This is a genomic window from Gordonia desulfuricans NBRC 100010, assembly GCF_001485495.1.
Taxonomy (GTDB): Bacteria; Actinomycetota; Actinomycetes; order Mycobacteriales; family Mycobacteriaceae; genus Gordonia; species Gordonia desulfuricans.
The window spans coordinates 1-57,671 of the sequence record NZ_BCNF01000058.1; the positions used below are offsets into that span (position 1 = coordinate 1).

Annotated in this window: 52 protein-coding genes and 1 pseudogene; 32 read left to right on the forward strand and 21 right to left on the reverse strand. The window is 69.1% G+C overall.

The genetic code is table 11. The annotated features are described in order from the left end of the window. Positions 1-148: 148 nt before the first annotated feature. Together GD1_RS10225 and GD1_RS10230 are read right to left on the reverse strand one after the other, a co-directional pair. Entirely contained in the window at positions 149-568 is a 420-nt protein-coding gene (locus tag GD1_RS10225) for a rhodanese-like domain-containing protein (RefSeq protein ID WP_174519039.1), read from the reverse strand. Next, positions 565-1,149 carry a cupin domain-containing protein gene (locus GD1_RS10230; RefSeq protein WP_059036928.1) on the reverse strand — a complete coding sequence of 195 codons (585 nt, stop codon included), beginning with the start codon at positions 1,147-1,149 and terminating at the stop codon, positions 565-567. The genes GD1_RS10225 and GD1_RS10230 overlap by 4 nt, the downstream gene beginning before the upstream one ends. A gap of 373 nt (positions 1,150-1,522) precedes the next feature. Between GD1_RS10230 and fdxA the strand changes: the two genes are divergently transcribed. Together fdxA and dapC are read left to right on the forward strand one after the other, a co-directional pair. Further along, positions 1,523-1,855 (forward strand): ferredoxin, encoded by a 333-nt coding sequence (fdxA, locus tag GD1_RS10235; RefSeq protein ID WP_020790603.1) that lies wholly within the window; start codon positions 1,523-1,525, stop codon positions 1,853-1,855. Positions 1,856-1,862: 7 nt separating this feature from the next. Further along, the gene (dapC, locus tag GD1_RS10240) at positions 1,863-2,984 is read left to right on the forward strand and encodes a succinyldiaminopimelate transaminase (RefSeq protein WP_059036929.1); all 1,122 of its coding nucleotides are present in this window, start codon (positions 1,863-1,865) and stop codon (positions 2,982-2,984) included. A gap of 157 nt (positions 2,985-3,141) precedes the next feature. On the opposite strand, the gene dapD is transcribed toward dapC, so the two are convergent. Together dapD and GD1_RS10250 are read right to left on the reverse strand one after the other, a co-directional pair. Next, on the reverse strand, positions 3,142-4,104 hold the full coding sequence (gene dapD / locus GD1_RS10245; protein ID WP_083534048.1) for a 2,3,4,5-tetrahydropyridine-2,6-dicarboxylate N-succinyltransferase: 963 nt from the start codon (positions 4,102-4,104) through the stop codon (positions 3,142-3,144). A gap of 103 nt (positions 4,105-4,207) precedes the next feature. Then, positions 4,208-4,495, reverse strand: a complete 288-nt coding sequence (locus GD1_RS10250; RefSeq protein ID WP_059036962.1) for a hypothetical protein — start codon at positions 4,493-4,495, stop codon at positions 4,208-4,210. Positions 4,496-4,755: 260 nt separating this feature from the next. On the opposite strand from GD1_RS10250, the gene GD1_RS10255 reads away from it, so the two are divergent. Further along, the gene (locus GD1_RS10255) at positions 4,756-5,265 is read left to right on the forward strand and encodes a DM13 domain-containing protein (RefSeq protein ID WP_059036963.1); all 510 of its coding nucleotides are present in this window, start codon (positions 4,756-4,758) and stop codon (positions 5,263-5,265) included. A gap of 21 nt (positions 5,266-5,286) precedes the next feature. Here the strand turns inward: GD1_RS10255 and GD1_RS10260 are convergent, their stop codons facing one another. Next, positions 5,287-6,303: a zinc-dependent alcohol dehydrogenase family protein gene (locus tag GD1_RS10260; protein ID WP_059036931.1), complete on the reverse strand. Its 1,017-nt coding sequence runs from the start codon at positions 6,301-6,303 to the stop codon at positions 5,287-5,289. Between the two features lie 124 nt (positions 6,304-6,427). On the opposite strand from GD1_RS10260, the gene dapE reads away from it, so the two are divergent. The 9 genes from dapE (at position 6,428) to GD1_RS10300 (ending at position 14,863) form a co-directional block, all read left to right on the forward strand. After that, a complete protein-coding gene (gene dapE, locus GD1_RS10265; protein ID WP_244882643.1) occupies positions 6,428-7,531 on the forward strand; it encodes a succinyl-diaminopimelate desuccinylase in 1,104 nt (367 codons plus the stop codon). 104 nt (positions 7,532-7,635) lie between these two features. Next, positions 7,636-8,472, forward strand: coding sequence for an LOG family protein (locus GD1_RS10270; protein WP_059036932.1), 837 nt, complete (start codon positions 7,636-7,638; stop codon positions 8,470-8,472). Then, a complete protein-coding gene (locus GD1_RS10275; protein WP_053778669.1) occupies positions 8,469-9,008 on the forward strand; it encodes an LOG family protein in 540 nt (179 codons plus the stop codon). Before GD1_RS10270 ends, GD1_RS10275 begins: the two co-directional genes overlap by 4 nt. Positions 9,009-9,096: 88 nt before the next feature. Further along, complete coding sequence (locus GD1_RS10280) at positions 9,097-10,875, forward strand: long-chain-acyl-CoA synthetase (protein ID WP_059036933.1); 1,779 nt, start codon at positions 9,097-9,099, stop codon at positions 10,873-10,875. Between the two features lie 87 nt (positions 10,876-10,962). Beyond that, positions 10,963-11,853, forward strand: a complete 891-nt coding sequence (gene folP, locus GD1_RS10285; protein WP_059036965.1) for a dihydropteroate synthase — start codon at positions 10,963-10,965, stop codon at positions 11,851-11,853. Next, positions 11,850-12,923, forward strand: a complete 1,074-nt coding sequence (locus tag GD1_RS10290; RefSeq protein WP_059036934.1) for a glucosyl-3-phosphoglycerate synthase — start codon at positions 11,850-11,852, stop codon at positions 12,921-12,923. The genes folP and GD1_RS10290 overlap by 4 nt, the downstream gene beginning before the upstream one ends. Before the next feature lie 57 nt (positions 12,924-12,980). Further along, entirely contained in the window at positions 12,981-13,607 is a 627-nt protein-coding gene (locus GD1_RS25755; protein WP_373855302.1) for a DivIVA domain-containing protein, read from the forward strand. Positions 13,608-13,793: 186 nt separating this feature from the next. Then, positions 13,794-13,961, forward strand: coding sequence for a DUF3117 domain-containing protein (locus GD1_RS24250; protein ID WP_006367626.1), 168 nt, complete (start codon positions 13,794-13,796; stop codon positions 13,959-13,961). Between the two features lie 83 nt (positions 13,962-14,044). Beyond that, positions 14,045-14,863 (forward strand): class I SAM-dependent methyltransferase, encoded by an 819-nt coding sequence (locus GD1_RS10300; protein ID WP_338018341.1) that lies wholly within the window; start codon positions 14,045-14,047, stop codon positions 14,861-14,863. Between the two features lie 13 nt (positions 14,864-14,876). On the opposite strand, the gene glgA is transcribed toward GD1_RS10300, so the two are convergent. Further along, positions 14,877-16,043, reverse strand: coding sequence for a glycogen synthase (glgA, locus tag GD1_RS10305; protein WP_202926625.1), 1,167 nt, complete (start codon positions 16,041-16,043; stop codon positions 14,877-14,879). A 130-nt stretch (positions 16,044-16,173) separates the two neighbouring features. Between glgA and glgC the strand changes: the two genes are divergently transcribed. Beyond that, complete coding sequence (gene glgC / locus GD1_RS10310) at positions 16,174-17,388, forward strand: glucose-1-phosphate adenylyltransferase (protein ID WP_083534053.1); 1,215 nt, start codon at positions 16,174-16,176, stop codon at positions 17,386-17,388. A 213-nt stretch (positions 17,389-17,601) separates the two neighbouring features. On the opposite strand, the gene GD1_RS10320 is transcribed toward glgC, so the two are convergent. From GD1_RS10320 to cofD, 3 genes are read right to left on the reverse strand one after another with little or no spacing between them, the layout of a single operon-like run. After that, positions 17,602-18,165: an NUDIX hydrolase gene (locus GD1_RS10320; RefSeq protein WP_059036937.1), complete on the reverse strand. Its 564-nt coding sequence runs from the start codon at positions 18,163-18,165 to the stop codon at positions 17,602-17,604. After that, positions 18,162-19,514: a coenzyme F420-0:L-glutamate ligase gene (locus GD1_RS10325; RefSeq protein WP_059036938.1), complete on the reverse strand. Its 1,353-nt coding sequence runs from the start codon at positions 19,512-19,514 to the stop codon at positions 18,162-18,164. Before GD1_RS10325 ends, GD1_RS10320 begins: the two co-directional genes overlap by 4 nt. Then, positions 19,511-20,539, reverse strand: coding sequence for a 2-phospho-L-lactate transferase (gene cofD, locus GD1_RS10330; RefSeq protein ID WP_053778677.1), 1,029 nt, complete (start codon positions 20,537-20,539; stop codon positions 19,511-19,513). Before cofD ends, GD1_RS10325 begins: the two co-directional genes overlap by 4 nt. A 634-nt stretch (positions 20,540-21,173) precedes the next feature. Here cofD and GD1_RS25010 point away from each other — a divergent pair. Next, positions 21,174-21,437, forward strand: coding sequence for a WhiB family transcriptional regulator (locus tag GD1_RS25010; RefSeq protein ID WP_169798189.1), 264 nt, complete (start codon positions 21,174-21,176; stop codon positions 21,435-21,437). Positions 21,438-21,664: 227 nt separating this feature from the next. On the opposite strand, the gene GD1_RS10340 is transcribed toward GD1_RS25010, so the two are convergent. After that, a complete protein-coding gene (locus GD1_RS10340; protein ID WP_082366115.1) occupies positions 21,665-22,195 on the reverse strand; it encodes a metallopeptidase family protein in 531 nt (176 codons plus the stop codon). Between the two features lie 101 nt (positions 22,196-22,296). Here GD1_RS10340 and GD1_RS10345 point away from each other — a divergent pair, with 101 nt between their 5' ends. The 3 genes from GD1_RS10345 (at position 22,297) to manA (ending at position 25,321) form a co-directional block, all read left to right on the forward strand. Beyond that, positions 22,297-22,818 (forward strand): DUF3499 domain-containing protein, encoded by a 522-nt coding sequence (locus GD1_RS10345; RefSeq protein ID WP_083534055.1) that lies wholly within the window; start codon positions 22,297-22,299, stop codon positions 22,816-22,818. Positions 22,819-22,943: 125 nt separating this feature from the next. Beyond that, positions 22,944-24,074 (forward strand): hypothetical protein, encoded by a 1,131-nt coding sequence (locus tag GD1_RS10350; RefSeq protein WP_059036940.1) that lies wholly within the window; start codon positions 22,944-22,946, stop codon positions 24,072-24,074. Further along, complete coding sequence (gene manA / locus GD1_RS10355) at positions 24,074-25,321, forward strand: mannose-6-phosphate isomerase, class I (RefSeq protein WP_059036941.1); 1,248 nt, start codon at positions 24,074-24,076, stop codon at positions 25,319-25,321. Before GD1_RS10350 ends, manA begins: the two co-directional genes overlap by 1 nt. A gap of 57 nt (positions 25,322-25,378) precedes the next feature. Here the strand turns inward: manA and eccE are convergent, their stop codons facing one another. Then, positions 25,379-27,235: a type VII secretion protein EccE gene (gene eccE, locus GD1_RS10360; RefSeq protein WP_059036942.1), complete on the reverse strand. Its 1,857-nt coding sequence runs from the start codon at positions 27,233-27,235 to the stop codon at positions 25,379-25,381. A gap of 228 nt (positions 27,236-27,463) precedes the next feature. Here eccE and eccB point away from each other — a divergent pair, with 228 nt between their 5' ends. Beyond that, positions 27,464-28,969 carry a type VII secretion protein EccB gene (gene eccB / locus GD1_RS10365; RefSeq protein WP_053778675.1) on the forward strand — a complete coding sequence of 502 codons (1,506 nt, stop codon included), beginning with the start codon at positions 27,464-27,466 and terminating at the stop codon, positions 28,967-28,969. A gap of 64 nt (positions 28,970-29,033) precedes the next feature. Here eccB and hpxO read toward each other — a convergent pair whose 3' ends face one another. Continuing rightward, positions 29,034-30,194: an FAD-dependent urate hydroxylase HpxO gene (gene hpxO, locus GD1_RS10370; protein WP_053778658.1), complete on the reverse strand. Its 1,161-nt coding sequence runs from the start codon at positions 30,192-30,194 to the stop codon at positions 29,034-29,036. 130 nt (positions 30,195-30,324) lie between these two features. Then, positions 30,325-30,951, reverse strand: coding sequence for a TetR/AcrR family transcriptional regulator (locus GD1_RS10375; protein ID WP_053778657.1), 627 nt, complete (start codon positions 30,949-30,951; stop codon positions 30,325-30,327). A gap of 92 nt (positions 30,952-31,043) precedes the next feature. On the opposite strand from GD1_RS10375, the gene GD1_RS10380 reads away from it, so the two are divergent. From GD1_RS10380 to nrdF, 5 genes are all read left to right on the forward strand, one after another. Further along, entirely contained in the window at positions 31,044-31,604 is a 561-nt protein-coding gene (locus tag GD1_RS10380; RefSeq protein ID WP_059036943.1) for an NADPH-dependent FMN reductase, read from the forward strand. Between the two features lie 441 nt (positions 31,605-32,045). After that, on the forward strand, positions 32,046-32,279 hold the full coding sequence (gene nrdH / locus GD1_RS10385) for a glutaredoxin-like protein NrdH (RefSeq protein WP_020791814.1): 234 nt from the start codon (positions 32,046-32,048) through the stop codon (positions 32,277-32,279). A gap of 132 nt (positions 32,280-32,411) precedes the next feature. Continuing rightward, on the forward strand, positions 32,412-32,921 hold the full coding sequence (nrdI, locus tag GD1_RS10390) for a class Ib ribonucleoside-diphosphate reductase assembly flavoprotein NrdI (RefSeq protein ID WP_059036944.1): 510 nt from the start codon (positions 32,412-32,414) through the stop codon (positions 32,919-32,921). Between the two features lie 94 nt (positions 32,922-33,015). Beyond that, positions 33,016-35,223: a class 1b ribonucleoside-diphosphate reductase subunit alpha gene (gene nrdE / locus GD1_RS10395; RefSeq protein WP_059036945.1), complete on the forward strand. Its 2,208-nt coding sequence runs from the start codon at positions 33,016-33,018 to the stop codon at positions 35,221-35,223. Positions 35,224-35,832: 609 nt separating this feature from the next. After that, positions 35,833-36,840: a class 1b ribonucleoside-diphosphate reductase subunit beta gene (nrdF, locus tag GD1_RS10400; RefSeq protein WP_059036946.1), complete on the forward strand. Its 1,008-nt coding sequence runs from the start codon at positions 35,833-35,835 to the stop codon at positions 36,838-36,840. Positions 36,841-37,016: 176 nt separating this feature from the next. Here nrdF and GD1_RS10405 read toward each other — a convergent pair whose 3' ends face one another. The 4 genes from GD1_RS10405 to GD1_RS10420 all read right to left on the reverse strand — a co-directional run bounded on the left by GD1_RS10405 (position 37,017) and on the right by GD1_RS10420 (position 43,746). Next, on the reverse strand, positions 37,017-37,931 hold the full coding sequence (locus GD1_RS10405; protein ID WP_083534061.1) for a serine hydrolase: 915 nt from the start codon (positions 37,929-37,931) through the stop codon (positions 37,017-37,019). 87 nt (positions 37,932-38,018) lie between these two features. Further along, on the reverse strand, positions 38,019-39,686 hold the full coding sequence (locus GD1_RS10410) for a serine/threonine-protein kinase (RefSeq protein WP_059036947.1): 1,668 nt from the start codon (positions 39,684-39,686) through the stop codon (positions 38,019-38,021). Positions 39,687-39,823: 137 nt separating this feature from the next. Continuing rightward, positions 39,824-40,642 carry a hypothetical protein gene (locus GD1_RS10415; RefSeq protein WP_059036948.1) on the reverse strand — a complete coding sequence of 273 codons (819 nt, stop codon included), beginning with the start codon at positions 40,640-40,642 and terminating at the stop codon, positions 39,824-39,826. Beyond that, entirely contained in the window at positions 40,639-43,746 is a 3,108-nt protein-coding gene (locus GD1_RS10420) for a DEAD/DEAH box helicase (protein WP_083534063.1), read from the reverse strand. The genes GD1_RS10415 and GD1_RS10420 overlap by 4 nt, the downstream gene beginning before the upstream one ends. 92 nt (positions 43,747-43,838) lie before the next feature. On the opposite strand from GD1_RS10420, the gene GD1_RS10425 reads away from it, so the two are divergent. Beyond that, positions 43,839-45,245 (forward strand): DUF2252 domain-containing protein, encoded by a 1,407-nt coding sequence (locus GD1_RS10425; protein WP_059036950.1) that lies wholly within the window; start codon positions 43,839-43,841, stop codon positions 45,243-45,245. 31 nt (positions 45,246-45,276) lie between these two features. Here GD1_RS10425 and GD1_RS10430 read toward each other — a convergent pair. Both GD1_RS10430 and GD1_RS10435 read right to left on the reverse strand, forming a co-directional pair. Next, a pseudogene (locus tag GD1_RS10430) lies at positions 45,277-45,769 on the reverse strand (beta-class carbonic anhydrase). Between the two features lie 133 nt (positions 45,770-45,902). Next, the gene (locus tag GD1_RS10435; protein ID WP_157079435.1) at positions 45,903-46,904 is read right to left on the reverse strand and encodes an ABC transporter substrate-binding protein; all 1,002 of its coding nucleotides are present in this window, start codon (positions 46,902-46,904) and stop codon (positions 45,903-45,905) included. A 321-nt stretch (positions 46,905-47,225) separates the two neighbouring features. On the opposite strand from GD1_RS10435, the gene ctaD reads away from it, so the two are divergent. The 4 genes from ctaD (at position 47,226) to GD1_RS10455 (ending at position 51,557) form a co-directional block, all read left to right on the forward strand. After that, positions 47,226-48,977 (forward strand): aa3-type cytochrome oxidase subunit I, encoded by a 1,752-nt coding sequence (gene ctaD / locus GD1_RS10440; protein WP_053778648.1) that lies wholly within the window; start codon positions 47,226-47,228, stop codon positions 48,975-48,977. An 86-nt stretch (positions 48,978-49,063) separates the two neighbouring features. Beyond that, the gene (gene serB, locus GD1_RS10445; RefSeq protein ID WP_059036952.1) at positions 49,064-50,281 is read left to right on the forward strand and encodes a phosphoserine phosphatase SerB; all 1,218 of its coding nucleotides are present in this window, start codon (positions 49,064-49,066) and stop codon (positions 50,279-50,281) included. Positions 50,282-50,283: 2 nt separating this feature from the next. Continuing rightward, on the forward strand, positions 50,284-51,108 hold the full coding sequence (locus GD1_RS10450) for an aminoacyl-tRNA hydrolase (protein ID WP_083534067.1): 825 nt from the start codon (positions 50,284-50,286) through the stop codon (positions 51,106-51,108). Continuing rightward, positions 51,105-51,557, forward strand: coding sequence for a cupin domain-containing protein (locus GD1_RS10455; protein WP_059036953.1), 453 nt, complete (start codon positions 51,105-51,107; stop codon positions 51,555-51,557). Before GD1_RS10450 ends, GD1_RS10455 begins: the two co-directional genes overlap by 4 nt. Before the next feature lie 25 nt (positions 51,558-51,582). Here GD1_RS10455 and GD1_RS10460 read toward each other — a convergent pair whose 3' ends face one another. After that, on the reverse strand, positions 51,583-52,608 hold the full coding sequence (locus tag GD1_RS10460; protein WP_059036954.1) for an LLM class flavin-dependent oxidoreductase: 1,026 nt from the start codon (positions 52,606-52,608) through the stop codon (positions 51,583-51,585). A gap of 196 nt (positions 52,609-52,804) precedes the next feature. Between GD1_RS10460 and GD1_RS10465 the strand changes: the two genes are divergently transcribed. Together GD1_RS10465 and GD1_RS10470 are read left to right on the forward strand one after the other, a co-directional pair. Beyond that, positions 52,805-53,680 (forward strand): ABC transporter ATP-binding protein, encoded by an 876-nt coding sequence (locus tag GD1_RS10465; protein ID WP_053778645.1) that lies wholly within the window; start codon positions 52,805-52,807, stop codon positions 53,678-53,680. A gap of 115 nt (positions 53,681-53,795) precedes the next feature. Then, positions 53,796-54,596, forward strand: coding sequence for an NUDIX hydrolase (locus tag GD1_RS10470; RefSeq protein WP_059036955.1), 801 nt, complete (start codon positions 53,796-53,798; stop codon positions 54,594-54,596). A gap of 27 nt (positions 54,597-54,623) precedes the next feature. Here GD1_RS10470 and ligD read toward each other — a convergent pair whose 3' ends face one another. Beyond that, positions 54,624-55,622 carry a non-homologous end-joining DNA ligase gene (gene ligD, locus GD1_RS10475; RefSeq protein WP_059036956.1) on the reverse strand — a complete coding sequence of 333 codons (999 nt, stop codon included), beginning with the start codon at positions 55,620-55,622 and terminating at the stop codon, positions 54,624-54,626. 96 nt (positions 55,623-55,718) lie between these two features. Here ligD and GD1_RS10480 point away from each other — a divergent pair, with 96 nt between their 5' ends. Together GD1_RS10480 and GD1_RS10485 are read left to right on the forward strand one after the other, a co-directional pair. Beyond that, on the forward strand, positions 55,719-56,507 hold the full coding sequence (locus GD1_RS10480) for an enoyl-CoA hydratase/isomerase family protein (RefSeq protein WP_059036957.1): 789 nt from the start codon (positions 55,719-55,721) through the stop codon (positions 56,505-56,507). A 148-nt stretch (positions 56,508-56,655) separates the two neighbouring features. Beyond that, entirely contained in the window at positions 56,656-57,645 is a 990-nt protein-coding gene (locus GD1_RS10485) for a class I SAM-dependent methyltransferase (RefSeq protein WP_059036958.1), read from the forward strand. Positions 57,646-57,671 lie beyond the last annotated feature (26 nt).

Sequence of the window (57,671 nt, forward strand, 5' to 3'; positions counted from 1 at the left end):
CGCAGCTGACGTCGGGTGGTGACCATCTCGGAGGTGGTTGCGTTCCGACATCGGCCGTCTGAGGGTTCGATTGGTCGCTGTGCTCCTCGTCGGCTCAACCATCCACTGGTGCTTGGTGATCGAGTCGAAGGCTACGCTTCGAGGTGGATCAACCGTCGACGCTGAACTGCGGAACGAGGTCTGAGTGGAGTCGGACCCGGGTCAAGGCCTGATATCCCCCGACAACGTCTGTGGCGCGGTGCAGGCCCAACTGTTGCAGCGATGCGGCGGCGAGGCTCGAGGTGTATCCCTGGGAGCACAGGATGATCCAGCGGACGTCGTGGTCGACGGCTGCAGACACCCGGGCATCGCTCGCCGGATCACATCGCCACTCGAGCACATTGCGTTCCAGGACGAGCGCCTCGGGTACCTCGCCCTCGGCGGCACGCTGGGCGGCCGGACGGATGTCGACGAGGATCGCCCCGTCGGCGAGCTCGCCGGCCACCTGCTCGGGTTGTAGCCGTTGCAGTCCGTCCCGGGCCCGCAGCAGCATGTCGTCGATCGTCATGGGCACCTGCCTGTCGCTCATTCGGGTTCGTCGGTGAGTTCGGTGCGGGTGCGCCGCAGCGAACGCTGGTCGGTCACCTCGTAGAACGACATGGCGGTCAGCGGAGGGGAGTAGGCGTGCACCGACAGCGTGGGTCCGGGCGCGGGATGCGCGGTGGCGAGGTCCGGTGCGCCCAGCCCGGCCGGGGGCGGCGTGCTCCGGTGATGCTGCACATCGTGCACCCAGCCGAGCGGGAAGGCCGCCTGATCGCCGGCCGCCAGGATGCGCACGGCCAGATCGTGGCCGGTCCAGCGGTACTCCCGCAATGCCCCCGACAACACGGTCAACGCGCCGAGCGACCCAGCGTGATCGTGGAGATCGGTGGACCGGTCCGGGGTCCAGCTGATCAGCCACAGATCGAGATCGTCGTCGGACTCCAGACGGGCCGACCACCGTTCCACCGGATCCCAGGTGGGCGGGAGCAGATGGTCGTAGTGGCCGTCGAGGACGTCGGCGACACCCTGGTCGGTGATCCGCAGCAGATCGGCGGGCCGCAGTCGGGTGGGCAGGTTGGCGGCGGTGTGTCGCAGGGCGGGGTCGGGACGCGAGATGGTCGAGGTCATGGCAGGTGTCTCCTCACAAGTCGATGGGTCGGCTGGTCGATCGCGGGGATGCAGGTGCATCGACAGTGCGGGATCGACCGGCGTCGCAGTGAGGTCACGAAGCCAGGGTGGCGGGCGGGCCGTCGCCCCGCCAGGGTTGTTCTCACCGTGAACGCAAGGCCGCCCAGGTGTGATCTGCGTCTCCGGCGCGATGGTCGGCGAGGGGCGGGTGTCGATTCCCCGGTGGCGGGGCGGATACTCTAGGGGGTGCGTGTGCGCGGCGTGAACTGCGGGGATGAGCCGACATGCGCGTGACCGGCGCGACCAGCCCTCGTGCCGTTTCGTGCGTATCCGCTGCGATGCGCCGACCAGAGTGCTTGCAACGAAGGAGATAGTGGTGACGTACATCATCGCGGAGCCCTGCGTGGACGTGATGGACAAGGCATGTGTCGAGGAGTGCCCTGTCGATTGCATCTACGAGGGGGGTCGCAGTCTCTACATCCAGCCGGATGAGTGCGTGGACTGCGGGGCCTGCGAACCGGTGTGCCCGGTGGAGGCGATCTTCTACGAGGACGACGTCCCCGACGAGTGGGAGCCCTACGTGAGCGCCAACGCCGACTTCTTCGACGATCTCGGATCGCCGGGCGGCGCCAGCAAGGTCGGCAAGACCGATTTCGATCCTGCGTTCATCAAGGGCCTGCCCCCGATGGGCGAGGGCGAGGACTGACCGTCCGGTGACAGTTGAGCGCACCGCGGGCCGTCGTCGCCTGAGTTCGGTCCTGCCGGACTTCCCCTGGGACACCATCGCCGACATCAAGGCGCTGGCCGCCTCGCATGCCGACGGCATCGTCGATCTGTCGGTGGGGACCCCGGTCGATCCGGTGGACCCGCTGATCCGTGAGGCCCTCGCGGGCGCCTCGGAGTTCCCGGGTTATCCGACGACGATCGGTACCCCGGAGCTGCGAACGGCCGCAGCAGGGGCGTTGAGCCGCCGCTATGGGGTGACCGGGCTCGGACCGTCGGGCATCCTGCCGGTGATCGGCACCAAGGAGGCGATCGCCTCGGTGTGTTCGACGCTCGGCATCGGTGCCGGCGACACGGTGGTGATCCCCGAGGTCGCCTACCCGACCTACGAGGTGGGGGCGCTGCTGGCGGGCGCCACCCCGGTGCGTGCCGATTCCGTGCTGCAACTCGGACCGTCGCGTCCGGCGTTGATGTTCGTGAACTCGCCGTCCAACCCGACCGGCAAGGTGCTCGGTGTCGAGCATCTGCGCAAGGTGGTCGAGTGGGCCCGCGAACGCGGCACCATCATTGTCTCCGACGAGTGTTATCTCGGGCTCGCCTGGGATGCCGAGGCCATCTCGATTCTCGATCCGCGGGTCTCCGACGGCGACCACACCGGTCTGCTGGCGGTGCACTCGCTGTCGAAGATCTCCAACCTCGCGTCCTACCGCGCCGGGTTCTTCGCCGGTGACGAGGCACTGATCGCCGAACTGCTCGCCGTGCGCAAGCACGCGGGGATGATCGTGCCGTTCCCGATCCAGGGTGCGATGACCGCCGCCCTCGACGACGACGCACACGTCGACGCACAGCGCGAGCGCTACCGTGCGCGACGTGAGCGGCTGCTGGCGGCGGTGACCGGCGCCGGGTTCACCGTCGACAACTCCGAGGCGGGCCTGTACCTGTGGGCCACGCGCGGAGAGGCCTGCCGCGACACCGTCGAGTGGCTGGCCCACCGCGGCATCCTCGCCGCACCCGGGGATTTCTACGGTCCGGCCGGGGTCCGCCACGTCCGGATGGCGCTGACCGCCACCGACGAACGCATCGACGCCGCCGTCGCACGCCTCGGTGCCTGACCGGTCCTGACCTGCGCCGCGTCTCGGTTCCGGGACCAGACACTTTCGGCGCCAGACCGTCTCGACGCCAGACCATTTCGATCCCAGACGACCACTTCGGCCCCGGTGGCCGGCTCGCCGAGCCGGCCACCGGGGCCGAAGTGGTCGTCGGAGGACGTCAGTTCTTGTGCAGCGCGGCGTTCAGGGCGATCCCGTCACCCTTCCACGGCACCACCTCGACGGCGCCGGTCATGCTGTTGCGACGGAACAGCAGATTCGACTGCCCCGACAGCTCACGCGCCTTGATGCTGGTTCCGTCGGGGCCGGTGACCTTGGTACCGGCGGTCACATAGAGGCCGGCCTCGATCACGCAGTCGTCGCCGAGTGCGATACCGCAGCCGGAGTTGGCGCCCAGCAGGCAGCGCTTGCCCAGCGAGATGCGCTCCTTGCCGCCGCCGGACAGGGTGCCCATAGTGGATGCGCCGCCGCCGATGTCGGAGCCGTCACCGACCGCCACACCGGCCGAGATCCGACCCTCCACCATCGAGTCGCCGAGGGTGCCGGCGTTGAAGTTGACGAATCCCTCGTGCATCACGGTGGTGCCGGAGGCGAGGTGGGCGCCCAGGCGCACGCGGTCGGCGTCGCCGATGCGCACACCGGTCGGCGCGACGTAGTCGACCATCCGCGGGAACTTGTCGATGCTGTAGACGGTCACCGCGCCGCGGGCCTTCAGCCCGGCACGCGTGGTCTCGAAGCCGTCGACGGCGCACGGTCCGTGGTTGGTCCACACGACGTTGGCGAGCAGTCCGAAGATGCCGTCGAGGTTGATCGTGTTGGGCTGTACCAGCCGGTGCGACAGCAGGTGCAGACGCAGGTAGACGTCGTGGGCGTCGACCGGCGCCTCGGACAGGTCGGCGATGGAGGTCTCGACGGCGACCGTCTTGACCCGCCGGACATCGTCGGCACCGACGAGCTCGCGCAGGTGCGCGGGCGTCGCGTCGGCGGCGAGTTCGGTGGTGCCGGCCGGGGCGTCGGAGCCCAGCGCCGGTTCGGGGTACCAGACGTCGAGGACCACACCGGTGTCACCGGCCCCGTCGGTCACGGTGGCAATACCAACTGCATGCGCGCCATTGTTCGTCACGGGCGTCGAGTCTACAGCGGCCGCACGCGATCTCCGCGTGTCCTGCCGGTGGACTCCGACGCCCGTGCCGCGACGGTCCGCTGGTGCGGTGCCGGGGCGTGGGTCAGTGCCGGTACATCTCCTTGTAGTGCTGCTCGTTGAGCGGAGTGTTGTCCGGCAGCACCGGGCTGTGGTGCAGCTTGCGGCCCATGATGGTCATGGTGACCGCCGACGTCGTGAACGCGGCGACGGTGATGATGCCGAAGGTGATGGCCGCAGCGGTGTGCCCACCGGCGATGGACACCACCCACAGGGCCAGGGACCCGAATCCGACCATGACGAGGAAGAATGCGCCGAGGCCGATCGGATGCTCGCCGTGCGACACGTGATGGGGCATGAAGTGAGCGGTCATGACGATCATCTCCTAGGTGTGAGATCCGCTACACCTGCGACCATATCCCTGTTCCGGTGTGGGCGAAAGGGGTACAAGGGCCCTGTTGCGGGCGGTGGCCGGCGTGGTCTCGGCATCATCCGAACAGGGGAGAGCTCTGGTCGGCGCCGATGCCGGTTTCGTAGGGTCGGGGCATGTATCAGCCCGGTCCACCCCCGTCTGCGCCCGGTGGTCAGCCCACGCCCACTCCCGGGCCCCGGCCGCGGCGGCGCTGGCCGTGGATCGCCGGTGGGGTGGGTGTGGCGCTGGTGATCGCGATCGTCGTCGGCGGCCTGGTGTTCCAGCCGTGGCTGCTGTTCGTCGACACCGAGATCGACGACGAGATACCCACCGCGGTCACCTCGGTGCCGGCCGGCACCGAACCCGTTGCGGCACCGGTACTCCTGTCGCAGGGTGATCTCATCAGCCACGAGCACGACACCAGCGGGTCGGTGTCGGTGATCGAGAACCCGGACGGCTCGAGAGTTCTCGCCATCGAGAACCTCGACACCACCACCGGGCCCGACGTCCACGTGTGGTTGTCGGCCGGTGAGGTGGTCCCGGGCCGGTCCGGGTGGCACACCGCAGGCGACGCCGCACGGGTCGATCTCGGGAAGATCAAGGGCAACCGCGGGGATCAGGTCTATTCGATCCCCGCCGGCACCGATCTCGCCGAGTACCCGGCGGTGGTGCTGTGGTGTGTGCGGTTCAGCGTGTCCTTCGGTGCGGCAGAACTACATCCCGCGGCCTGAGCCGATCCCGGCCCGGCGGCCTCAGGGTTCGAGCAGGGTTTTGACGGCCTGTCGTGAATCCATCGCGGCGTACCCCTGCGCCACCTCCGACAACGGGAGGGTGAGGTCGAAGACCTTGCCGGGGTTGATCTTCCGGTCGAGGATCAACTCGATCAGGTGGGGTAGGAAACGTCGTACCGGGGCCGGTCCGCCGTGCAGGTGCACCAGTCGGCGGAACAGCTTGTCGCCGGAGATCTCCACGCCGTGTGCCACACCGAGGAAGCCGACGTGCCCGCCGGCCCGGGTCGAGTCGATCGCCTGGGTCATCGACTCGTCGGTACCGACCGCCTCGATGACCGAGTGCGCACCGAGCCCACCGGTGAGCTCCTTGATCGCGGCCACCCCGTCGGGTCCGCGCTCGGCGACGACATCGGTGGCACCGAACGCACGCGCCAGTGCGGTCCGCGATTCGTGGCGGCTCATCGCGATGATCCGTTCGGCGCCGAGCTCTTTGGCCGCGAGGATCGCGAGCAGGCCCACCGCGCCGTCGCCGACCACCGCGACGGTCTTACCGGGGCCCACCTCGGCGGCCGTCGCACCGAACCAGCCGGTACCCAGGACATCCGACGCCGCGAGCAGGTCGGGGACGAGGTCGGGATCGGGCGGCTCCGGGGTGGCCACCAGCGTGCCGTCGGCCAGCGGGACGCGCAGGTACTCCGCCTGCGCGCCACGGACCGGGCGCATGTGTTCGCATCCGGACTGGTAGCCGGCGCGGCAGATGTCGCAGGTGTTGTCCGAGGCGATGAACGAACCCACGACGAACTGTCCGGGCCGCAGCGAGGTGACCTCCGAACCCACCTCCTCGATCACCCCGGCGTACTCGTGACCGATGGCGAACGGCTTCGTGATCTCGTTGACACCGCGGTAGTTCCACAGATCCGACCCGCAGACGCAGGTCGCCGACAGTCGGATGATCGCATCGGTCGGATGGGCGATGACGGGATCCGGGACGTCCTCGAGACGGATGTCGCCCGGGGCGTGGATGATGGTTGCGCGCATGCGGTTCGGCCCTTTCGACGGCGGTGAGCCCCCGCCGTCGACCATACGTCCCGGCGGCACCCGCCCCGCAGCCACCGGACCGGCACGCTGCCGGGCCCGGGCGCCGGGGCGATACGGTGGGACGGTGACCGATGCACCCCTGCTCGACCTGCACGCCGACCCCGTCGAGTTGACCGCAGCGCTGGTCGACATCCGCAGCGAGTCCCGTGACGAGACCGCGATCGCCGACGCGGTGGAGGCCGCGCTGCGTGCGCAGACCTCCGGTTTCGAGATCGTCCGCCACGGCAACCAGGTGCTCGCCCGCACCGACCGCGGCCTGCCGAGTCGGGTGATCCTGGCCGGGCACCTCGACACCGTGCCGATCGCCGACAACGTGCCGCATCGCCGTACGGTCGACGACGCGGAGGGTGAGGTGCTGCACGGCTGCGGCACCGTCGACATGAAGTCCGGTGACGCGGTGTTCCTGCATCTGGCGGCCACCCTCGACGCACCCGCACACGATCTGACCCTGATCTTCTACGACTGCGAGGAGATCGCCGCGGAGTTCAACGGGCTGGGCACGATCGAACGCGATCTGCCCGACTGGCTGCACGGCGACGTCGCGATCCTCGGCGAGCCCACCGCCGGGCAGATCGAGGCCGGCTGCCAGGGCACCTTGCGGGTGCGGCTGTCGGCGACCGGAGGCCGGGCACACTCGGCGCGATCGTGGATGGGCGACAACGCGATCCACAAGCTGGCACCGGTGCTTGCCGTCCTCGCCGACTACACCCCGCGCAACGTCGACATCGACGGATGCGAATACCGGGAAGGGCTGTCGGCGGTGGGTGTCGACGGCGGTGTGGCCGGCAACGTGGTGCCCGACGCCGCCTCGGTCACCGTCAACTTCCGGTTCGCCCCCGACCGCAGCATCACCTCGTCCCTGGACCATCTGCGCGAGGTGTTCGCCGGACCGCTGGAGTCCGGGGAGATCACGATGGAGCTCACCGATTCCGCCGCCGGGGCACTTCCGGGGCTCTCGCATCCGGCGGCCGCGGCGCTGGTCGCCGCGGCGTCGGGCCGGTTCCGTGCGAAGTACGGCTGGACCGATGTGTCGCGGTTCTCCGCCCTCGGCGTGCCCGCGGTCAACCTCGGTCCGGGTGACCCGAGCCTGGCGCACCGCCGCGACGAGCGGGTGCCGGTGTCGCAGATCCGGGAGGTCACCGAACTGCTCCGCGCCTACCTGTCCTGACCATCGGGTCGTCCGGGGTGCGCCGGGGACATGACACGGGCCGGACACGCGCGGGTGACCCGGTGAGGTGATCGGCGTCGGTCACGGGCACTAGCGTTGCGGACATGGACACCCCGCACACCGAGGAACACGAGCCGATCCCCGACGACGAGAGCGGCACCACCTACATCGGTCCGATGCGGGTGCGGCGCAGTGAGACCGACACCGCCCGCACCACCGACCGGCGCCTGCTGGAGTGGGTCGATCCGCGCGACGACCAGCGGCGGGCCGAGCGGACGATGCGCGACTCCTGGCGGGTACTGCGCATCCAGTCGGAGTTCGTCGCCGGATTCGACGCGATGAGCAACGTGGCCGAGGCGGTCACCGTGTTCGGTTCGGCCCGCATCCGCCCCGATTCGCGGGAGTACGACCTCGCCGTGCGGCTCGGCCGCGTGCTGGGTTCGGCAGGGTACGCGGTGATCACCGGCGGCGGACCGGGCGCCATGGAGGCCGCCAACCGCGGGGCCTACGAGACCCGGTCACGCTCGATCGGGCTGAACATCGAGCTGCCCTTCGAACAGCATCTGAACCCGTGGGTCGACGTCGGGATGAACTTCCGCTACTTCTTCGTCCGCAAGACGATGTTCGTGAAGTATGCGCAGGCCTTCGTGTGTCTGCCGGGTGGCTTCGGCACCCTCGACGAACTGTTCGAGGCGCTGACCCTGGTGCAGACCAAGAAGGTGGTGCGGTTCCCGATCGTGTTGCTCGGCCGTGCGCACTGGGCCGGGCTGCTGGACTGGATGCGCGAGACCCTGCTGTCGGCGGGGGTGATCTCCGAGGCCGACCTGGACCTGTTGCACGTCGTCGACGAGCCGGAGGAGGCCGTGGAGATCATCGCGGCCGCGGCCGCGACCCGGGGTCGTGCCGACGCCGGGGCCGACATCGGACAGGAGCAGCCGTGACCGCGATCTGTGTGTACTGCGCGTCGGGGCGTCACGTGCCCGAGGAGTATCTCGACCTCGCCACCCGGCTGGGCACCGCGATCGGGAAGGGCGGGCACAGTCTGGTGTCCGGTGGCGGCAATGTGTCGATGATGGGGGCGGTGGCGTCGGCGACGCGCGCTGCCGGCGGGCACACCCTCGGCATCATCCCGCGCGCGCTGATGGAGCGTGAGGTCGCCGATCTCGACGCCGACGAGCTCGTCGTCACCGAGACCATGCGGGAACGCAAGGGGCTCATGGATTCCCGCGCCGACGCGTTCATCACCCTGCCGGGCGGGATCGGCACCCTCGAGGAACTCTTCGAGACGTGGACCGGCGGCTACCTCGGAATGCACGCCAAGCCGGTGGTGCTGCTCGATCCCGACGGCTTCTACGAGCCGTTGCTCAGCTGGCTGCGCGGTCTTGTCGAGCGAGGGTTCGTCACCGCGGAGTCGCTCGATCGGCTGCGGGTGGTGGCCACGGTGGAGGAGGCGATCGAGGTCACTACCGGCGGGTAAGGAGATCTGGCTACCGGTGGGTAAGGTGGCGGTGACCATCATCACCCGACACACGTTGTCGTCGTCGCGACGGAGAGCGAGAAACGCGATGTCCACCCACGACACCCCATCGGTCGTCGGATTCACCGACCTGATCAAGGGCGTTCTGAAGATGGCGCCGCAGGCGCCGCTGATGCTGCGGCATGCGCCCGGCCTGATCCGGCGACCGGCCGACGCGCAACGGACCATCGGATCGATCTTCCAGAAACACGCGGCGGCACATCCGGATCGCCCGTTCGTCCGGTTCGAGGGCAAGTCGACCACATACGGTGAGGCCAACCGGATCGTCAACCGGTATGCCGCGGTCCTCGCCGCCGACGGGGTCCGCACCGGCGACGTCGTGGCGATCCTGTCCAAGAACTGCCCGACCGACCTGTTCCTGATGCTGGCCACGGTCAAACTCGGTGCGATCGCCGGCATGCTCAACTACAACCAGCGCGGCGACGTCATCGAACACAGCATGAAGCTGCTCGGTGCGCGCGTGCTGGTGCACGACCCCGAATGCCGCGAGGCCTTCGAGTCGATCCCCGCCGCCGCGCTCCCCGAGACCGTGTACGACTTCGGCGGGATCGACGACTCCGCCGCCGGCCGCCCCGAGACCGATCCCGAGGTCACCGCGACGCTGCCCGCCTCCACCGAGGCGTTCTACATCTTCACCTCCGGTACCACCGGCATGCCCAAGGCGAGCGTGATGAGCCACAACCGCTGGCTGGCGAGCCTGTCGGGGATCGGCGGCCTGGCCGTGCGGTTGCGTGCCAGCGACACCATGTACGTCCCGTTGCCGCTCTACCACAACAACGCACTGTCGGTGTCGCTGTCGTCGGTGCTGGCATCCGGGGCGTGTATCGCGATCGGCAGGCAGTTCTCCGCATCACGATTCTGGGACGAGGTCATCCTCAACCGGGCCACCGCGTTCTGCTACATCGGCGAACTGTGCCGCTATCTGCTGGCCCAGCCGGCCAAGCCGACCGACCGGGCCCACAGCGTGCGCCTGGTCGTCGGCAACGGCATGCGCCCGGACATCTGGGACGAGTTCAAGGACCGCTTCGGGATCGACCGGATCGTCGAGTTCTACGGCGCCAGCGAACTCAACCTGGTCTTCATCAACGTCTTCAGCGCCGACCACACCGCCGGGTTCTGCCCGCTGCCGTATGCCATCGTCGAGTACGACGAGGAGGGCAAACCGGCCCGCGACGCCGCCGGCCGGCTCACCCGGGTCAAGCGCGGTGGCACCGGGCTGCTGCTCACCGGGGTCAACGACAGGGTGCCGATCGACGGTTACACCGACCCCGCCGAGACCGAGAAGAAGCTGCTGCGCGACGCCTTCAAGGACGGCGACGCCTGGTTCAACTCCGGTGACCTCGTGCGCGATCAGGGGTTCAGCCACATCGCCTTCGTCGACCGCCTCGGCGACACCTTCCGGTGGAAGGGCGAGAACGTGGCCACCACCGAGGTCGAGGCCGGGCTCGACGGCTACGGCGAGATCTCGCAGTCGGTGGCCTTCGGTGTCGCGGTCCCCGGTACCGACGGCAAGGCCGGGATGGCGGCGGTCACCGTCCGGGGCGGCGAACCCCTCGACGGCGCCGCACTCGCCGCACACCTGTACGAGGTGCTGCCCTCGTATGCGATCCCGCTGTTCATCCGGGTGGTCGACCACCTCGAGGCCACCTCGACGTTCAAGAACCGGAAGGTGGAACTGCGCGAGGAGGCCTACTCCTCGACCGGCGGCGACCCGCTGTACGTGCTCGCCGGCCGGGCCGACGGCTACGTCAAGGCCTACGACGGCTACGTCGACGACGTCGCGGCGGGACGTGCACCCAGGGGCTGACCCGCCGCTCCGTAGTCTGGTCGCATGGACGTCGCGGCAGGTGGGGAGTCGGCCCCGAACGGGTCGGCCCGGAACGGGTTCGGGAGCATGTCATCGATCACACGGCCGTCGACGCTGTGTGGCCGCCCGGTGGCCGGTGACCGGGCCCTGGTGATGGCGATCGTCAACCGCACCCCCGACTCGTTCTACGACCGCGGTGCCAGCTTCGCCGACGACGCCGCCCAAGCCCGGATCGCGCAGGTGGTGGCCGAGGGCGCCGACATCGTCGACATCGGCGGGGTGAAGGCCGGCCCCGGTGACGAGGTCGACGCGGCCACCGAGGTGGCCCGTGTGGTCCCGATGATCCGGTGGATCCGCGACACCTACCCGGATCTGCTGATCAGCGTGGACACCTGGCGTGCGGACGTGGCCGACCGCGCGTGTGCGGCCGGTGCCGACCTGATCAACGACACCTGGGCCGGTGCCGACCCCGACCTGGTCGGGGTCGCCGCCGCGCGCGGCGCCGGGATCGTCTGCTCGCACACCGGTGGGGCGCGGGTGCGCACCCGCCCGCATCGGGTGGCCTACGGCGACTCGGTGGACGCGGTGGTCGACGACGTGCTCGCCGCGGTGACCGCGGCGGCCGCCAAGGCCGAGGCCGCGGGCGTGGCCCGTGACTCGATCGTGATCGATCCGACGCACGATTTCGGCAAGAACACTCACCACGGGCTGGCCTTGTTACGTCACGTGAAAGATCTTGTTAAGACCGGCTGGCCAGTGCTGATGGCGCTGAGCAACAAGGATTTCGTGGGGGAGACTCTGGGGGTGGATCTCGAACACCGGGTGGAGGGCACCCTCGCGGCGACAGCTCTGGCCGCAGAGCACGGGGCGCGGATCTTCCGCGTCCACGAGGTTGCCGCCACCCGGCGTGTGGTCGACATGGTCGCCGCGATAGCGGGCACACGGCCTCCAGCCAGAACAGTCAGGGGACTCGCATGACCAAGAAGGTACGTGGAACCCAAACCCGTCGACAGGCGGCAGTCGTCGCCGGACGCAAGGCGTCCGCAGCCAACAACCGGGACAAGGCCGCCATGTGGCCCACCGCCGCCGACACCTCCGGAACCCGCGGCACGTGGTCGACGACGCATACCTGGGAGCAGCCGGACTGGACCGTCGACGAGCTCGTCGCGGCCAAGGACGGACGCACCGTCTCGGTGGTCCTGCCCGCGCTCAACGAGGAAGAGACCGTCGCCGACGTGATCGCCACGATCCGTCCACTGCTCGGCACCCTCGTCGACGAACTGATCGTCCTGGACTCCGGCTCCACCGACGCCACCGCCGAGCGTGCCCGCGCCGCCGGTGCCGAGGTGATCAGCCGTGAGGAGGCCGTCCCCGAGCTCGAGCCGATCAAGGGCAAGGGTGAGGTGCTGTGGCGGTCGATCGCCGTCACCACCGGTGACATCATCGCCTTCGTCGACTCCGACCTGATCGACCCGGACCCGATGTTCGTGCCCAAGATGCTCGGCCCGCTGCTGATCAATCCGGAGATCCACCTGGTCAAGGGCTACTATCGGCGTCCGCTGCTGACCGGCGGCACCCAGGAGGCCAATGGCGGCGGTCGCGTCACCGAACTCGTCGCCCGTCCGCTGCTCGCCTCCCAGAAGCCCGACCTGACGGCCGTGCTGCAGCCGCTCGGCGGCGAGTACGCCGGCACCCGCGAGATGCTGTCGTCGGTGCCCTTCGCACCCGGGTACGGCGTGGAGATCGGTCTGTTGATCGACACCTACGACATGTACGGGCTCAACGGGATCGGCCAGGTCAATCTCGGTGTCCGCACCCACCGCAACCGTCCGCTCGTCGAACTCGGCGTGATGAGCCGCCAGATCGTCGGCACCCTGATGCGTCGCTGCGGCATCGTCGACAGCGGTGTGGGCCTCACCCAGTTCACCGCGGAATCCGACGGCACCTTCACCCCGTACACCACCGAGGTGTATCTCGAGGACCGTCCGCCGATGAAGACCGTCAGCAGCTACCGCATCGACGTCGACGACGAGGAGATGGCCAGCTGAGACGCTGAGACATCGCGGCCCGCGCCCACGGCGCGGGCCGCACTAGACTCGGTCCCCATGCAGACCATCTTGCTGTACCTGCTGATCATGGCGGTCGTCGTGGCGGTGGTGTTCGCGCTGGTGTGGTTCGTCTTCGGGCGCGGGGAGGAGCTGCCGCCGCTCGACGATGCGACCACCCTCACCCGCCTGCCGCGCAGCAGTATCTACGGATACGACGTCCGGGCGCTGCGGTTTGCATCCACCCTGCGCGGTTACAAGCAGAGCGAGGTCGACTGGGCGCTGTCCCGGCTCGCCGACGAGATCGACGATCTGCGGGCCCTCGTACAGCAACTCCAGGAGCGGGACGCGCTCATCGCGGTGTCGGCGCCGGTCGCCGGTGCCGAGGTCGCGGCCCACTCCGGGCGGCACGAGGCACCGGAGACGTCGCCGGTGTCCCCGGCCGGGATTCCCGCCGGCGGGGAACGCACCGACGGGGAACGTACCGATGGGGAACGTGCCGATCAAGGACCTGCCGGTGAGGAGCCTGCCGACCAGGGACCGGCCGGCGAAGGACCGGCCGGCGAGGGTTCCGACCGGGCCGGTGACCCCGACATCCCGGTGGCCGGTACCGGTCTCCCGGCCGACGACGCCGAGGATGCGGCCGGTGACACCGGGCCCGAGGAGCCCCCGACGGGGCGAGGGTGATGCGGTAGACGACCGGATCCGCGTGTCGGCGGCGACTCTGCGGCCGCAACGCCACGTATCATTACTGTGGCGGCAACCACCGTGACCGGCCGGGAGGCCGGGGACAAGGTGGCGTCACAGGGCACCACCGACCGGTGGGGCCGCGCTGAGCACTCGGCGACTGAGAACTCTGAAGGGAGTTTGAGAATGGCGGCGATGAAGCCACGGACTGGCGATGGGCCCCTCGAAGCGGCCAAGGAGGGACGTGGGATCGTCGTGCGCATTCCGATCGAGGGTGGCGGACGCCTGGTGGTCGAGCTGACCCCCGACGAGGCCGCCGCACTCGGCGAAGAGCTGCGCGGGGTCACCGGCTGACGGCGACTCCACGGGCGTCGGAGCTGGCCGGCGTCATCGACGACCTGCGGTGCCCGGTCTGTACCGAGCCGCTGGTCGGAGACATCGAACACGGTGCCCTGCGGTGCCCGCGGGGTCACACCTTCGACCTCGCCCGGCAGGGCCATGTCACGCTGCTCGACGGCCGCTCCGGCGGCCTTCGCGCCGACACCGCGGACATGGTCGCCGCCCGGCTGCGGGTGCACGAGGCCGGAGTCCTCGACGCGGCCGTGGACGCGCTGGCCGATGCACTCGATCGGGTTCTTCCCGACGCTTCCGGAGACCACCCCCTGATCCTGGATCTGGGCGGTGGTCCCGGCGTCTATCTGCGTGCCTGCCTGCGGCGCCGGCCCTCGGCGCGGGGCCTGGTGATCGACCTGTCCAAGTTCTGTGCCCGAGCGGTGACCCGTGGCGAGCCGGCCGCGGCGGCCGTCGTCGCCGACGCCTGGCGCGCGGTGCCGGTCCGATCCGGGGCCGCGGCGGTCGTGCTGTCGGTGTTCGCACCACGCAACGTCGACGAGATCGTCCGCATGCTGGCCCCCGGTGGGCACCTGCTGGTGGTCACACCGTTGCCGTCGCACCTCACCGAACTCATCGAACCGCTCGGCATGCTGTCGGTGACCCCGGACAAGACCGATCGGCTCGATGCGGCCATGGCCCCGGCCTTCGAGCTGATCGATCGCCGCGAGATCGTCGCGTCCGTCGACGTCGACGCGGCCACCATCGCCGACCTCGTCGGCATGGGGCCGTCGGCGTTCCACCACGACCGCGCCGAGATCGATGCGGCCGCGCGGCGACTGGCCGATGCCCACGGCGGCCGGGTGCAGGTCACCGTCGCCGTCACGCTCACCGTGTCGCGCGTCGGTTCTGCGAGCACGCACTAGACCGGACCGCCGGTCAACCCAGCGCTGTCCGGTACACCGCGACGGTCTGTTCGGCGATCGTCGCCCAGGAGAACTCCGCTGCCGCACGCGCCCGACCCGCGGTACCCATCGCCGATGCAGCGGCCGGGTCACCGGCGACGGCGTCGACGGCCGCGGCCAGCGTGCGCTCGAAGGTCGCCGCGTCGTCGGGGGTGTAGGGGACCAGGGTGCCGGTGACGCCGTCCTGGACGACCTCCGGAATCCCGCCGACTGCCGACGCCACCACGGCCGTCCCGCACGCCATCGCCTCGAGGTTGACGATCCCCAACGGCTCGTACACCGACGGGCAGACGAAAACTGTTGCTGCGGTGAGAATCTCGCGGATTCGGGGGAGTGGGAGCATCTCGCGCACCCAGAAGACGCCCGGGCGTGCCGCCGACAGTTCGGCGACCGCCGCCTCGACTTCGGCGCCGATCTCGGGGGTGTCGGGGGCGCCGGCACACAGGATCAGCTGTACGTCGGGGGAGAAGTGGTGGGCGGCGGCGACCAGGTGGGCGACACCCTTCTGGCGGGTGATGCGGCCGACGAAGGCCGCGATCGGCCGGTCGGGGTCGACCCCCAGCGCGACGAGCGCGGAGTCGGGGCCGTACGGGTCGTCCACCGGATACCACTGTGAGGTGTCGATTCCGTTGCGCACCACATGAACCCGGTCCGGGTCGAGGCGGGGGTAGACGTCGCACACGTCGTCGCGCATCCCGGAACTGACCGCGATCACCGCGTCGGCGTACTCCACCGCATTGCGTTCGACCCAGCTCGACACCCGATATCCGCCGCCGAGTTGTTCGGCCTTCCACGGCCGACGGGGTTCCAGGGAGTGTGCGGTGAGGACATGGGGAACGCCGTGCAGTTCCTTGGCCAGGTGCCCGGCGAGTCCGGTGTACCAAGTGTGTGAGTGCACCAGGTCGGCGCCGGCCGCACCGACGGCCATCCGCAGATCCGTGGACAGCATCGTGATGGCCGGATTGGCGCCGGCGAGACCGGGGTCGGGACCGTAGACCTGTGCGTCCGGACGTTCGACTCCCATGCACTTGACGTCGACGTCGATCAGGTCGGCGAGATGCCGAACCAGCTCGGTGACGTGGACGCCGGCACCGCCATAGACCTCGGGTGGGTACTCCCGAGTCATCATCGCCACCCGCATGGCTACAGACGCTAGTGTGCGCGCGGCGAGTTCGCCAGACGGAGTCGGTGTGCGGCGGGTCTCGCGACTCATCCGGCGCGCCTTGCCGGTTCGTCTGGCCCGGTCGCTGTTTCACGGTTACCGTGAAGGCGTGAGATCTCAGCCGCACGTTCTCGGAATCGTTCTCGCCGGCGGGGAGGGTAAGAGGCTCTACCCGCTGACGATGGATCGTGCGAAACCCGCAGTTCCCTTCGGTGGTGCCTACCGGCTGATCGACTTCGTGCTGTCCAACCTGGTGAATGCCGGCTACGAGCGCATTTGTGTTCTGACACAGTACAAGTCGCATTCACTTGACCGACACATCTCGCAAACCTGGTGGACGTCGGGATTTCACGGCGAATACATCACCCCGGTGCCGGCGCAGCAGCGTCTGGGCCCGCGGTGGTACACCGGCAGCGCCGACGCGATCTTCCAGTCGCTGAACCTGATCTACGACGAAGAGCCCGAGTACATCGTGGTGTTCGGTGCCGATCACGTCTACCGCATGGATCCGTCGCAGATGCTCGAGGCGCACATCGCCTCGGGTGCCGACGTGACCGTCGCCGGTATCCGCGTGCCGCGTGCGGAGGCGAGCGCCTTCGGCTGCATCGACGCCGGCGAGGACGACCGCATCACCCGGTTCCTGGAGAAGCCCTCCGACCCGCCCGGCACCCCCGACGACCCGGACGTCACGTTCGCGTCGATGGGCAACTACGTGTTCACCACCGAGGCACTCGTGGAGGCGATCCGCGCCGACGCCGCCGACGCCGATTCCGACCACGACATGGGCGGCGACATCATCCCGGCGTTCGTGGCGCAGGGCAGTGCCTACGTCTACGACTTCCAGGACAACGAGGTGCCCGGGGCCACCGAGCGCGACAAGGGCTACTGGCGTGACGTCGGAACCCTCGACGCGTTCTACGACGCCCACATGGATCTGGTGTCGGTGCACCCGGTGTTCAATCTCTACAACCGTCGCTGGCCGATCCGCAGCGAGACGCTGCATCTGCCGCCCGCCAAGTTCGTGCAGGGCGGCCACGCCCAGGACTCGGTGGTCGGCGCCGGCTGCATCGTGTCCGCGGCCTCGGTGAGCACCTCGGTGCTGTCGGCGAACGTCTACGTCGAGGACGGTGCCGTCGTGGAGGGCAGCGTACTGATGCCCGGCGTCCGGATCGGCAAGGGCGCGGTGGTCCGGCACGCGATCCTCGACAAGAACGTCGTCGTCGGCGACGGCGAACAGCTCGGTGTGGATCTCGAGTCCGACCGCCAGCGCTTCGCGGTCAGCGCCGGCGGGGTCGTCACCGTCGGCAAGGGAGTGCAGATCTGACCGGCGAGTGAACGCGTGCGTGCGCCCGGCCGGCGGAGGTGTCGACGGCCGGGCACCGTCGTTCGTCCTCGATCGGGCCGACGCCGTCCGGTGTCGACCGGTGCCCGCACCACGCCGGCCGGGCATCGGCAGGGGCGCCGTCGAGATCCGGTCCGACGAGGCTGCCGATATCGGTGACCGACCCGAACCCGATCGGGGGCGTGTCCGGAGGCCCTAGGTCGCCAACCCGAGTTCGATCAGTGCCGGGAGCGTGTCGAGGTCGGCGTCGTCGGGGAGCCCGTCGATCGGCCACCACCGCAGGTCCACCGATTCCGAACTGCGCTCGATGGCCGGCAGGGACCCGTCGGCGGTCGGCGGTGCGACGACGGCGAACTGCACGTCGAGGTGTCGGGTCGGCAGGCCCAGCGAGCAGGTGATCGGGTGCGTGTGCAACCGGGCGATGGCACCGGTCAGCTCGAGATCGGCGATCCCCGATTCCTCCCGTGCCTCACGGCGTGCGGCGACGGCGATGTCGGTGTCGTCGGGTTCGCAGTGTCCGCCGAGCTGGACCCATCGGCCCACCCGCGGGTGCAGGGTGAGCAACACGTGGGTGCGGTCGGCGTCGAACACGATGGCCGAGGCGGTCAGATGCCCGGGTTCGGAGGCCCGCAGGCATGCATCGGGGGCGGCGGCCAGGAAGGCGAGATAGGCGTGCCGCAACGAATCCTGCTCGGCGTTGGGGGCCGCCCACCCGGTGAGCAACTCGACCGCCGAGGCGTGCAACGACACGGTGCTCATCGCTGCACCAGCCACTCGTCGACCGGCGCCGGTGCGCGCAGTGGCGGTATCTCGGCGGGATGCCCGATCGCGATGGCGCCCAACGGCTCCCAGTTGTCCTCCAGATCGAGGACATCGCCGACGATGTCGGCGGCGAAGATCGTCGAACCGATCCAGCAGCTACCGAGGCCCCGCACCGACAGCGCCACCAGCAGCGCGTTGACCGCCCCACCGGCGGCGACGGTGAACATGGTGTGCTCGCACGCGTTGCGCCGCGCGTCGGGATAGGTGTGGGCGCCCTCGGTGACCAGGAACGGGATCACCAGTTCCGGGGCGTCGTAGAGGATCTGTCCGCGTGCCACCCGCTTGTCCACCGACTCGGCGGACTTGCCGTCGGCGATCAGGTCGGCGCGCCACCGCGCGGCCATCGCATCGAGCAGGGCGCGCCGGCGCCGGCCGTCCCGGACCCACACGAAGCGCACCGGGTGGGTGTGGTGTGGTGCCGGGGCGGTCAGCGCATCCGCACAGGCGGCCGCGATGTCGTCGGCGTCGACCGGGGTGTCGGCGAAGGACCGGACGGACCGACGGGTCAGCAGGGCCTCGAGACGGCCCTGCGCGATGGCCTCCTCGGTACCGAGCCGGAACAGGTCGTCGGCGATCGGCCGGATGAGGTCGGTGGCCGACGAGTCGTCGTCGGTCACGGTCAGGCCGCGCACCACCGCCACCGGCACACCGGCGAGCTTGCCCTTGACCAGATCGGCGGCGGCGGCGATCTCGTCGGCGACGGCGATGTCGGTGACGATCAACGGGTTCCCGTGCGCGTCCACACCGCCCTCGTACGGGTGGCTGACGGCGATACCGGCGGCGCCGATCGCCACATCGGTCTGTCCGGTGCGCCAGGCCCGGCCCATCGTGTCGGTGACGATCACGGCCACCTCGCGCCCCGCCGCGGCGAGTGCGGCGCGCAGGCCCCGCGCGCTGGCGTCCGGGTCCTCCGGCAGCAGGGCCAGGCTGTCGCCGGGCACGTTGGAGCCGTCGATCCCGGAGGCCGCCTGCACGATGCCCAGCCGGTTCTCGGTGATCAGGGTGCGGTTCCTGCGGGCCACCACCCGGACCGATTCCTGCTCGACCAGCTTGCGCCGCAACGCATCCCGCTCATCTGGATCGGTGGGGGAGACCACCATCCGGCCCTCGGTCTTGGAGAACACCTTGCTGGTCACCACCACGACGTCACCGGAGGTCAACCACGGTGCGGCGCGCAGGATCTCGGCGGCGAGATCGCTGGACGTGTCGAACTCGGGAAGCCCGGTGACCGGGCGGATCTCGATGTTGCCGGGCGCGCGGTGATCGCCGATCCCCGCGGTGCTCATGCGCTCGCCGCGGGGGTGTCGACGCCGACGAGGGCGCAGGCGTCACGCACCATCTGTGCCGTGGTGACCGGATCGGACATCAGCAGGGGTGCGGCGCCGATCGCGATACCGTCCACGGCGGCGTGATCACCCTCGGCGATCAGCCACCCGTCGAGGATTCCGTTGGCACTGCGCGCCCCGTAGTGGGCGGCGATCGCCTCGGCGGTGGTCTCGACCCCGATCACCGACAGGCACTCGTCGGCCATGCCGCGCAGCGGCCGGTTGTCGATCACCGGCGAGACGCCGACGACGCGTGCGGTGGTGGTCCGTAGCGCACTGCGCACCCCGGGGACGTTGATGATCGCCCCGATGCTGACCACCGGATTGCTCGGCGCCAGCAGTACGACGTCGGCCTCGGCGATGGCCTCGAGGACTCCGGGGGCGGCGGCGGTCTCGTCCGAACCGACCTGCGCGAAACCGAAAGTGGGTATCTTCGCTCGGTGGCGGACCCACCACTCCTGGAAGTGGATGGCGACGCGGTCGCCCTCGTCGCCGTCGGGTTTGGCGACCACCACGTGGGTCTCGTGCCGATCGTCGGTGGCGGGGATCAGTCGCACGCCCGGTTGCCACCGCCGGCACAGGGCGGCGGTGACATCGGAGAGCCGGTACCCGGCGTCGAGCATCTGGGTGCGGATCAGATGGGTGGCGAGGTCGCGGTCGCCGAGGCCGAACCAGTCCGGGTCGGCGCCGTAGTTCGCCAGTTCTTCCTTGGCGTTCCACGTCTCGTTGCGTCGTCCCCACCCGCGCTCGGGATCGATCCCGCCACCCAGGGTGTACATACAGGTGTCGAGATCCGGGCAGATCCGCACGCCGTGCATCCAGGCGTCGTCGCCGACATTGACGATCGCCGTGATCTCGTGGTCGGCGGCGACATCGGCCGGGCCGGGGTCGGCCGGCGGCGGAAACGGTGTCGGGCCCAGCAATTCGCGCACACCCAACAGGAAACGGGCGCCACCGACGCCGCCGACGAGAACGGTCACCTTCACGTCCGCCAACTGTAGTGGCCCGGAGGTGGCGGGGTGGCCTGTGGTCGGGTATACCGGTCCACGTGCATCGCCGATGCGATGCATACCCTTCCCCGACCATCCGCCACCGAGTGTGGCGGACGATGTCGCAGTGTGAGATTGCCGACGAAATGCCGACGTGACGTGTCGCAGCGCACGTTTGTGTCGGTCGATGGTATTAGGGGAATTCGTCTCTCGGCTTGACCCCGGCGGGCGTGACCGTGTGTAATCACATCAGTGTCATTTCCGTTCGAGATCGAGAATCGTTGCACCCGAAGGTGCTTCGACAGCATGTTCGAACGGCGTCGCTCCGGATTTCGGGGGTATGGAGTCCGTCCTGCGGGGACACTGGGGTGAAGATCGAACGAGTGCGGATGAGTGGGGTGACGCGGCGGTGGTGCCGTGGCGCGAGACGGTAGACCAAGAACGACTTCCCAGGCAGGAGGCGCCGACGATGGCATTCAGCGACCCGATCGGCAATCCCCTTGAATCACAAGGTCATTCCGACTTCACGTCCGACGATTTCTATCGGACCATGGGTCCGGTGGACGAGTCGGCCCTGATCCCGGCGCCGGAGGCGACGCAGGCGGATGCGGACGAGGACCGACGGCGGCATCTGTCGTTGGTCTCCAACGAGTTCGAGGAGCTCTTCGACACCGTCGAGGAGCAGTGGCAGGACCGTGCGCTCTGTGCGCAGACCGATCCCGAGGCATTCTTCCCGGAGAAGGGTGGCTCGACCCGCGAGGCCAAGCGCATCTGTTCCGGGTGCGAGGTCAAGGCCGAGTGCCTCGAGTACGCGCTGGCCAATGACGAGCGGTTCGGTATCTGGGGCGGGCTCTCCGAGCGGGAACGCCGTCGCCTCAAGCGCGGGATCATTTGATCCACAACGGTTTTTCGAGCCAATCGGCTTTGTCGAACGTCGGCTAGCGCCGCGCCTGAACGTTTCGATCAGAGGAATTCTTCTCGCCGACGCCGCGGGGATCGGTACACACCGACCCGCGGCTTCTTGCGTTCCCGCGGCTTCGTGCATTCGCTGTCACCGGTCGCGTGCGATGTCACCGGGTGCTGCGCTGTCGCCGTCGGCGGTCCGGGATGGGCGGGGACAGGTCAGTCGAGTCCGCGGTCGATGGTGTCCTCGTCCACGCCGAGATAGGTGGCGACCTGTTGCACCAGCACCTCGTGGATGAGTTCCACCAGCTCGATGTCGCGGCGGGCCCGGCTCTCCAGCGGCCGCCGGAACAGCACCACCCGTGCGCGGGTCGGCTGTCCGTGGACGTCCACGCCCGCCGGGATCAGCCGGGCCAGCGGAACGGCACCGTCGGCGGTCACCTCGTCGGGCCACTGGATCGTGTCGGGATCACGCGGCAGCATCCGTGGGATCTCGTCCACCGCGATGTCGAGCCCGGCGAGCTCGTCATGCCACCGGACGTCGATCTCGCCGAATGCATCGAGGACCACCGCGTCGAACTCGTCGGAGCGGCTGCGCCAGGCCGGCACCTGCGGCGGCAGCAGCGGGGCGCGCAGACCGCGTCCCCGGCGGTCACGCCGGCGCCCACCCTGACGGCCGGGTGTGCCGGTGCCGCCCGTCGGACGTCCGGAACCGCCGCTCCGGGATCGTCGGAGCCCATCGATGCGCATGGCGTGAGTGTAGGAGCCGGACGGCCCGATGTCTCGCTCCGGGGAGCCCGGCGCGCGTGTCGACTCGGGGGATCGGCACCCGGGGGGATAACCTCGATGGCGTGAAGCTTCCCCGTCAGTGCTGTAGGCCAGGCTGTGCGCGTTCCGCGGTGGCCACGCTGACCTTCGTGTATGCGGAGTCGACCGCCGTGATCGGGCCGCTCGCGAGTTCGGCCGAACCGCATTCCTGGGACCTGTGCGACGACCATGCCCGTCGCATCACGGTGCCGCGCGGCTGGGAGATGCTGCGGAGTGAGCGGGGATTCTCCGCACCTCCGGCCGAGGACTACGAACTGACCGCACTGGCCGAGGCCGTGCGCGAGGTCGGTGCCGGTGGGCGCAGCCGACTGGGTGCCGACCGCATGGGAGCCGACTGGATCGGCGCGGATCGCCAGGGTGCCGAACGGTCCCGCGCGGAAGCCTTCGACGGTTTCGACGACATGACCCCCGGACGCCATCGCGCGCCGGTACGGCCCGAGGTGACCCCGACGCCGGGTGAGGGCCTGACCGGTCGCCGCGGCGCCACCAAACCACGACCAGGGCGCCGCGGACATCTGCGCGTGCTGCCCGACCCGGTGGACTGACCGCTCTGGCCGAGCAACTCGGTGAGGCGGGCTCCACGAGTTCGGCCGCCACCGGATCCGACGCCACGGGAATTGCCTCCGTGGTCTCCGGGCGGACGTCGGGGCCGCTGACTACTGTAGGTGTCATGCGAACCGGAGCACCCGATCTCGACGACGTCGAGGAGCTGATCGCCGCCGATTCCGACGGACTGCTCCACGCCGTGGCGATGGCCGGGGCGCAGGTGCGCGCGGTGGCCGAGGCGGTCCGTGAGGGCGTCACCGAACCCCTGGCCGACCTCCGGCCCCGCAGCGTGGTCATCGTGTGCCCTTCGGCGGGCCCGGCCGCGGCCGCGGTGGCGGTGGTCTCTGCTTCGGTCGCCACCGGGATCGACGTCCCGATCGTCTGTACCCCCGGACTTCCCGGCTGGATCGGTCCGCTCGACGTGGTGGTCGTCGCCGGTGTCGACGGCGGCGACATGGTCCTGGCCGATGCCGCGGCCCGCGCCCTGCGTCGGCGTGCCGAGGTCGTGGTGGCCGCACCGATCGAGGGACCGCTGCGGGATGCGCTCGGTGGCAACGGGATCGATCTGTCGCCGCGGATCGACGTCGACCCGCGGTTCCGGTTCGCGGGGTTCGTCGCGGCCCTGCTGGCGACGCTCACCGCACTGCGCGCGGTCCGGTTCACCGGCAACCCGCCCGACCTGGGTGATCTCGCCGACGCCCTCGACACCGAGGCCATGGCCGGGCATCCCTCCCACGACAGCTTCCACAACCAGGCCAAGTCGCTGGCCGCACGGCTCGACGAGAACGCGGTCCTCTGGTCGGGCGACACCCCGGCCGCGTCGGCGCTCGCGGCCCGGGCCGCGGCCGTCGTCTTCTCGCTCACCGGCACGGCCGGCGCCGCCCTCGACCTGCCCGACCTGCTCCGCGGATGGCATCGGCGATGGTCGGGTGCCACGACGGCGGTGGACTCGATCTTCCACGATCCCGAGCTCGACGGTCCGCTCGGCGAGGTGCCGCCGCGGGTGCTGATGGTGAGCACTCCGGCCCGGGAATGGCAGACCCGCAGGCGGATCGCGGCGATCTCGACGGCCGAGACGGTCGTCGCCGACGCCGACCTGTCGTCCACATCCCCTGTGCCCGATGGTGGCGGGCCGGGTTGGGGTGGGATCGAGGATCTCACCGATGTTCCCGCCGACCTCACCTCGATGCTCGTGCTGATGGTGCGTATCGAGATGGCGGCGGTCTACCTGCGTCTGATCGGAGCCGGACAGTAATGAGAGTGCTCGACGGAGTCGTGCGTCCCTATGCTTGGGGGTCGCGCACGGCGATCGCCTCGTTGCGGGGGAAACCCGTCCCGTCACCACATCCGGAGGCCGAACTGTGGTTCGGTGCCCATGCCGCGGGTCCTGCCCGGATCGCCGACGGCGGGTCCGGGTCTCCGGCGACCGATCTGCTGGCGGCGATCGACGCCGACCCGGCACGGGCGTTGGGGACGGCCACCGCGTCCCGGTTCGACGGTCGGCTGCCGTTCCTGCTCAAGGTGCTCGCCGCCGAGGAGCCGTTGTCGTTGCAGGCCCATCCGTCGTCGGAACAGGCCCGTGAGGGATTCGAGCGGGAGAACGCCGCCGGCCTGACCCTCGATGCGCTGCACCGCAACTACCGCGATCCGTGGCACAAACCCGAGTTGATCGTCGCGTTGTCGGAGTTCGACGCCCTCGCCGGGTTCCGTGAGCCCGCCGACACCATCGCGTTGCTGCGGGAACTGCAAGTGGCAGAACTCGATCCCTATCTGGGGATGCTGGCCGGTCAACCCGATGCGAATGGCCTGCGGGCGTTGTTCACCACCTGGCTGACCCTGCCCGAGGGCACGATCGCGCGGTTGATGCCGCCGGTCCTCGCTGCGGCGGTGTCGTCGTTGGAGAAGGGGGCCGGTGGCTTCGACGCGGAGATGCGGACCCTGCTCGAACTCGGTGAGATGTATCCGAACGACCCGGGGGTGCTGGCGTCCCTGCTGCTCAACCGGGTCCGGCTGAGCCCGGGTGAGGGGCTGTACCTGTCGGCAGGCAATCTGCACGCCTACCTGAACGGGACCGGCGTGGAGGTCATGGCCAACTCCGACAACGTCCTGCGCGGTGGCCTGACCCCGAAACACATCGACGTCCCGGAACTGTTGCGGGTCCTGGACTTCACCCCGGTCGCGGTCGCCGATCTGGTCCCGCGGATCCGTACGGTCGGTGCCGAACGCGTCTACCTGACACCGGCCCCCGAGTTCCGGCTCTCCCGTGTCGAACTCGACGGCACCGGGATGACCGGCCCGTCGTCGATCTCCTTCGACATGCCCGGGCCGCAGATCCTGGCGGTGCTGTCCGGCACCATCGAGATCCGCCCCGTCGGCGGTGCACCGATCCGGGTGCCCTGCGGTCAGGCGGCGTGGCTGACCGACGCCGACCCGGACGTCGTGGTGCGGGCGGACTCCGCACGTGCGGTCTTCTTCCGCGCGCTGGTACCGATCACCGACTGACGCCGTGGACCGCGGGCTCGGACCGCGGCGGTGGACCGGTGGCCGACCGACATACGATCAGCGGCGCTGGGCGGGTTCGGCCGCCGGGGCGCCCACCAACGCCCATTCCTGCGGGGTCGTGACCATCGTGACATCCACCCGGCCGCTCGGGCTCGTGATCGAGATCCGTTGGGGTGACACCGAATCCTGCTCGAGGATCACCGTGGCCGCGGGATGGCGGGTGGCCGCGGCCGGGTCCGGGGCGACGATCATCGTGCCTGCGGACGGGCCGGGGGCGGGCGGACCGACCGGGGCATGATCGTCGTACACCTCGACCCGCTGCGCGGGGGTGACCGGCGACTGTTCGGCAAAGGCGAGTCGGTGTGGGTCGCCGACGGATGCGACCAGGGTGCGCCACCGGCGGTGGTCGGCGGTACGGATCGCCACCGGGACCCCGATGGCCACCGCGCGGGCGACGGTCTGCATCGCGAACGCCACCGTCCCGATCACCACCACCGTCCCGACGTCGGGTCCGTTGAGTCGTACCGACACCGCACGGCCGGCCGCATCGGCGCCGACGAGTTGCCCGCAGCCCGCCGCGGGCATGCGGACCCGATGGAGGAGCCGGTGGGCGGCGGGGCCGTCGACGCCCGGCAGATGCCGGTCGAGACGGGCCGGTGACGCGACCGGCAATCCGGCGGTGAGCGCGTCGAGTTGCCGACCCGGCAACGGGCGCAGCCGGTTCCCCGGGATGATCGACGGGACGGTGACGCCCGTGGCCGGGCCGTCGAGGTGATCGAGCCGTACCAGTGCGGCCACCCGGAGCCGGCCCTCGGCGGACCGGGTCAGACGGGTGACGACGGTGGCCGACGGTACCGTCGAGGTCCAGGCCCCGGCGAGTACCGCCTCCAGCGCAGCCGGATCGACGGCGAACATCCGCGATTGCCGCGACCCCACCGCCAGACGGTCCCAGTTCTCGACGACATCTCCGGGCTCGGTGCCGTCGAGGAGTCGTCGTGTGGCGGTGGTGATCTCACCTGCGGTCAGCGGCGTCGCCGACAGCCCGTGCGCCGACAGGCGGCGGGCCACCCGGGTGGTGGTGATGGTGGCCGCGCGCAGCGCACCGACCGCGCCGCCACCGCGTCGTGCGACGGCATCCGGGCAGTCCCGCGGATCGAGCCGCAGGATCACCAGCACGCTGCGATGGGCGGTTGCGGGCAGTGGCCCGAGCAACTGCCGGTAGGTCTGGGCGAGTCCGCCGTTCCCGCCGACGGCGTGGGCGGCCGAGACGACGTCGACGCTCCGTAGGGGGATGTCGAACGGGTCGAGGCACCCGGCGAGCACGTCGAGTGGAATCGACTGTCCCCGTGCCGATTCGGTGACCGCAGCGTGCGGTGTCAGGAACACCGGCGCGGTGCCCCGGGGACTCACCCGCAGAACCGTGATCAGGGTGTCGCCCGCCCACCGGGCACCGATGACCGGACCGATGCCCGAACCGGTGCGTGGTGAACGGCCCGGTACCGGACGCGTGTCGGTGGGGATGTCGAATGGAGCGGGCACAGTCGCCGGCGGTCGGTGCAGACGCGAGGCGGTGAAGGCGACGCGCCGGCCCAGCCGGCCGAGCAGCGAACCGCGGTCGGACCACCGGATCAGGGTCAGTGCCGCGATCGCGGCGATCAGCGGTGCGGCCACCCCGATCGGTGACCTCAGCATCACCCCGACGGTCAATCCGGCGCCGAGCAGCACCTCGATCACGACGAGGGTGGCGAGCCCGGGGGTGGCCGCACGGCGCCGTGCGGTCGGCCGGAGACGGCCGGTGGGGCTGGGACCGCCCGCACGGCGGTCGCCGGGACCGGTGCCGCGGGTGCGGCCGTCGTCGGTGTCGTCTGTGACAGGCGCGTCGGTCGAGCGCTCGTCTGTGATGCCGATCGTCACGGTCCCCCCGTATCGTCGTCGCCGGCAGCGCATCCGGGGACGTCAACGGCCCCCGGCGGATGCGATGTATCGGTTAGGCTACCCCTGCACTGCCGCTGATCACCGTCGATCGCGGGGTGTGGGGAATTCTCGTCTGTGGGGGAACCGCCGGGGGCTGCGCTGCGTCTGATGTGGTGACCGGCGTGGGTTCGGTGCCGGCCGATCGCGCCGGATGGGGAGGGGGTGGCGGTGGCACGTCAGCTGACGACGCGTGCACAGGTCAACGGGTATCGATTCCTGTTGCGGCGTCTCGAGCATGCACTCGTCCGTCGGGACGTCCGGATGCTGCACGATCCGATGCGCGGACAGGCGCGCGGGCTGATGATCGGTGCGGTGCTGGCCGTGCTGGTCCTCGCCGGTTGCGGGATCTGGGGGCTCGTGCGCCCGCAGGGATCGGTCGGCGACTCGACGATCCTGGTGGGCAAGGGCAGCGGCGGGCTCTATGTCCTGCTCGACGGCACCCTGCATCCGGCGATGAATCTCGCGTCGGCGCGGCTGGTGACGGGCACTGCCGCCCAACCGAATTCGGTGAGCGATGCCAAGCTCGCGAAGTATCCGCGTGGACCGTTGCTCGGGATCCCGGGCGCACCGGGCGCGCTGCCCGGTTCGGCACATCCCGGCCAGTCGGTGTGGACGGTCTGCGACCGGTCGGCCGGTGACGCCGCGGCCGCCCCGGTGGAGTTGACCGTGATCGGCGAGCGACCGGAGACCGGCGATCCGATCGCGGAGGCCGGTCCCGACGACGCCGTCCTCGTGACCGACGGCGCGGCAACGTTTCTGGTGTACACCGTGCCGCGCGGACAACACCGGACGCCGGTGCGCGCCGAGGTCGACACCGACGACGTCGCGGTGATGCGCGCACTGGGGCTGGAAGATCACCGCGCCCGGGCGATCAGTCGCGGACTGCTCAACACCTTTCCGGAGGTCGATCCGCTCGCGGTACCGGTGATCGACCGGGTCGGGACCCCGTCGGCGCTCCCGGTGCCCGGCGTGCGGGTGGGGTCGGTGATCCGCACCGTCGGGATCGACGACGCCACAACGTTCTTCGTGGTCCTGCCGGACGGCGTGCAAGAAGTCGGGGAGGTGGCCGCCGAGATGCTGCGGCTGGCCGGACGCGACGACGCCGAACGCGTGGTGACCGTGGCGCCGGCGGACCTCACGTCGGTGCCGCGCACCCAGGCGCTGCCGGTCGGTGAGTTCCCGGCGCACCCACCGCATCTGGTGGGGTCGGGTGAGTCGTCGACGGTCTGCTCGGTGTGGTCGCGGACCGGAGGCGGAGATCTTTCCGGGGCCCGGCCTCCGGCCGAGACCGCGCTGCTCGTCGGGACGGGGTTGCCGCTGGCGCCGGGTGCCCGGCCGGTGCGGGTCAGTGCGGCCGACGGCGCCGGACCGGGTGTCGACCAGGTGTATCTCCGGCCGGGATCGGGGGAGTATCTGCAGGTGACCGGCGACGAGGCCGAGAGTGCGCGTGCGGAATCGCTGTTCTACCTGAGTGATTCGGGAGTGCGTTTCGGAATCCCGGACACCGGGACGGCGCAGGTACTCGGCCTCGGCGACTCACCGCATGCCGCGCCGTGGTCGGTGGTGTCGCTGCTCGTGGCCGGGCCCACCCTGAGCCGGCACGCGGCGCTGGTGTCGCATGACGGCATCGGTGCCGACCCCGACGGACAGATGATCGCGCCACCCGACGAGTGAGGAGTGCCGGGTGGCGCGGTCGGTGGGTGCGTTCTGGCCGGGTGTGCTCGTGAACCGTCCGGGGTCAGGAGGTGAGCGGGCCGCCCAGGATGTTGCCGACGATCCCGCGGAGGATGTTGGTTCCGTCCTCGCCCTGGAGTTCGGCGTACCAGGCGGCGGTCTTCTCCGGGTCCTTGCCGTGGGTGACGTCGCAGCGCTTGCGGGCACGGAGCACGAGCTCGCCGGCACGCTCGGTGCGGGCGGCCGCGTAGGCCGCGAGCGCGGCGTGGACGTCGTCGGGATGGTCCTGGACGGCGAACTGCAGCGCGACCGCGTCCTCCATCGCCGAGCATCCGCCCTGGCCGATGTCGGGGGTGGTGTTGTGGGCGGCGTCGCCGAGGACCGCGACCCGACCCTTGACCCAGGTGTGGAACGGGTCGAGGTCGAGGATCTCGACGCGGTTGGTGGTGGACGGGTCGAGTGCGGCGATCAGTTTCTGCACACCGGGTGCCCAGTCGGCGAACTCCTCGGCGAGGACCGCACCGGCGGTTCCCCGCTCGAACGGCTCGCCCTCGGGCATCGGGACGTCGAAGAAGAAGTAGAAGCGGTCTCCGGCGACCGGCATCACCGACACCCGGCGGTGGTCGCCGACGTAGGTGGTCCATTCGGTGGCCGGACCGATCGCCGGATCGATCGGGACGAGGCCGTTGAAGTTGACGTAGCCGGCGTAGCGCCGGGTGACCGGTCCGCCCAGGACGTACTCGCGGGTGAGTGACTTCGCGCCGTCGGCGCCGATCACCAGGTCGGCGGTGGCGGTGGTGCCGTCGGCGAATTCGACTGTGGCGTGGTCGGGTCCGTCGGTCACCGACACCATCTTCTTGCCGAAGTGGATGTCGTCGATGCCGTATGCGTTCATCAGCATGAGCTGCAGTTCGGCGCGGGCCACCGGGTATGGGCGTTGGCCCACCTCGTCGATCAGCGGCTGCATCGAGAAGCGACACAAGGTGTCTCCGGTGTGCGCGTCGACGTAACTCATGGTGTCGACGATGCCGCCCAGTGCGGCGACCTCCTTCTCGAGACCGAGATGGTTGAGGCACTTGACGCCATTCGACCAGACCGAGATCGCGGCACCGACCGGCTTGTTCTCGGTCACCTGCTCGTAGACCTCGACGTCGACGCCGATCTGCTTGAGTGCGATTGCCGCGGAGAGCCCGCCCATCCCGGCGCCCACGATGACAGCCTTCACGTAAACATTCCTTCCCGCTGAGTTCAACTCAGGCTAGGACGGATCCGGACATCGTGCGCGGCGAGGGTGGGCCCGGGGACGGTGGTGGCGCACACAGTGGTGCGCCGAGGGGCCCACGCCGGTGTGGCATTCAGCGGTCGGCGGCACCCGCGGCGAGGGTACGGACCATCCGCTCCCACTGATCACCGATGACGGCGATGTCGAGACCGACGACGTTGACCAGGTGGGAGACCGCCGACGCGCCGATCGGGGCCTGGACGGCGATCGCCGCGGCTTCGATCTGATCGGCAAAACCCATCTGCCGCAACAGGATCTGCACATGCACGGTGGAGGCGCGCCAGACCGGGTGGGTCATGAACTCGCCGCTGTCGGCACCTGCCTCGAGCAGGATGTCGAGGTGGTCGGCGGTGAGTTTGAGGCGTTCGCGACCGTAGGCGACGAGGCGTTCGAGCGGTGGTGCGCCGGGGCCGAGGGGCTCGGGGCCGGAGAGAAAGGCCTGCTGCAACTCCGACTCGGAGTGGTCGAGCAGGGCGTGCATCAGGCCGCTGCGGCTACCGAACCGGCGGAACACCGTGCCCTTGCCCACTCCGGCGGCGGCGGCCACGGCGTCCATCGTGACCGCGGCGGCGCCGTGGGTGTCGATGAGCTGCTTGGCGGCGGCGAGCAGGAGCCGACGGTTGCGCGCGGCGTCGGCGCGTTCGCCCTCACCGTTGCCACTGATCCGCAGGGGGATGGCATTGCGCTGTTCGTCGGACACGTGACTTACCTAACTCTGAGCCGGGGTGGAAATATTCGGACCGTGGTCCGGTTTATTTTATCAGTTCGTTCATCGACAACAGGAGGAACATCGTGACCGATTCGACCGTGGACGTCGTGGCTCTCGTGGGCAGTCTTCGTCAGGCTTCGATCAACCGCCGCCTCGCGCAGGCCGCCGCAGACAATGCTCCCGAGGGTGTGACGGTGACCCTGGTCGAGGGTCTGGAGAAGCTCCCCTTCTACAGCGAGGACATCGACGGTGGGGGCGCCGACGGGGCTCCGGAGGCCGTCGCCGCACTGCGTGAGCGCGTCGGTGCCGCCGACGCCGTGCTGATCTTCACCCCCGAGTACAACGGATCCACCCCGGCCGTCCTGAAGAACGCCATCGACTGGCTTTCGCGGCCGTACGGAACCGGCGCCATCAAGGACAAGCCGGTCGGCGTGGTGAGTGCGGCCCTGGGGCAGTACGCGGGCACCTGGTCGCGCGAGGACACCCGCAAGTCGGTGGGTATCGCCGGCGGCCGCGTGGTGGAGGACATCGATTTCGGTCTGCGGACCGCCGAGATCGCCGACGGTGCGCTGCCCGCCGAGGTCGTCGACGGCGTCCGTTCTGCGGTGTCGGTGCTGGCCTCACAGGTGGCCGTCGGAGTGTGACGACAACCCGGTCGCCATCGGTGTGACCGAACCCTCACGAACTGACATCCCGGCGTTTCCCGGTGTGGTCGGAGACGACACGCCGAGACACGCCGGGATTTGTGATTCTGCACCCCCGCGACCTGCGAGTTTCATGAATGTGATTCACAAGTTCTAGTGGTTTGGGCAAACGTCGGCCACTAGGTGTAGTGTTCTGAGCACCGGCAGGACCGAGGGGGAGCGAGACTCCGCCGGGTCGGTGGAGGAGGGTCTGGGGGTGACCTGGATCACGTTCTTCACGCTGGGAAATCGGTCGCCGAGCACGTCCGACGACCCGAGAACAGACGGCGACGTCCTCTCGAACACGACGTTCGCCCGGCCCGATATCCGACACCCAGACAAGCCAGTACAGACCGCCAGTGCGGCACCGTTGATCATCCCGCGACCACAGGAGCGTTACCGATGGCCATCACCGTCTACACCAAGCCCGCATGCGTCCAGTGCAATGCCACCTACAAGGCCCTCGACAAGGCCGGTCTGTCCTACGAGGTCGTCGACATCAGCATGGACGACGACGCCCGCGACTACGTGATGGCGCTCGGCTACCTGCAGGCCCCGGTCGTGGTCTCCGGTGACGACCACTGGTCCGGTTTCCGCCCGGATCGCATCAAGGCACTCGCCACCGCCGCTGCCTGAACATCTCGACCGTCGCACTCCGTCGAGGCGAGGGATCGGTCCGGAGGGGAAGTCGGGACCGATCCGGCAGACGTCGAGGACGACGACCCGCATACGCGTAGCGAGAACAGCTGATTTCGGCAGGTGATTGAGATGGTGACGGCACCACTGGTCGTCTACTTCTCCTCGGTGTCGGAGAACACGCACCGATTCGTCCAGAAGCTCGGTCTCCGATCGAGCCGCATCCCGCTGGTGGACCGCGAGGGGTCCTTCGAGGTCGATGAACCCTATGTCCTGATCTGCCCGACCTACGGCGGCGGCAAGTCGTCAGCGGCGGTCGGTGGAGGCTTTGTGCCGAAGCAGGTCATCAAGTTCCTGAACAATCGGCACAACCGCGGGCTGATCCGTGCCGTGATCGCGGCGGGGAACACCAACTTCGGCGAGGAATACTGTCTCGCCGGTGACATCGTGTCCCGCAAGTGCGCCGTGCCCTACCTCTACCGATTCGAGTTGATGGGTACCGAACACGACGTCACCCGGGTCCGGGACGGTCTCGCCGAGTTCGCCGACAGTCCCGCATTCGACGATCCCGACTCGGTCCGGTTCGGTGATCGCGATGCCGCGGCACCGAGCACCGGCCGATCTGTCGGACACCCGGCGTAACGTCGGTCTTCGGAACCGTCCGCACGTCGTCCGAACGACATACGCCCTGATCCCGCCAAACATCTCAGTTCCATCGAGCACAGGAGAAGTCTTCGTGTCGCCCACCGCCTCCGTTTCCGACGTGACCACCGATTCGACCACCTCGGCCAGCAAGTCGGGCGTGCACGTGAGTCCGGCGGGCCACGATCCGAGCGATCTCGACTATCACGCGCTCAACGCGATGCTGAACCTGTACGACCGGGACGGCAACATCCAGTTCGAGAAGGACCGCGAGGCGGCGCGGCAGTACTTCCTGCAGCACGTCAACCAGAACACGGTGTTCTTCCACGACCTCGACGAGAAGCTCGACTACCTCGTCGAGGAGAACTACTACGAGCCCGAGGTGCTCGCCCAGTACGACCGGGAGTTCGTCAAGCTGCTCTTCGGGCACGCCTACGCCAAGAAGTTCCGGTTCCCGACCTTCCTGGGCGCGTTCAAGTACTACACCAGCTACACGCTGAAGACCTTCGACGGCAAGCGGTACCTCGAGCGCTTCGAGGACCGGGTCTGCATGGTGGCGCTGACGCTGGCCGACGGCGACACCGCACTCGCCCGCAATCTCGTCGACGAGATCATGTCGGGCCGGTTCCAGCCGGCCACCCCCACCTTCCTCAACTCGGGCAAGAAGCAGCGCGGCGAGCCGGTCAGCTGCTTCCTGCTGCGCATCGAGGACAACATGGAGTCGATCGGCCGGTCCATCAACTCGGCACTGCAGCTGTCCAAGCGCGGTGGCGGAGTTGCCTTGTTGCTCAGCAACATCCGTGAGCACGGTGCCCCGATCAAGAAGATCGAGAACCAGAGCTCGGGTGTCATCCCGATCATGAAGCTGCTCGAGGACTCGTTCTCCTACGCCAACCAGCTCGGTGCGCGTCAGGGCGCCGGTGCGGTGTACCTGCACGCCCATCACCCCGACATCTACCGCTTCCTCGACACCAAGCGGGAGAATGCCGACGAGAAGATCCGCATCAAGACGCTGAGCCTAGGTGTGGTGATCCCGGACATCACCTTCGCGCTGGCCAAGGCCAACGACGACATGTACCTGTTCTCCCCGTACGACGTCGAGCGCGTCTACGGGGTGCCGTTCGCCGACATCAACGTGACCGAGAAGTATCACGAGATGGTGGAGGACAGGCGGATTCGCAAGACCAAGATCAAGGCCCGCGAGTTCTTCCAGACCCTCGCCGAGCTGCAGTTCGAGTCGGGCTACCCGTACATCATGTTCGAGGACACGGTGAACCGGGCCAACCCGGTCGCCGGGAAGATCACCCACTCCAACCTGTGCTCGGAGATCCTGCAGGTCTCCACCGCGTCGGAGTTCAACGACGATCTGTCCTACTCCCATGTGGGCAAGGACATCTCGTGCAACCTGGGATCGCTCAACATCGCCAAGACGATGGACTCGCCCGACATGGGCCAGACCATCGAGACCGCCATCCGCGGCCTGACCGCGGTGAGCGACCAGACCGACATCACCTCGGTGCCGTCCATCGAGCGGGGCAACAACGAGTCCCACGCCATCGGCCTCGGTCAGATGAACCTGCACGGATACCTTGCGCGCGAACGGATCTACTACGGCAGCGACGAGGGCGTCGACTTCACCAACATCTACTTCTACACGGTGCTCTACCACTGCCTGCGCGCATCGAACACCATCGCGCGCGAGCGGGGGACCGCCTTCGCCGGGTTCGCCGACTCGACGTACGCCTCCGGTGAGTTCTTCGACCGCTACACCGATCAGGAGTGGGCGCCGGCCACCGAGCGGGTGCGAGAGCTGTTCACGCAGGCCGGGATCCACATCCCGACCCAGGACGACTGGCGTGCGCTGAAGGCCGACGTGCAGCGTGACGGCATCTACAACCAGAACCTGCAGGCCGTACCGCCGACCGGCTCGATCAGCTACATCAACCACTCGACGAGCTCGATCCACCCGGTCGCGGCGAAGATCGAGATCCGCAAGGAAGGCAAGATCGGTCGCGTCTACTACCCGGCGCCGTACATGACCAACGACAACCTGGACTACTACCAGGACGCGTACGAGATCGGGTACGAGAAGGTCATCGACACCTATGCCGCGGCCACCCAGCACGTCGATCAGGGACTGAGTCTGACGCTGTTCTTCAAGGACACCGCCACCACCCGCGACGTCAACAAGGCGCAGATCTACGCATGGCGCAAGGGCATCAAGACGCTCTACTACATCCGCCTGCGGCAGATGGCGCTCGAGGGCACCGAGGTCGAGGGCTGCGTGTCCTGCATGTTGTAAAGCGTGAGGGGCCGGGTTGGTAAAGACCCGACCCCTCTAGTCCCGGCACTGAAGTGCGGAACGTCCTCGGCGGGCGTCTGCATACTATACGAGTTGTCACTCGCCAGATGGTGAGGCTCCTGCCGGGACGCAGCTTCGACGGAGGATCGATGTCGAAGACAGTTAACCGCAGTGCTGCCACGGGCAGGTTTGTGAGTAAGGCGGTCGCTGCTCGGTGGCCGGGGAAGACCACCACCGAGAGAGTTGGTGCCGGAACCGCGAACGCAAACCCGGTCCACCGTTCGGCGGCGTCCGGTCGGTTTGTCACTGGTGACGCGGCAATGCGCAACCCTGGCGGCACTGTGACCCAGCGGGTGTAAGCCGCGTCGGCATTATGGCGAAGGAGCTGATGGCTTCTTCGCCATAATGCGTTGTGCTCCAACATTTTTGATCTAAGTCGAGTTACGTGGAACACGTCGATTCGAGTTTTGAAAACCAGGCGTGGGGATCTAGTCTCGGAGTGACTCCCGACGTTGTCGACCCGTTGGACTTCGTGGCTGATTGAGTGTCTGATGAGGTCGTCAACCGCTAGGGTTGTGATGGTTGGCTATCGATACCAAGGGACCACAAATGACCTCTACGCAGGGCACGCATTCGCCGGCCGACGGTGCGCCGATCAAGCTGGTGAGCCGGGTCTCGGCGATCAACTGGAACCGCGTCCCCGACGAGAAGGACGCCGAGGTCTGGGATCGCCTGACCGGGAACTTCTGGCTGCCGGAGAAGGTGCCGGTGTCCAACGACATCCCGTCGTGGGGCACTCTGACCGAGTACGAGAAGCAGCTCACCATGCGGGTCTTCACCGGCCTGACACTGCTCGACACCATCCAGGGCACCGTCGGTGCGGTGTCGCTGATCCCCGATGCGGTCACCCCGCACGAGGAGGCGGTGCTCACCAACATCGCGTTCATGGAGTCGGTGCACGCCAAGAGCTACAGCTCGATCTTCTCCACCCTGTGCTCCACCAAGGAGATCGACGAGGCGTTCCGCTGGTCGGAGGAGAACGAGAACCTCCAGCGCAAGGCGCGCATCGTCATGGACTACTACCGTGGCGACGACCCGCTCAAGCGCAAGGTGGCCTCGACGCTCCTCGAATCGTTCCTGTTCTACTCGGGCTTCTACCTGCCGATGTACTGGTCGAGCCGCGCCAAGCTCACCAACACCGCCGACCTGATCCGCCTGATCATCCGTGACGAGGCGGTGCACGGCTACTACATCGGGTACAAGTACCAGCGTGCACTCGAGACCCAGTCGCCCGAGCGCCGGCAGGAACTCAAGGACTACACCTTCGAGTTGCTCTTCGAGCTCTACGACAACGAGTCCGACTACACCGAGGCCCTCTACGACGAGGTCGGCCTGACCGAGGACGTCAAGAAGTTCCTGCGGTACAACGCCAACAAGGCGCTGATGAACCTCGGATACGAGGCGATGTTCCCGAAGGACGAGACCGACGTGAACCCGGCGATCCTGTCGGCACTCTCGCCCAACGCCGACGAGAACCACGACTTCTTCTCCGGCTCGGGCAGCTCGTATGTGATCGGCAAGGCCGTCAACACCGAAGACGAGGACTGGGACTTCTAGTCACCAGACGACAGAGGAGAGGCGGCCGGTGGGGATCACCCCACCGGCCGCCTCTCGTCTGTCCGCAACACCGTCGGGCATGATCCCGACAACCGTGACCAACGACGACAACCGTGACCAACGACGACAACGGTGACCAACGACGACAACGGTGACCAACAGCGACCGACGGCGCGTCAGCACCGGCCGCGGGGCAGCAGGGCCAGATTCTGGTTCAGCCACCGCGCGACGCGGTCGAGGGTTGCGGTTCCCTCACCCATCGTCTGGCCGGTCACATAGCTGCTCATGGCCACCGCGGTTCGCTGCCCGTCGGCGTGGGTGATCAGCCCGATCTGCCGGACCTCCTCGCCGCCGTCGTCGCTCGGCCCCCAACCACCCTTGACCGCAGTGGATTTCGGGCCGCGCATCACCTCCACACCCCATTGCTGGACGCCTGCGACCTGCCCCATGTACCGCACCACCTGGGCGCTGTCCGCGAGGCAGGGGAGTCCGGCGGTGAACTGGGCCGAACCGGTCAACGGCCAGACGGTCAACCCGAAGGTCTCGTCGGGCTGGGTGATCGTGACGACCTCGGTGGTGTCGTCACCGCCGTCACGCAGGACCGCGGTCACCTTCTTGCGTGCTTCGGTCGGCGAACCCAGGGACTTGCGGAGCCGAAGGGCGGCGGAGTTGTCGGAGTTGATGATCGCGCTCTCCACCAGCTCGCCGATCTCCGCGTCGTCGTCGGCGGCATTGCGCTGCGCGGCGATCGCCAACGGGACCTTGATCGTCGACCACGCCACCCGTGCCGGGGTCTGGCTGCCGAGGGCGATGGTGGCGGAGCCGCCGACCGGGACCAGAACCACACCCACCCCCGGGCCGAAACCCTGGCGGCGGAATCCGTTGGCCAGCTTCGCCGCCGCCGGTGTCACCGGCTGGTCGTCGAGTCGCAGGGACGAGGATGCGGCGGCAACCGGTGTCGGCGCCGTGGATTGCGCGATGGGGGCGGGCTCGTCGGCGGTCGACGAACATCCGGCCACCGTCGCGAGGGCGACGGTGGCCGCGATCGTCGCGACCGTGCGACCGACACCGGCCGATTCAAGGAACTTCACGGTTCTCCCGACTGGAGTCGACCCGATGGGTGGGGTGGATTCGGTTCGGCCGGAAGGGATTCGCACCGGCCGGGGTGGATGCGGCGATCAGTAGACGTAGACGACGGCCTGGTTGCCGCCGCGGCAGGCGATGATCCCGGCGTACGGATCACACGACATCGCGTACCACTTCCGTTGTTGCGGAGCCCATCCGTTCACCACACGTGCCGAACCGAGTGGCCCGCCGGACACGTAGGCGTCGCGGACGTTGATCGCGAACTCGCAGCCGGTCCACTGGGGGTAGCCGGTCCCCACACCCGGGGCGCATTGCTGGTTGTCCGGCGGGGGTGCCGCCGGAACATAGGTGGGTGTGGAGGTGATCGTGGTGAGCGGTGGCGCCGTCACGGTCCCGGTCTGCTGGTCGGCAACCGGTTGGTCGAGGGTCTGGGTCGCCGCGGTCGCGTCGTCGTCGGAACTGCCGAGGGAGTCGGCGAGCACCCAGCCGCCCATACCGAGAATGCCCACCACGAGCACGCCGAGCAGGGTCGCCAGGACGATCACAGCGGTGCTGCGTCCCCCGGATGCCGGCGGCGGCGACCACGGCGGGTAACCGCCCTGCGGGTATCCGGCGGGCGGTATCCCGGCGGCAACCGGACCCGTCGGCACCCGCGGCGGTGGGACCTGGTGGGGCGCCGAGTGGCCGGCGGCGAGATGTCCGGCGACCTCGGTGACCTGGTGGGCGGGGAGCGGATGCGGACGGATCAGCGTCGGGTCGATCGCCGACGGTGCCGGCGGGGAGCCTGCCGTGATGGTCTCGGGCGCGCGCTCGGCGGTGCCGGCCGGTGCGCCGGTGCCGACCGGAACTGCCGGCGTCGGGGGTGCAAGGGTGGGAGGCGCCTTGGACAACGACACCATCGGGTTGTCGGCCCCGGCCCGGGGCCGTTCACCCGACAGCGCGGCCCGGGCGGCAGCGGCGAACTCCAGGGCCGAAGGGCATCGTTGCGCGGGTGTCTTGCACAGTCCCCAGGCCACCACCTCGTCGAGGGCCGGCTCGATCGACGGAACGACCTGACTCGGGACCGGGACCTCGTCGAAGAGCACGCCACGGGTCACCGCCGACACCGAGTCGCCCGGGTAGGGCTGTCGGCCGGTCAGCAGCTCGAACAGCACCGCGGCCAGGCTGTACACGTCCGACACCGAGGTGACCGGCGCGTTCTCGAACTGTTCGGGCGACATGTAGGCGAGCGAGCCGATCGCGGTACCGGTCTTGGTGAGGTGGGCCTCGTTGTCGGCGTGGGCGACCCCGAAGTCGATGAGGTAGGCGAACCCCGAGTCGGTCACCAGGACGTTGTCGGGTTTGATGTCGCGGTGTACCAGACCGGCGGCGTGCGCGGCGTCGAGCGCGGCGGCGACCTGCTCGATCAGGCCGATCGCCGCAGCCGGGTCGAGGCGACCGCGGTCGGTCAGGATGGCCCGCAGGTCGCGTCCGTCGACCAGCCGCATGTCCAGGAACAGGGTGGAGTCGATCTCCCCGTAGTCGTGGATCGGGATGATGTGCGGTTCACCGAGTCGGGCCAGCTTCTGGCATTCACGTCGGAACCGTTCCTGGAAGGACGGGTCCGCGGCGAGGTGGGCCGGGAGCAGCTTCAGTGCGACGTCACGGTCACGGGTCGTGTCGTGGGCGCGATACACCTCGCCCATCCCGCCACGTCCGAGCAGCGATTCGAGCCGATACGGCCCGAACACCTCACCCACCCGGGGAGCGGTCTGTCCCATGTTTCCTCCTCGACGGCAGAGGAACATTATGCACAAGCCGGGCATCGCGGTCGATGGACGCAAACCGGAATCGCCGTTCCGACGGCAGATATCGTCTGTTGGTACGACACCGCGGATGCTCCGGGGCGCCGGCGGGGTCAGTCCTCGATGATCCGGTCGTACAGGTCGGTGAGATCGTCGATCGCCTCGGCGATGTCACCGGGTGCGATACCCGAGGCCCGCAGCGCGGCGCGCAGGGCGGTGCCGTCGAGGTCGGTCAGGGGACTCATCCGCGGCGGCGACGGCAGCGACGGGGCCGTGGCGCCGGTGCCGAAGAAGTCGACGCGCGGCGGCGTCCCGGCGGGCTCTGCCGAGCCGGTGCCCTCCGATTCGGTGCGCCCGGATTCGGCCGGGGCGGGCGGGCGCGTCGGTGACAGATCCTCGATCGCATCGAGCAACTCCGGCAACGACGTCCCCATCACGGTGAGCAGGGTGGTGGGGGAGCGGTCGATCTCGGCGGCCACCTCGAACATCGTCGACAGCACATGGATACAGCGCCCCGAATCGTCCGGGCAGGTGCAGTCGCCGGCGACGTCGGCGGACTCGGTCGGCAGGATCAGCTCACCGAGCGTGCGGGGCTGCTCACCCCGTGCCAGCGACATCACCTCGGTGACCCCGTCGCGGGCGCTGAGCAGGGTGACCACCGTCGGGGTGTCGACGGTCCGCATCGACACGATCACCTCGAACGGGTCGAGTTGGCTGCCCTGCACCGACGACGTCACGGTTCCCGGCCGGATGGTCAGCTGGTGGACATGGCGATCCCGGAAGTATCTGCGGGCCTTGGTGATCCGGGTGCTGTCCACCACCGGTACGCCGCCGTCTCCGGTGTTGCGGCCCTCCACCACGTCGATCAGGGCGCGTGACCAGGGGGTCACCGCGTATCCCCGCACCGGGACCGTGCCGCGCCGGGCGCTCACTCGCTCACCGCCTCCTCGCGCAGCCGGAACAGGTCGAACAGCTCCTCGTCGCCGAGATCACCCATCCAGTTCTCCCCGGTGGACACCGTCAGACGCGACAGTTCCCGTTTCTTGGCGATCAGGTCGTCGACCCGCTCCTCGAGGGTTCCCACGCACACGAAACGCCGCACATGCACCTGCTGCTTCTGCCCGATCCGGTAGGCACGGTCGGTGGCCTGGTCCTCGACCGCCGGATTCCACCACCGGTCCACGTGCACCACATGATTGGCGGCGGTCAGGTTCAGTCCGGTGCCCCCGGCCTTCAGGGTGGCCAGCAGCACCGGCGGGCGGGCGCCACCCGTACCGTGCTGGAAGCGTTGCACCAGCGCATCGCGGTCGGCGCGCGCCACACCGCCGTGCAGCAGCGGGACCTCGGTGTCGAGCAACTCGGTCAGCCACCCCGACAACAGTTCCCCGAACGCGGCGAACTGGGTGAAGATCAACGCCTGATCGCCCTCGGCGACCAGGGTGGTGACGATGTCCTCGAGCAACTCCAGCTTCCCCGAGCGGTGCCGGCCGCGGCGGGTCACCGGCGTTCCGTCGGCGAGATAGTGCGCGGGATGATTGCAGATTTGCTTGAGCCGGGTGAGCGCGGCGAGCACGGTCCGGCGCCGCAGCGCGCGTTGCTGCCGGTCGCGCAGCGCCTCCATCAGGTCGTCGATCACGGCACGATAGAGCGCGGCCTGCTCGACGGTCAGGTTGGCGCGGACGGTGATCTCGTTCTTCTCCGGCAGGTCGGAGATGATGCTCGGATCCGACTTCTCGCGCCGCAGGATGAACGGTCGGGTCAACCCGGCCAGCCGTCGGATCGTCGCCGGATCGCGGTCGCGTTCGATCGGTTCGGCGAAGCGGTTGCGGAAGGTGGAGGCCGACCCGAGCAGACCCGGGTTGACCAGATCGATCACCGCCCGGAGATCCTCCAGCCGGTTCTCCACCGGCGTACCGGTCAACGCGATCCGATGGTCGGCCGGGATCGCCCGGAGAGCCCGTGCCGCAGCGGTTCTCACGTTCTTGACATGCTGCGCCTCGTCGACGACGACGCGGTGCCACGCCTGCGCCGCCAGCGCATCGCGGTCGCGGGTGACCAGGGCGAAGGTGGTCAGCACCACGTCGTGGGCGCGGTGGACCTCGCGGAACCGTTCACCCTTCGCGCGGTCGGCGCCGTGGTGCACCGCCACCCGCAACGACGGTGCGAAGCGTGCGATCTCGGCCGCCCAGTTGCCCACCACCGACATCGGGCACACGATCAGCGTGGGCCGGTGCGGCGCGAGCCCGTCGGGGCAGGAGGGCGGCGCCGACCGGGGATCGGATGTGTCCACGGGTCCGTCGTCGGGCCCGGCCTCGTGGCACAGCAGGGCGATCACCTGCACCGTCTTGCCCAGACCCATGTCGTCGGCGAGGACACCGCCGATCCCCAGTCCGGACAGATGCGCCAGCCATTCCAGTCCGCGCTGCTGATAGGGGCGCAGCGAGGCGTGCAGCAGGTGCGGCCGGGGGATCGGAACCGGCCGTAGCGCACCGGATTCGGCGATCTCGTCGAGCCAGGTGAGGCCCTGTACCGAGGTGACCGGCACCGGGGGCTTCTCGCTGTCATGGGTGATCATGCCGAACAGCTCACCCATGTCGACCTCGTGGCCGTTGCCCGAGAGTGCCCGCTGCGCGGTGACGAACGACGCGGCTCGGGTGAGCGCAGCCCCCTCGGCCCGCACCCAGACACCTCGGATGCGGACGAGATCGCCTTTCTGCCTGGACAGTTCGTCCAGATCGGCCTCACCGAGGGTGAGTGCGTCGGGTCCGTCGCCCAGTGCCAGCCGCCATTCGAACTCGCGGATCTCCCGCAGCCCCACCATGCGGGCGGGGGCGCCGCCGCCCGGGACCGGCCGCGCGCGCACCCCGAGGGTAGGGCGTACCTCGGCGATGGTGCGCGGCAGGAGAACCGGGAATCCGGCATCGGCGAGCGCACTGGCGCCGGTGGCGAACAGCGTCTCGGCCATCGGGGTCGGCAGCAGGAAGTCGAGGGTCGCACGATCGGGATCCGCGCGGGCGAGGTCGGGGAAGGCGCGCACGGCCGAGGCCAGATCGGTGGTGATCTCGTCGAGGGCCTCGGCGTCGAGACGTTGAGGTGCAACCGGCTCGACATGCCCGTCCACCGCGCGGCGGCACACCTGCAGCCGCCAGCGCAGCACCTCCGGGTCGACCGGAACGGAAGGCCGTGCCGCCGAGACGAAGTCGTCGTCATCGTCGAACCGGGGATCGGGTGCATCCGGGTCGTCCGGCTCGTGCAGCCGGAAGACCAGGGCCGAGTCGGCGGCGGGGACGCTCGCCGCCCAGGCCGACCACGCCGCGATCGCCGCCGGGGCGGTGGCCTCGGCGGGCACCGTGGCGTCGGCGACCAGTGCACGCAGCAGGGGCGCGGTGACCCCGATCGGTCCCAGGGCGGCCGGCGACGCGGCGATCCGGGCCCGGCACTCGTGGTCGGTGAGCTCCACCGCGAAGTCCATCAGCGCTGCGGCACCGCCGTTCTCGGTGAGTGCGGCAGGCGCGCCACCGGTGATCACCGCCGACCACGCCCGCCAGGCCGAGGTGGTCGCGGGTTGCCACCGCATCACGGTCTCGCCGGCCACCTCGGCCAGGGTGGGCACCACCGACCCGGACACCACGAAGCGCCGGACGCCGTCGAGCAGATGCCGATACCAGACGATGTCACCGGGCACCGCCACCGAGCGGGTCGCATCGAGGAACGACACCGCCGACGCGGTGCCCAGGGTGAGGGTCGCGACGAACCGCCGCCGGCCGTCGGCGCCGATGACGCCCACCTGACGGCGAAAGCGTTTGCCCGACAACAGCGACCGCAGTGGCTCCGGGATCTCGTCAGGACCCGGCTCGGGCCCCGGCTCGGGCCCCGGCTCGGGCCCCGGCCCGGTGACCCGGCCGGACTCGGACTCCGGCCGGGGATCGGGCTCGGACCCGGGGTCGGGTGAGGATGTGGTCCACACCGCCAGTCCGACCCCTGGGCGCCACAGTGCGTGCAGGCCGACCTGCGTCGTCGGGAGCGGTGTCGGCATGGCATCCAGATTAGCGACCGACCCCGACACGGCCCCGGGACACGGGGCCGGGTTGCGTCGCGAGCGGGACCGGGGCGGGTAAGACTGTCGGGATGACGATCACCGATCCGCTCGTACCGCCGCCGCCGACCTACGGTGAGGCCCTCGCCGCCGGTCCCACGGAGTACCCGGACGAGGAGCGTTCGGCGGGGCGCGCCGCCCGCAAGATCGTGCCGCGTTCGGCGCTCGGAGACTGGAACCCGGACGCGCGCGGACACGACGCATTGCAGACCATCCTGGCGCAGAACGACATTCGTGACGAGCGTCTGCTGCCGATCCGGCACGGCCGGATGTCGGCGTCGCCATGGACCTACTACCGGGGTGCCGCGGCGGTCATGGCCGCCGATCTCGCGTCGCGCCCGAACACCGGGATCACCGTCCAGATGTGTGGTGACGCACACGTACTCAACTTCGGTCTCTGGAACACCCCCGAACGCACCCTCGCCTTCGATCTGCGCGACTTCGACGAGACGCTGCCAGGTCCGTTCGAGTGGGACCTCCTGCGCTTCCTGGCCAGCCTGGTGGTGCTCGCCCGCGACAACGGCGTCGACGCCGCCACCGCGACCGACGCCGTGCGTGCCGGATTCCGCGGATACCGCACGTGGATCCGCACCTATGCCGACTGGCCCATCCTCGACGTCTGGGGGGAGAAGATCGCCGTCGACGAACTCGTCACCTATCTCTCCACCCCCGACAACGAGGACCGGATCGACACCTACCTGGAGAAGCGCGCCAAGAAGCGGACCAGCCGCGGGGCGTCGAAGAAGCTGACCCATCTCGTCGACGGCCGCCGCCAGATCATCGAGGCGCCGCCGTACCGGGTGCACGCGCTGAGCGACTACGGCGAACTGCTCGACGACGTGATCGTGGCCTACTACTCCTCGGTCCCGGAGAACGTCGCCGCCCTGCTGCGTCGTTTCGACCTGGTCGACGCCGTCCAGCAGGTGGTGGGCGTGGGCAGTGTGGGGATGCGTGTCTTCCTCAACCTGGTGGAGGAGCATGCCACCGGTGATCCGCTGTTCTTCCAGGTCAAGCAGGCCGGGCCGTCGGTCTACGAGCAGTTCCTGGCACCCAGCGGCTACGAGAACCACGGTCAGCGCGTGGTCAACGGACAGCAGCTCATCCAGAGTGCCTCCGACCGGTTCCTGGGGTGGACCCGGATCGGCGACCTCGACTTCTACGTCCGGCAGTTCCGCGACGGCAAGCTCATCCCCAACGGTCCCCTGGTGTCCGGGATCCTGGCACAGTTCGCCACCGCCTGCGGGCACGTGCTGGCGCGCGCCCATGCCCGCAGCGGTGACGCCCGCGCGATCGCGGACTATCTCGGCAAGTCCGTGAAGGCCGAGGAGTCGGTGGTGGGGTTCGCCCACGCCTACGCCGATCAGACCGAGCGCGACCATGCGCAGCTGGCGGCTGCCGTGGCCGACGGGTCCATCCCGTCGGCACCCGGCTGGCCGTGATCGCGACGGGCCGCCGCCAGGCCGCGTCGTCCTAGCCGGCGACCTCGTTCAGCCTGCCGGTGGCCACGTCGAAGACGAAGCCCGCGCAGCGAACTGGTCTTGGTGATGAACGGGCTGGTGCGGATCCGGGTCAGCGACTGTCGCACGTCCTCGTCGACGTCGGGGAACGACTCGGCCGACCAGGCCGGCTTCTGTCCGGTCTCGTTCTGGATCTCCCGCTTGAAGGCATCGTCGGTGAAGGTGAGCATGCCGCAGTCGGTGTGGTGGATCAGGATGATCTCGGTGGTGCCGAGCAGACGTTGGCTGATCGCCAGTGATCGGATCTCGTCGTCGGTGACGACGCCGCCCGCATTGCGGATGACGTGCGCCTCACCGTCGGCGAGACCGAGGATGCGGTAGACGTCGAGGCGTGCGTCCATGCATGCCACGACGGCGACGTGGCGGCTCGGCGGCAGGGGGAGGGGACCGGTGAAGGTCGTGGCGTATTCGGCGTTGTTGGCCAGGTATTCGTCGGTGACGGTCATGGATCCACCGTGCCGAGCCAGGCGGGGTCCGGTGAGGGTTGGATTCGCCGGGACCACAATGCTGGCGTGCCCGGCGGGTTTATGCGCGTCGGGCCATGGGTCCGGTCACCGGTGGTGAGGCCGGCACCCGGACTCAGGAGTTGCCGTTCAACGATCCCTTGATGTCGTTGAGCACCAGCCATGCCGCGGCGAGCCCGTCGCCGCCGTACCAGACCTCGTCGTCCACCGACAGCACGCGCTTCCAGGTGGGTGCGCCCATGTCCAGCCAGCGGTCGCTGAGCAGCACCTGTTTGCCGTGTTCGAGTCCGCCCTCGCCCTCGAAGCTCACATAGATGAGGTCGGCGTCGGCGTCGGTGAAGTCGGCGTCGGTGACGGTGAAGCCCTCCGCGCCACGCTGGGATGCCGGACGCTGCACCCCGACCTGCGCCAGGATCTGGCCGGCGAAGCTGCCGGTACCGGCGATCTTCTCGGCGTCGGCGGTGAAGCGCACCAGCGACACCTGGGTGTGCGCGGCATGCATCCGGCGACCGGTCTTGGTGGCCTCGGTGTCGAACTCGCCCAGCAGCCGCCTGGCCTCGTCGGACCGGCCGACGGCGTCGGCGACCGACTGGAACCGGGACCGCCAGTCGCCGGCCGGGATGGTCACCGACCGGGTGCCGGTGAACGCACCGGCGGATCCGGCGGTCTGCGCGGTGGTCAGCACCAGATCGGGTGCTGCCGAGCGCACCGCCGCGGCGTCGGGGGAGGTGCCGATCGTGGGCACCGCCGTCAGCTGCGGCCCGAGATAGGCCGGGATCGACCCGGGTGCGGCGGTCACCGCGGTGACCCGCGGGCCCAGGCCGAGCGCGCACAGGTCGTCGAGCAGTGCCGGATCGGTGACGACGATCCGGGCGGCATCGGCGCGGGCATCGTCCACCGCGGTCGGTGCCAGGCACGTGCGCGCGTAGTCACGGTCGGCGGAGACGATGTTGACCTCGGCCACCCGGGTGGTGGAGGTGGAGATGGTCTTGCCGTCCGGGGTGGTCAGCGCGGTCTGCTCGTCGGAGCATCCGCTCAGCGCCAGCGCAACGGCGCATGCCGCCCCCGCGGTCACGAGCACCACACGTCCGCGACCTGTCCTGTCGCCGCGTCGCATGCCCGTCGCACCCTGCTTCTCGCCACCGTCCTGCACGTGGACAACCTAGCAGGGGAGCCGTCGGTGACCGTGGTGCCTCGGCGTGACGGTGCGATGCGTCCTCCGGGAGCACCCGACAGGCCGTTCCGGCACGGCGTGGCGCACCCGGGCACCGGCCCTGACCTGGCCTGACGAGGTGCACGGAAAATTGAGTACGACAGATCGTAGGACCCGTTCGGCCGGGGCGGGGGGAAGGGTTTAGGATCGGTAACCAGCGCTCGGTTGTTTCATGTGCCGACCCGGGAATAGGCGTCCCGATCCGGTCGGGCAAGAGGAGGATCTGTGACTGCGGTAGACCAGCCAGCCACGCAAGTGGCACCAGTGCGACCATTCCCGGAGCGCTATCAGCCCAAGGGATCGTTCATCTACAAGCTGATCACCACGACCGATCACAAGCTGATCGGCATGATGTACATCGTCGCGTGCTTCGCGTTCTTCTTGATCGGTGGCCTGATGGCGCTGCTGATGCGCGCCGAGCTCGCCCATCCGGGAATGCAGTTCCTGTCGACGGAGCAGTTCAACCAGCTGTTCACCATGCACGGCACGGTGATGCTGCTGATGTATGCGACCCCGATCGTGATCGGCTTCGCCAACTTCGTCCTGCCGCTGCAGATCGGTGCACCGGACGTGGCGTTCCCGCGCCTCAACGCCTTCGGCTTCTGGCTGTTCGTGTTCGGTTCGACCGTCGCCCTGGCCGGCTTCATCACCCCCGGTGGCGCCGCCGACTTCGGCTGGACCGCCTACACCCCGCTGACCGACGCGATCCACTCGCCCGGCGTCGGCGGTGACCTCTGGATCATGGGCCTCGGCGTCTCGGGCCTCGGCACCATCCTCGGTGGCGTCAACATGGTCACCACCGTGGTCTGCCTGCGTGCGCCCGGTATGACGATGTTCCGCATGCCGATCTTCACCTGGAACATCCTGGTGACCACCGTGCTGATCCTGCTGATCTTCCCGCTGCTGACCGCGGCGCTGCTCGGCCTCGAGGTCGACCGTCAGTTCGGTGCACACCTCTACGACCCGGCCAACGGTGGCGTCATCCTCTGGCAGCACCTGTTCTGGTTCTTCGGTCACCCCGAGGTGTACGTCATCGCGCTGCCGTTCTTCGGCATCGTCTCGGAGATCTTCCCGGTCTTCGCACGCAAGCCGATCTTCGGTTACTCCGGTCTGGTCTACGCGACCCTGGCGATCGCCGCCCTGTCGGTGGCCGTGTGGGCGCACCACATGTACGTGACCGGTGCCGTTCTGCTCCCGTTCTTCTCCTTCATGACCTTCTTGATCGCGGTCCCGACCGGTGTGAAGTTCTTCAACTGGATCGGAACGATGTGGAGAGGTCATATGACGTTCGAGACACCGATGCTGTTCTCGGTGGGCTTCATCGTCACCTTCCTGTTCGGTGGTCTGACCGGTGTCCTGCTCGCCAGCCCGCCGCTGGACTTCCACCTGTCCGACAGCTACTTCGTCGTCGCCCACTTCCACTACGTGCTCTTCGGCACCATCGTGTTCGCGACCTACGCTGGCGTGTACTTCTGGTTCCCCAAGATGACCGGACGCATGCTCGACGAGCGCCTCGGCAAGTGGCACTTCTGGCTGACCTTCATCGGCTTCCACACCACCTTCCTGGTGCAGCACTGGCTGGGTAACGAGGGTATGCCGCGTCGGTACGCCGACTACCTGCCGTCGGACGGGTTCACCACGCTGAACATCGTGTCCACGACCGGTGCGTTCATCCTCGGCCTGTCGACCCTGCCGTTCCTGTGGAACGTCTTCAAGAGCTACCGCTACGGCGAGGTCGTGACCGTCGACGATCCGTGGGGCTTCGGCAACTCGCTCGAGTGGGCCACCAGCTGCCCGCCGCCGCGCCACAACTTCACCGAGCTGCCCCGAATCCGTTCGGAGCGTCCGGCGTTCGAGTTGCACTATCCGCACATGATCGATCGGATGCGTGCCGAAGCACACGTGGGTCCAGGCCACAACGGTGGTGACCACGCACCGGTCGCGGCCGGTGCGGGCCGTCACGAGGCAGACGCCTGAGTCGCGGCTGAACATTGGTGGCACATTCCCCGGAATCCCACACCACGTCTGCACCCGGATCGGCATCGTCCGCTCCGGGTGCAGTCGTGAAGACCACCCTCCTCATCACCGTCACCGGGCCGGACAAACCCGGTGTGACGTCGGTGCTGATGGGCGCGCTCGCCGGACAGCAGGTCAGCCTGCTCGACGTCGAGCAGGTGGTGATCCACGATCAACTCACGCTCGGTGTGCTCGTCGCCGCGGCCGGTGACCCCGAACGGGTCCAGGACGTGATCGAGCAGGCGATGTCGTCGATCGGTATGGCCGTCACCGTCGAGGTGAACGCCCCGACCGACGGACACCGGCCGTCCAGTCATGCCGTGGTGATCCTCGGCAGTCCGGTGACCGCCCGCGCGTTCAGTGCGGTCGCCGCCGAACTGGCCGGGCAGGGCGGCAACATCGACTCCATCCGTGGCGTCGCCGACTACCCGCTGACCGGTCTCGAACTCATGGTCAGTGTCGCCGGCCGCGACAACGTGGCCGCCGACGCCGCCCTGCGCAAGGGGCTGGCCGAGGTCGCCTCGCACCACGCGATCGACATCGCCGTCGAACACGGTGGCCTGGCGCGCCGCGCCAAACGGCTCATCGTCTTCGACGTCGACTCCACCCTCATCCAGGGTGAGGTCATCGAGATGCTCGCCGCCCACGCCGGTCGCGAGGCCGAGGTGGCCGCGGTCACCGAGGCCGCGATGCGCGGAGAGCTGGATTTCGCGCAGTCGCTGCATCAGCGGGTCGCGGCCCTGGCCGGGCTCGACGCCGCCGTGCTCGACGAGGTGGCCGCGTCCCTGCAGCTGACTCCCGGTGCCCGCACCACGATCCGTACTCTGCATCGCCTCGGCTACCACTGCGGAGTGGTCTCCGGCGGCTTCCGGCAGGTCATCGACGGGCTGGCACACGAACTCGAACTGGACTTCGTACGCGCCAACACCCTCGAGGTGGTCGACGGGAAGCTCACCGGCAAGGTGATCGGCGAGATCATCGACCGCCCCGGAAAGGCGAGTGCGCTGCGCATGTTCGCCGACGAGGTCGGGGTGCCGATGGAGCAGACCATCGCCGTCGGTGACGGTGCCAACGACATCGACATGTTGTCGGTGGCGGGGCTGGGCATCGCGTTCAACGCCAAACCCGCGCTGCGGGAGGTGGCCGACGCCGCCCTGAACTATCCGTTCCTGGATGCGGTGCTGTTCATCCTCGGCGTGACCCGCGACGAGATCGAGGCCGCCGACGCGGCCGACGGTGTGCTGCGTCGCGTACCACTGGAATGACCATGCCCGACGAGGCGAATGCCGCGGTGTCTTCGCCTGACGGCGTGGACGCGCAAGGTGTGCATTCTGCTGCGCTCACGGATGATCATCGGTTCGGGGACGACTACCGTCGTCTGACCCGGTACGTCGGCGGCGCCGACGACCCGGAGGAGCCGGCCGACGTCCTCGCCATGCAGATGGTGCTGCGGATCGAGAAGACGGCCCCACCGGACCGCACCGAGCTGCTCACCGCGGCCGCCCGCGCCGTCGCCCTGCTGTGCCTGGACGACCGCGCCGGCGGCGACGGCCCGTGGGCGGCACCGATGGACGCCTGGTGCGATGCCCGCATCCGCAAGATCTCGCGGCGTGCGCGAGCCGGACAATGGGCTGCGGCACAGGAGGTCTGGGGTGTCACCGCACAGTCGGGTGATGCCCAGGCCCGGGCCTTCGTACCGGGTCGGGTCGGCGAGGTGGACAAGCGGATCGCCCGCCTGCAGATCGGCGGCACCGACGTCGACGGCGAGTTGCCGACGGCGCCTGATGGTCCCGGCATCTGCCTGTGGGTCAACCCGACCCTGGAGATGACGGTCGGCAAGCTGGCCGCGCAGGTCGGGCATGCGTCGATGCTCGCGGTCCGGCTGCTCGACGACGCCGCCGCGCGGCGGTGGCGTGACGCGGGGTGCCCGCTGCAGGTGTGCCAGGCCGACGAGGCCGGGTGGCAGCGGCTGCTGGGTGCCGACGCGACCGGGCAGGCGATCGCCGTGCGGGATGCCGGTTTCACCGAGATCGCGCCCGGATCGGTCACCGTGATCGCCGAGAACATCGCGGCACGTGAGGATTTGACATGAGCTCACCAGCGGACCTGCCCGCATGGGCGCAGGGGATGGGGCTGACCGCCCATCCCGAGGGCGGCTGGTACCGGGAGACCTGGCGCAGCGACATCACCGTGCCCGCCGATGTACTGCCCGGCTACGGGGCGTCACGGGCTGCCGGTACCGCGATCCTGTTCCTCCTGTTGCCCGGCGAGGAATCGGCGTGGCACACCGTGCGCGGCGCCGAACTGTGGCTGCATCATCGCGGCGCTCCGGTCGAACTCGATCTCGGCGGTGACGCGGACACGCCGTCGTCGACGCCGCAGACCGTACAGGTGGGCCCGCTCGTCGAGGCGGGACAGCAGCCCCAGGCACTCGTCCCGCCCGGCAACTGGCAGCGCGCCCGGTGCGGCGGCGACGAGGCCTCGCTGGTCAGCTGCATCGTGGTGCCGGGGTTCGACTTCGCCGACTTCCGGCTCGCCTGAACCGAATTCGCCTACGCCGCGGTCGTCAGCCCCTGACGGTGGAGGCCTCCGGCCGGGCGGTCGGTGCCGACGGCGCAGTCGCCGGCGCGAGATGCTCCAGCGTCCGCAGCCAGACATCACGATCCGGGGCGAGCGAAGCGACGATCACCTCGTCGGCGTCGGCATGTCCGGCGAACCAGTCGAGGTAGTCGCGCACCTCGTCGGGGGTGCCCACCCCGCAGTAGGTCAGCATCTCCTCGATCTGGCGACCCTGCGGCATCGACAGCACCGCGTCGGCCTCCTCGTCGGTGAACGTGCGACCGTCGCGACCGAACAGTGCGGTGACCCGGGCACGTTTGGCCTGATGTAGCTGTGCGCGTGCGACATCGGCGTCCTCGTCGACGATGACCCCGGCGCCGGCGATCACATACGGTTCGGCGAGCTGCTCGGACGGCTGGAACTTCTCCCGATAGATCGCGACCGCCTGCCCGAGTGCGGCCGGTGCGAAGTGCGAGGCGAATGCATAGGGCAGACCCAGTGCGGCCGCCAGCTGAGCACCGAACAGCGACGACCCGAGGATGTAGAGCGGGACGTCGGTGCCGCGCCCGGGGGTGGCGTCGACCCCGGTGACGCGGGTCGAGTCACCGAGGTATCCCTGCAGTTCCAGGACGTCGTTGGGGAAGCGGTCGGCCGAGGCGATGTCGCGGCGGAGGGCGGAAAAGGTCCGCTGGTCGCTGCCGGGTGCGCGGCCCAGACCCAGGTCGATGCGGCCGGGATGCAGTTCGGCGAGGGTGCCGAACTGTTCGGCGATGGTGAGCGGTGCGTGGTTGGGCAGCATCACCCCGCCGGCGCCGAGCCGGATGCGGGAGGTGTGGGCGGCGACGTGGGCGATGAGCACCGCCGGTGCCGACGACGCGATGGTCGACATGTTGTGGTGCTCGGCGTACCAGATCCGGTGATAACCCCAGTCCTCGGCGCGCATCGCCATATCGGTGGACGCCGACAACGATTCGGCGACGGTCTGGGACCGGCCCACCTGGGCGAGGTCGAGGATCGACAGTGGAAAGGCCATGTAGTCCTCAAGGCCGGTCATGGCGCCGATATTCCGCGGCGACCGGTCGGTGATCTATCGCACGCCGCGCGAGACGCTGTCGAAGCCGTTGTCGGCGTGGTCGTTTGGCAGCCTTGCCGTTTGACATGATGAACTCTGTCGTGACCGGGGGCGGTTGCCGTGTCCCGGTACCCCGGACCGCTGCCGGTAGGGCACGATAGATCGCGTGAGTGCCAGCGATTCCGTCCCCGCCGAAACCGACCGACCGACCTCCGATCCCGACCTGCTCGTCGACTTCCGTGAGGTCGCGCTGGTCCGGGGCGGCAACACCCTCGTCGGACCGATCGACTGGCAGGTCGAACTGGACGAGCGGTGGGTGATCATCGGGCCGAACGGTGCGGGCAAGACCTCGCTGTTGCGGATGGCCGCCGCAGAGGTGCACCCGTCCTCGGGTGTGGCCTTCGTGCTCAACGAGCAGCTCGGCCGGGTGGAGCTGCGGGAGCTGTCCACGCGCATCGGTGTGGCGAGTCCCGCGCTGGTCGACCGTATCCCCGACGACGAGATCGTCGCCGACGTGGTGATCTCGGCCGGGTACTCGGTGATCGGCCGCTGGCGTGAGACCTACGACGCGATGGACCGTGCGCAGGCACTGGAGTCGCTGGAGTCGATGGGTGCCGAACATCTGGCCGACCGTGCCTTCGGCACGTTGTCGGAGGGGGAACGCAAGCGCGTCGTCATCTCGCGTGCCCTGATGACCGATCCGGAGCTGTTGCTGCTCGACGAGCCGGCCGCAGGTCTCGATCTCGGTGGGCGTGAGGAACTGGTGGAGCGGCTGTCGGTGCTGGCAGCCGATCCCGACTCGCCGGCCATCGTGCTGATCACCCACCACGTGGAGGAGATCCCGGCCGGTTTCACCCATGCGCTGTTGCTGTCGGAGGGCGGGGTGGTGGCGCAGGGGCTGCTCGGCAAGGTCCTGACGTCGAAGAACCTGTCCGAGGCGTTCCGGCAGCAGATCACGCTCTCGAAGGTCGACGGCCGGTTCTTCGCACGCCGCAGTCGCCGTGCGGGCGGGCACCGGCGGGCCGCGGAGTAGGCGCCCCGGTACGGTCCCGGTCGACCCCGGGTAACCGTGGTGGCACGCCCCGCCGATACTGTCGGTCTGTGCCCCGGGACACAGTCGGTCCCGAGGTGTCGGCAGGAGGTCCTTCATGAGTGAACATCCGGCTCCGCTGCGCGATGCGGCGACCGTCGTCCTGGTCCGCGATTCCGGCAACGGGATCGAGGTGTTCTTGCAGCGCCGCGTCAAGCAGATGGCGTTCGCCGGTGGGATGACGGTGTTCCCGGGGGGCGGGGTCGATCCTCGCGACGCCGACGCCGACCTCGCCTGGACCGGCCCGGATCCCGCGTGGTGGGCCGAACAGTTCTCCACCACCACCGAGCTGGCGCAGGCGCTGGTGTGTGCCGCGGTGCGCGAGACCTTCGAGGAATGCGGTGTGCTGCTCGCGTCGTCGGGGGAGCGGTTCCCCGACCCGGCATCCCTGCGCGCCGAGCGGACCGCACTCGTCGACAAGAGCCTGTCGTTCGCGGAGTTCCTACGTGGACAAGGACTTTCGCTACGGGCCGATCTGCTGCGCCCGTTGTCGCACTGGATCACCCCGGTCAACGAGTCCCGGCGATACGACACCCGCTTCTTCCTCGCGCAGGTCCCGCCCGGGCAGGAACCCGACGGGGCGACCTCGGAGGCCGACGTGGCCCGGTGGGCGGGGGCGCAGGATGCGCTCGACGCGTGGTCGGCGGGACGGCATTTCCTGCTGCCGCCGACCTGGGCGCAGCTGACCGAGGTCGCCGGACATGCGACCGTCGAGGCGCTGATGGCCGTCGAGCACGACATCCATCCGATCCAGCCGGATGTGGGTTCGGGCGAGCGGCTGACCTCGCTCTCGTTCGAGCGGTCGGCCGACTACTTCGCCGGCATGGCCGACAACGTGCCCGAGGACCTGGGTCTCTGACCTTCCCGCGCAGCGGTCGGGGCGGGGTCACCGATCGAGGTCGACGGTGTCGGGTTCTCCCGGATGCCGGTCGCCGGCGGTGAGGTCGTCGTTGTCGGCCCACTCCAGCAGGGTGTCGATGCGGTGGGCGACGTCGTCGATCTCGGCATGCAGGTCGCCGAGGTCGGCGAAGCGGGCGGGCATGGTCGCGATGGTGAAGTCGTCGGGTTCGATGTCGTCGATCTCGTCCCAGGTGATCGGTGCCGACACCGTGCCGCGGGGGTTGCCGCGTACCGAATAGGCCGCGGCCATGGTGTGGTCGCGGGTGTTCTGGTTGTAGTCGACGAACACCGCGGCCGGGTCGCGGTCCTTGCGCCACCAGGCGGTGGTGACGTCGTCGGGGGCGCGGCGTTCCACCTCGCGGGCGAACGCCAGGGCCGCCCGGCGGACCTCGGCGAACCCCCACTCCGGTGCGATCCGTACATAGATGTGCAGTCCGCGGCCACCGGAAGTCTTGGGGAAGCCGCGCACCCCCAGGTCGTCGAGCACCTCGTGGACCACCGACGCCACCCGGCGGATGCGGCGGAAGTCGCAGTCGGGCATGGGGTCGAGGTCGATGCGCCATTCGTCGGGCGACTCCGGGTCGGCGCGTCGGGAGTTCCACGGATGGAACTCCACCGTCGACATCTGCACCGCCCAGATCACGCTGCCCAGCTCGGTGACGCACAGTTCGTCGGCGGTCCGGCCGTAGCGCGGGAACCACAGCTCGGTGGTCTCCACCCAGTCCGGGGCGCCCGCCGGGATGCGTTTCTGGTGCACCTTCTTGCCGTCGACGCCCTTGGGGAAGCGATGCAGCATGCAGGGACGGTCGCGGAGTGCGCGGACGATGCCGTCGCCCACCGAGAGGTAGTAGTTCGCCAGGTCGAGTTTGGTCTCGCCGCGTTCGGAGAAGTACATGCGGTCGGGACTGGACAATCGGACCGTCCGCGCACCGGCCGTGAGCAGCACCGGATCGCCGGCGGACGAGGACTCCGGGGCCGGGCTCATGGGTGCCACTGTAGGCGCCGGGAGGGGGTCGTGGAGGGCGGTGACACCGACTTACCCGACAGTCACCCGCCCCGCCGGAGACGGTAGCCTTCCCTCATGGCTGAGTTCGTCACCCTCGAGACTTCCGAAGATCATCCCGGTGTGGGCACCATCCTGCTCAACCGCCCGCCGATGAACGCACTGAACCGGCAGGTGCAGGACGAGCTGGCGGCCGCGGCGGCCGAGGCCACCGACCGTGACGACATCAAGGCCGTCGTCGTCTACGGCGGCCCCAAGGTGCTCGCCGCCGGCGCCGACATCAAAGAGATGAACGACATGACCTACGCGGAGATGTCGAAGGTGGCCGGTCGCCTGCAGCGCGCGCTCGGTTCGATCTCCGAGATCCCCAAGCCGACCGTTGCCGCGATCACCGGGTACGCGCTCGGCGGCGGCCTCGAGGTGGTCCTCGGTGCCGATCGCCGGATCGCCGGTGACAATGCGAAACTCGGTGTGCCCGAAGCGCTGCTCGGCGTGATCCCCGGTGGTGGCGGTACCCAGCGGCTGGCCCGTCTGGTCGGGCCGTCCAAGGCCAAGGACATGATCTTCACCGGCCGCTTCGTCGGTGCCGCGGAGGCCCTCGAGATCGGTCTGGTCGACGAGGTCGTCGCCCCCGACGAGGTGTACAACGCCGCACTCACGTGGGCCGGACAGTTCCGGAACGCCGCCTCGGTGGCGCTGGCCGCGGCCAAGAAGGCCGTCGACCAGGGTCTCGGGGTCGACCTCGACACCGGTCTGAAGATCGAGGAGCAGCTGTTCGCGGCGCTGTTCGCCACCGACGACCGGGCGATCGGGATGAAGTCGTTCATCGAGAACGGACCGGGCAAGGCCGTCTTCACCGGACGCTGATCGCGACCGGGAGATTCGGGACGGATCGGCCCGTGGGGCACGGACAACCGGTAGGTTCGTTCCGAGCGCGGGGCCGAGACGGCGCCGGGGCCGGGGAGGGCCCCACTGACGCAAACGCCGTGACACGGCCAGAGAGGAACACCAGACGATGACGACGACCGAGAACGAGTCGGCCGGGACACCGATCGACGATCCGGCACCCAATCCGCACGCCACCGAGGAGCAGGTGCAGGCGGCGCTGAAGGACACCAAGCTCGCGCAGGTGCTCTACCACGACTGGGAGGCCGAGACCTACGACGAGAAGTGGTCGATCAGCTTCGACGAGCGCTGCATCGACTACGCCCGCGGCCGGTTCGACGCCGTGGCCGCCGACGTCGAGCTGCCGTACGAGCGGGCCATGGAACTCGGGTGTGGCACCGGGTTCTTCCTGCTCAACCTGATGCAGTCGGGGGTGGCGAAGAAGGGGTCGGTCACCGATCTCTCGCCGGGCATGGTCAAGGTGGCCCTGCGCAACGCGGAGAACCTCGGCCTCGACGCCGACGGCCGGGTGGCCGACGCCGAGAAGATCCCTTACGACGACAACACCTTCGATCTGGTGGTGGGCCATGCCGTGCTGCACCACATCCCGGATGTGGAGCAGTCGCTGCGCGAGGTGCTGCGCGTGCTCAAGCCCGGTGGTCGCTTCGTGTTCGCCGGTGAGCCGTCGACGATCGGTGACTTCTACGCCCGGTGGATGAGCCGCGCCACCTGGTATCTGACGACCAACATCACGAAGTTCGGTCCGCTCAAGGGGTGGCGCCGCCCGCAGGAGGAGCTCGACGAGTCCTCGCGTGCCGCCGCTCTCGAGGCCGTCGTCGACATCCACACCTTCGATCCCGACGAGCTCGCCGGAATCGCGCGCTCGGCGGGTGCGGCCGAGGTGTCCACTGCCACCGAGGAACTCGCCGCGGCGATGCTCGGCTGGCCGGTCCGTACCTTCGAGGCCGCGGTGCCGCCGCAGAAGCTGGGTTGGGGCTGGGCCGGATTCGCCTTCGGTGGGTGGAAGCGGATGACCTGGCTCGACGAGAACGTGCTGCGCAAGGTCGTGCCGCCCAAGTTCTTCTACAACGTCGTGGTCACGGGCACCAAGCCCGAGTAGCCGATCGGCGCACCGAGAGTGCGCCT

What these genes read in the sequence shown, in the direction of transcription:
- GD1_RS10470 (WP_059036955.1), top strand. Translation starts at nt 53,796, where the DNA reads ATGAGTGAACATCCGGCTCCGCTGCGCGATGCGGCGACCGTCGTCCTG.
- GD1_RS10250 (WP_059036962.1), bottom strand. Translation starts at nt 4,495, where the DNA reads ATGACCGCTCACTTCATGCCCCATCACGTGTCGCACGGCGAGCATCCG.
- GD1_RS10270 (WP_059036932.1), top strand. Translation starts at nt 7,636, where the DNA reads ATGGACACCCCGCACACCGAGGAACACGAGCCGATCCCCGACGACGAG.
- GD1_RS10450 (WP_083534067.1), top strand. Translation starts at nt 50,284, where the DNA reads ATGCCCGACGAGGCGAATGCCGCGGTGTCTTCGCCTGACGGCGTGGAC.
- GD1_RS10260 (WP_059036931.1), bottom strand. Translation starts at nt 6,303, where the DNA reads ATGCGCGCAACCATCATCCACGCCCCGGGCGACATCCGTCTCGAGGAC.
- GD1_RS10225 (WP_174519039.1), bottom strand. Translation starts at nt 568, where the DNA reads ATGAGCGACAGGCAGGTGCCCATGACGATCGACGACATGCTGCTGCGG.
- GD1_RS10460 (WP_059036954.1), bottom strand. Translation starts at nt 52,608, where the DNA reads ATGGCCTTTCCACTGTCGATCCTCGACCTCGCCCAGGTGGGCCGGTCC.
- GD1_RS10340 (WP_082366115.1), bottom strand. Translation starts at nt 22,195, where the DNA reads ATGCGCATCGATGGGCTCCGACGATCCCGGAGCGGCGGTTCCGGACGT.
- GD1_RS10320 (WP_059036937.1), bottom strand. Translation starts at nt 18,165, where the DNA reads ATGAGCACCGTGTCGTTGCACGCCTCGGCGGTCGAGTTGCTCACCGGG.
- GD1_RS10280 (WP_059036933.1), top strand. Translation starts at nt 9,097, where the DNA reads ATGTCCACCCACGACACCCCATCGGTCGTCGGATTCACCGACCTGATC.
- GD1_RS24250 (WP_006367626.1), top strand. Translation starts at nt 13,794, where the DNA reads ATGGCGGCGATGAAGCCACGGACTGGCGATGGGCCCCTCGAAGCGGCC.
- GD1_RS10350 (WP_059036940.1), top strand. Translation starts at nt 22,944, where the DNA reads ATGCGAACCGGAGCACCCGATCTCGACGACGTCGAGGAGCTGATCGCC.
- GD1_RS10230 (WP_059036928.1), bottom strand. Translation starts at nt 1,149, where the DNA reads ATGACCTCGACCATCTCGCGTCCCGACCCCGCCCTGCGACACACCGCC.
- folP (WP_059036965.1), top strand. Translation starts at nt 10,963, where the DNA reads ATGTCATCGATCACACGGCCGTCGACGCTGTGTGGCCGCCCGGTGGCC.
- ligD (WP_059036956.1), bottom strand. Translation starts at nt 55,622, where the DNA reads ATGAGCCCGGCCCCGGAGTCCTCGTCCGCCGGCGATCCGGTGCTGCTC.
- nrdF (WP_059036946.1), top strand. Translation starts at nt 35,833, where the DNA reads ATGACCTCTACGCAGGGCACGCATTCGCCGGCCGACGGTGCGCCGATC.
- GD1_RS25755 (WP_373855302.1), top strand. Translation starts at nt 12,981, where the DNA reads ATGCAGACCATCTTGCTGTACCTGCTGATCATGGCGGTCGTCGTGGCG.
- GD1_RS10325 (WP_059036938.1), bottom strand. Translation starts at nt 19,514, where the DNA reads ATGAGCACCGCGGGGATCGGCGATCACCGCGCGCCCGGCAACATCGAG.
- manA (WP_059036941.1), top strand. Translation starts at nt 24,074, where the DNA reads ATGAGAGTGCTCGACGGAGTCGTGCGTCCCTATGCTTGGGGGTCGCGC.
- GD1_RS10485 (WP_059036958.1), top strand. Translation starts at nt 56,656, where the DNA reads ATGACGACGACCGAGAACGAGTCGGCCGGGACACCGATCGACGATCCG.
- glgA (WP_202926625.1), bottom strand. Translation starts at nt 16,043, where the DNA reads ATGCGGGTGGCGATGATGACTCGGGAGTACCCACCCGAGGTCTATGGC.
- nrdI (WP_059036944.1), top strand. Translation starts at nt 32,412, where the DNA reads ATGGTGACGGCACCACTGGTCGTCTACTTCTCCTCGGTGTCGGAGAAC.
- GD1_RS10480 (WP_059036957.1), top strand. Translation starts at nt 55,719, where the DNA reads ATGGCTGAGTTCGTCACCCTCGAGACTTCCGAAGATCATCCCGGTGTG.
- nrdH (WP_020791814.1), top strand. Translation starts at nt 32,046, where the DNA reads ATGGCCATCACCGTCTACACCAAGCCCGCATGCGTCCAGTGCAATGCC.
- GD1_RS10425 (WP_059036950.1), top strand. Translation starts at nt 43,839, where the DNA reads ATGACGATCACCGATCCGCTCGTACCGCCGCCGCCGACCTACGGTGAG.
- GD1_RS10290 (WP_059036934.1), top strand. Translation starts at nt 11,850, where the DNA reads ATGACCAAGAAGGTACGTGGAACCCAAACCCGTCGACAGGCGGCAGTC.
- GD1_RS10410 (WP_059036947.1), bottom strand. Translation starts at nt 39,686, where the DNA reads ATGGGACAGACCGCTCCCCGGGTGGGTGAGGTGTTCGGGCCGTATCGG.
- GD1_RS10420 (WP_083534063.1), bottom strand. Translation starts at nt 43,746, where the DNA reads ATGCCGACACCGCTCCCGACGACGCAGGTCGGCCTGCACGCACTGTGG.
- GD1_RS10455 (WP_059036953.1), top strand. Translation starts at nt 51,105, where the DNA reads ATGAGCTCACCAGCGGACCTGCCCGCATGGGCGCAGGGGATGGGGCTG.
- GD1_RS10435 (WP_157079435.1), bottom strand. Translation starts at nt 46,904, where the DNA reads ATGCGACGCGGCGACAGGACAGGTCGCGGACGTGTGGTGCTCGTGACC.